We start from the raw sequence: 55,419 nt of genomic DNA on the forward strand, positions 1-55,419 counted from the left end.
TTTAAAAGTCAAATTAGCAGTTCCGGTCCATAATAAAACACAAACTTTTGGAATGAATAGAATCACAACTAATTTAAATGGTATTCCTGCTATTGAATCTGAACTGGTTACAGCATAACATTATTCATTACATCTTAACAACCTGATTTTATAATTATTTAGAAAATAAATTTGTATCAGAGTTGCAATGCTTGAAATCGATAAGTATCTGAACTTTTTATAAGTTTTATACGAATTGTTCGTATTTTTCATCGAAAATACGCATATGAAGAGTTTTTAGTTGAAGAAATACTTAAAAATAATAAAACAAGGATGAGAATCCTTGTGTTCATTGTATTTTTCTAATTTTTTGTTTTCTTCATCATGTACATGTCATTGTTTTCATAAGAGTCATTACTTAAAAAAACATGGTGAAAGTTGAGAATATAAGAACGGTTGGCCTAACAATCAATGGTCGAATAAGATTACATATTTATACTAAAAGAAATATTATAATAATATAGTTAAAATCCATTGCCTGGATTACTTTTTCAGATAGTTCTTTTAGACGTGTATCCGAGTGGTCAAAGGAGTAAGATTCAGGGTCTTATGCATTAGTTGCTACGTGGGTTCGAATCCCACCGCGTCTATTTCTTGTTTTTTTAACTTTTTAAGAGTACATTGAACCTTAAATACTTTATATGAACTGTTTTATTGTTGTAAATTTTTGTTGTCATATTTAAAGTGATATTAAAAATCCTCTATTTGATTCTAATTACAATATTGTTTAAACCCAGTATTTGGGAATAATCAATTTTTTGCGAAATATTGTTTAGAATGGCGATATTGGATGCCATATCTTCATCTTCCATTACATTTACGCATTCGCCCGAATATTTAATTGAAATTAGAATATACTCTCCATTATCCCTAATAATTACATCAATTAGATCTATATTCTCGTTAATGTTGATGATATGGACAATCATATCCTCAATCACCATACTTACAAGAACGGATAATCTGTCGTCGTTAAAGGATTCCTGAATGTTTTCAGATAATTTGACCGCATCCTCAACATTTCCATCAAGGGTGAATTCAAACACTGTTGCGTTTTCATGTTTTTTAATCAGGAAAAATCCGGAATAGTCATTATTGCTTTTGCGGGCCATGATTTTGGAATATATGAAAATAAACAATAAGGTTGCAAATTCAGATACAACAAGAGAAACCCAAAATCCTTCCGCTCCCCATAAATAAGCAAAAAGGTATGCAAACAGTACAGGGAAAATCAATCCTTGAATGAGAGTAACTATATTTGCCAATTTATTGTATTGAACAGACTCTGCATAGAACATGTACAGGCTATTGACTGCAAATGCAATGAAGCTAATGGAGAATATCCTTATCACGTTAATTATTGTTGGAATATCGGCAGGGTTATTTACATTGAATATGAACAATATTATTTGTGGGAATAAAATGAATAGTGCTGAAAAGAATACTCCAAATACCATTACAATTTTAAGGGATCTCCGGGTTACATAATCCACACCGGTGAAATCCTCTTCTTTATAATAGACGGCAGCAATCGGTAAAATTGATTGAACAGTACCTAAAATAAAAATATCCACCAGATACAATGTGTTATAGCACATATTGAATGCGGATAAACCTAACTCTCCTAAAATTCCAACAATTAAAGCGTTTAAAAATACCAGTCTTATTGTGGTATATAATGGAATTGAGGAAACAGATGAACCTGATTTACAGATATCCACAGCATAGCCAATTATTTCAGATGATTTGACCTTGATGAACTTCAATGTCCTGTTTGATTTGAAGAAGTATAATGTAATGTAAATTGCTGAGACAATATGGCCGATGGTTGTTGCCATTGCAGCTCCGGAAATGCCCAAATTCAAGAATTTCATTAAAATAACATCCAGAATGATATTAACCACATTGCAAATTAAAAATGCCCTAAATTGCATATTAATAAAGCCATCAGTTTTGATAAAATATGCCAAACATACCATATAACATTCAAATACTATTCCAAGTGCATAGTAGTAGAAATACTGGGTGACAAAGGGTTTTAATTGGTCGGTGTGACATAACAATTGGACATATTGGCCCTGAAATATCATAGTTGACAGCGTCATAATCAGCCCGACAATTATAATTCCAATAATCGAAATCGTGAAATATGCATTTCCTTTCTTCTCATTAAATTCTGCTTTTGCCATCGTGCATAAGATGCTGCCTCCCAAACCGATTAGCCAGTAGATAACATTAATAAAAGCAACAAAAGGCTCAATGCTTTGAACAACAGACAAGTACAGGGATCCCATAAACATGCTGATGAAGAACGCGTCAACAAGCACGGCAAAATTGCCGGCTATTGAAGCCATCAATGTCGGGAAAAACAATTCCCTGAACTTCCTGTTCAACAAGTCAAAATTTCGCTCGTATGTCATAATATCCAGTTTTATACTCTTGATGCAATAATCATTCTATTTAATTTATGCAGAGGCATTTCTATTTTAAAATCCAACACTTTAACTAGTGCTTCTGCACCTAATCTGGAATTAGGCATATTGTCGTAGGTTGTTTTTGGAATAAAAACTAATCCGCCAAATTTGACCTTATCCAATATATTTAAGAATAATCGTGCAATTTCATCATCTTTTTTATCGACAAGGCTTCTGTTCAGGTTTATTACCACACAGTTGAATTTTCCTTTGACATCGTCTAAGTCTTCTTCTGTGACCTGGGATAAATCTAAATCATCATATATGTTTTCAGTGACTAAAAGACATGTTCCGCAAGGTCTTATGTCATTTATCAATGAAGAGATATCATTTTTAATTTTTTCTTCATCAATATCTACATTTTCATGCAATTCCTCACTTAAAACCAATTGGAAAGCTCGTTTTTCAACATCCCTTAAAAAGTCTACATCCTTTTGAACTTGAAGCGGATCTTCATGAACTAGAAAAACAGTTCCTCCTACGGTTTCCAAATCCTGGGTTTTGTGGAATATTTGAGGTTTTTTAATCGAAACGTCTGTTTTATAGAAACTTTTTAAATTAATTCCTAAAGAATCCATGGGGGATGATTTGGCGATTAAATCTTTTGGTACAATGAAATTTTTTACAACTCCCTGGGCAAATGGATGATAGCCTTTCAAACGTTCCAGATTAAATTTTTCGGGATTCAGATAGCAATCAAGTGAACTGTCGGTTTCATGCTGGCCTGAAATCATATCCAGGAATTCTGCATCCATACTGCTTCCATGGGGTCGGCAATTCACTTCAATCAAGACAGGCCCTTTTTCATCAACCATATATTCGCCATGGACTGGTCCATATTTGATTCCTAAGGCATCAGCAACATCAAATGCATACTCAACAAGTTCTGCCTCACCGATTCCCAATTCGCTAACAGTTATATCATAATCATATATATTTCCGCCTTCGGAGGTTTTAATCTTATTGTATTTCCAAACTAAGGTTACTCGATGAACCCCATTGCATGAAACAGTATCAACAACATATTCCTGCCCTTTGATGCGTTCCTGAATGACGAGTTCTGTCAATTCATTTCCATAAACGCCTGTTAAATTGAATACCTCTTTTACCGCATCAATCATTTCATGTCTGTCTGAGCACAGCCTCACACCTACAGATGCCGCACTGTATATGGGTTTTACTACAACTTCCTTTAGGTTTTCTTTATCATAATATTCAATAGCCTCATCCAAGGACCTGACAACCTGCCCCTTGATTGAACGCAGATTGTTTTTGGCCAATCTGTTTTGCATTTCGTTTTTTAAAGTTATTGCATCAATATTTTCTATGGGATTGCATAACAGATTCAAGTCATTTGCCAATTTTGTGGCCAGTATCACCCCATCCTCGGTACCGGGGACAATAACTGCCGGATCAAATTTTCTAACCATCTCAAGCGTTTCTTCATATGAGTCTTTCTCATATATCAAATCAAAGTCATTTTCAATCAATTCATATTCCCTTTTCACTTCTTCCTGATAAATCAATGCATCTTCGGAATCTCCAAAAGGCTTCATTTCTAAAACGATTGGATTGCAATTTCTATCGATAATGTCTTGAACATAATTTTTGCCTGTAGACATGCACTGAACAATAATAATATTTCTCATGAAAAAACACCTATCAAGTATATTATAATATATTTTTGTCTTTCGATATATTTATAATGTAATTTGTTTTTTTAATTGAAAAAATTCATAATTTCATGTTAAATGCAATGTTAAAAAGAGAATTTAGGTTAGTGTTGAATCGTAGGTATCACAATTCTTTTATGAGTTTTATAGCAGTATTTCTTCATATCCTTTTCTTATTTCTTCTTTAAACTCATCATCTCTTAAATCGCCTTCCAGTTCATATAATCCGAAAATTACCATTTCATATAAAATTTTATTCATTTTTTTGCCTTTTTCGGTAAGGTAATATTCAGTGTTTCTTTTTGAATCGTCGTCGATGACTTTTTTAGAAATCAGTTCCTGATTTTCCAGGTATTTTAAAGTGTCAGACAAAACGACATTACTTAATGTTGGCTTGTCTTCCTTAAATTCATTGAAATGCTTTTTACCTGCAAACAAGTCCTTCATTATTCCAAAAACCCATTTTCTTGAAAGCAAATCATTAACACAATTTATCTAAATGATGCAAGAATGCCATGACCTCTTCAAGGTCGTGGATGAATTGCAAGTTGAGTATACTTTTATTTTATTAACTTTTAAATAGTTATTTTGTTATAATACTAATTATGAGTAGTAATTTAAATAGGAATCAACATTCAGTATACATATTAACTTATCATTTAGTGTTGGTAATTAAATATCGTAGAAAGGTGATTAATGAAGATATTTTTGATTCATTAATGGTTGTTTTTGAGAATGTTGGTTTTAATTATGGTATTGTGGTTAAAGAAGCGAATTGGGAGGTTGATCATATTCATATTTTATTTGAAGCCAAACCAAGTACTGATTTGGTTAAATTTATTAATTCTTATAAAAGTGCAAGTAGTAGAATAATAAAAAAGCAATTTCCTGTTATAAAAAAGAGTTTATGGAAAAGTGCTTTCTGGAAAACAGGTTATTTTATTACAACAACTGGTGGGGCAAATATTGAAACTATTCGCCAATATATAGAAAGACAACGAGAAAAATAATAAATATATTAATAAATTTCATGACTAATATTACTTTTCAAATGCTCTCTCTCATTTTCTTTATATATGGGTTGTTTACTAATATATTAAACATGTCAAGTTTAATTGGTGAAAATAATTGTTATGGGGGAGATCAAGAGGTAACTGAGTCGGTTAAGGTTAGATTATATCCTACTGATAAACAAAAATGTAAAATTAATCAAAATATTGGCAATAGGGGTTTTATTTGGAACAAAATGCTTGGAAAAATCAAACATGAAAATGTGAAACCCACAATGAAAAACTTAAATAATATCCTCAAGGAACTACAAATTGATTATCCATTTCTTAAAGATAGTGAATCTTCTAGTAGACAGCAGGTTTTCATTGATCTTATACGAGCATATAATAAACATAAGAAAGAAGGTGCTGGATTTCCTAAATTTAAATCCAGAAAAAATCCAAATAGTTCATTCAGGATACAGGCAAACAACAATAACATCAGGTTAAATGTGCGAAAAAACAGAATACATGTGCCAACAATCGGTAAAATTAAATTCAGAACAAGCAAAGAATATAAACAAAAGATACATGAATCCGAAATCAACAATATGACAATCAAATATGAAAACGGCATATACTATGGAATACTAAACATTAACACCAAACATACTCCAATGAAACACTGTTTTGAAGCAATAGGCATAGACATAGGCATTAAAAGACCATTAACATGCAGTGACGGTCTAAAAATAGAAGAACTAGACCTAACAAAGGAAGAAAAAAACATTAAATACTACCAACGCGAAATGGACAAAAAAGAATATGGTAGCAATCATTTTCTAATTGCTCAACAAAAATACTGGAAAGCAGTAAACAAAAAAATCAACAAAAAGAATGATTATTATCACAAAATCACAAACGATATTGTAAAAAACAATCAGGTAATAGCAATAGAAACGTTAAATATTAAAGGATGGTTTAAAAATAGTCGATGGGCTCCTAAATTGCAGAGAATAGCATTATATGAGATAATAAGACAACTGAAATACAAATCCAAACGAAATAAACGTGAAATAATTCAGGTGGGAAGATTTTTTCCTTCAAGCCAAAAATGCAGCAACTGCGGATACCAATACTATGATTTAGAATTAGGTGAAGAAGACTGGATTTGTCCTGAATGTGGCAAACATCATGACAGAGACTTAAATGCTAGTATTAATATAAAAAATGAAGGATTAAGATTAATCCTAGAGGAAATAATAAAGACAATCTTTGTAAGGGATTGTCATGGCCTGCGGTGCGCGGGTATCGGCTCGACAATATTAACATTTCACTCCAGTAAGAATATGTTAATTAATCGAGAATCCCCAACTTCTTAAAAGTTGGTGGAAGTTCAAGAGATTATGGATCTGGCCAAAGCTGGTAAAATAACAGTTCAAGCTCAAAAATATCCATTCAGTAAAGTTCTTGAAGCGCTTGATGACTTAAGAAATGGAAGAGTTGAAGGTAGGGCCGTTATTACATTTGAAGAATTTGACGAATAACTTTAAAGGACTTTCAATGTCCTTTTTTTATTTTTTTTCGGCCAAAATCATAAATTAAATCGAAGTTAATATAATTGACATCATAACTTTTTAGGTCCATCAGATCGAATTTTTTGTTAAAGTTTTAGTGGTAAATAAAATAAGCATGCGAACTATATTGTTCGTAATATACGAACTATTTTGTTCACTTTAAACGAACAGTTCGTATTCTTTTTAGCTTTACTATTATAAAATGTTCATATTTATTGTTATTTTATTAAACACCCGTTTCATTTTCATTTTATAGTTACCTTTATTAAGCAATAATTTTAGATTATATTATAAGCAATGGAGGATTGCCAAATGAACGAACAAAAACCAATACAAATATTCTCAAATCTGAACGATAACGTTGGTGTCAATGTTGTAAAAAGTCCTGTAAAGCTAACAATTCTAGAAATGCTGAGAGACACTGAAATGGAATTTGATGAAATAGTCAATAACACCGGAAAATCAAAATCAACCGTTTCAGTTCATTTAAAAAGCTTAAGGGAAAGTGGAGTAATCTCCTATAGGTTACATCCAAAGGATAACAGAAAAAAGATATTCTACATAAACTCAAAATACCTCGGTTCAGTCAACATAACCGAACCTAAGGAGATTGAGGAAACCCAATCAGACTATATAATTAAAAACATCATCCAAAATGATGAGGAATTCTCAACATTACTGTTCCACACATTAAAGGCAATGCTCATCCAGGAAGGAGTAAACATAGATCCAATCCTCCAGGCAACCGGAAACAGCATAGGAAAGTCAATTTTTGGCATGCTATATGATGACGACTTGGATGTTTTCATGGAAAACATTGCTAATTACTGGCAAAGAAAAGGCCTTGGAAAATTAACTTTCAATGTCGGCCAAATAATCAAGGTCACTACATATGACTGTTTCGAATGTAAATTGCTCCCAAGGACAGGCAAGCCTGCATGCTTTTTGGACACTGGAATATTAGAAGGGCTATTCAGCGAATTCTTTAATTTGCCAGTTAGCGTAATCGAAATCCAGTGCTATACAATGGGTGATGAAAAGTGTGTGTTTGAGATAGAACCTCAACACATCAAAGCATACTAATCATCGCTGAATTTAATGATGGTGGTTGTCAGGTAAGGCTTTTCATTAGAAAATCCTTCAATTATTTTTTCATTTTCACGTGTACAGTTTTGAACGGAATAGATTTCCTTAGGTCTGTTTTTTTCTTCGATTGTTGATTCCAGCTTGGAAGTGTTTCTTGACGCTTTCATAAGAACAATGGAATCGCTATATTCAAGGACTTCTTCTAACCTGTCGTCAATTTTAGGAACAATAGTCAAAATATCGTTTTGCTCTACCAGTGCCTTGTTTCTTGCAGCTGCACAGGCGGTAAATGAGGTAATTCCAGGTATTGTTTCAATTTCATATCTGTCAATAAGTTTCTTTTGCACATATGAGTATGTGCTGAATATTGAAGTGTCTCCAAGGGTTATGAATGCAACGTCCCTTCCGCTGTCAAGATACTGTGCGATCATTTCTGAAGCGCTGGTCCATATCTTTTCAAGCTCTTTTTTATCTTCAATCATTGGAAAAATAGGTTCGACTAGCATCAATCTTTTATAATCTTTTCTCTCTTCAAGTATTGGCTTGACAATGGATAATGCAATACTTTCCTTTTCTTTTGATGATTTTGGTGAGAATACTACCGGAACAGTTTTTAAAACTTTAGCGGCTTTCAAGGTTAATAATTCAGTATCTCCAGGTCCCACACCAATTCCAATCAATTTTCCTTTTTTAACCATATAATCACTTTAACATTTTAAATACAATTTTGCAAAATACTTGTCTACTACTTATTTATAGTACTACTTTACTAATATATTTTTGATGTCAAATTCTATGTTTTGTCCAAATTGTGGAATGTTAAAAAGTAATTGCGTTTGTGGAAAATACACCAATGAAAAACCTAAGGGTCCAACTAACCTCTTTAGTTTTTCTAAGCCTAGAAAATCATCCATTTTGGATGATGAGATTCCTGAGGTGTATTCGGTTGACGATTATCAGCAGGATGAAGGAACCGCAGCGTACCTTAAAGAAATCTATCCTCACATTGACGATGAGATAATAGTCAATTTCCCATTCGAACAGCCAAGACTTGGACAATTGGAAATCATACAGGATATTAACGATGCAATCAAAAAGGGATATAAATATATCATTTTGGAAGCCGGAACAGGAACAGGCAAATCCGCAATAGCTACAACCCTTGCAAAAATGTATGAATCAGCTTACATATTGACCATGACAAAGCAGCTTCAGTCCCAGTATTCCAATGAATTTGCTTTCCCGCTGGTTAAGGGAAGGGGAAATTTTGCGTGTTTGCACGGCAATTTGGAGACAACATGTGATATGGGGGACTGCAAGACCGCTCCAACATCCAGCAAGTTTTTCTGCCCTTATGGGGTTGCCAAGAATCCGACTTTGGATGCGGAGCTCGCCTTTGAAGATTCATTTGGGGGAACAGTATTTTACCAGTCAGAAGCCCACTGTCATTACTGGAATCAGAAGGCCAATGCCATAAACTCCCCGATAACACTGATGAATTACGATTATGCGATTGTCGAGCTGAATTATGTTAAGCATTTCGGAACAAGGTCCCTTCTGATTTTAGACGAAGCCCACAACATCGAAAACAAGCTGATGTCTACAATGGAGCTGACACTGTATAACCGGTCTCTTGAAAAGGACATTAACAAGACAATGTCAGAATCACTTTTAAAAGACGGCGAAATTGAAGATTGGATAATGGAAATCGATGCAATCAGGGAATCCTACGAAGAAATAGAGTTAAAGGATTTGAGCAAAAACAAGGCAGACAGAATCAGATCAACAATTGCCCGCCTCAAGACCCTCAAGAACAACCTTGAAAAGGAACCTAAAAATTGGGTAATCGACACTGACGAAACAAGCGTCTGCTTCAAGCCGCTGAGGGTTCACCATTATGCCAAAAGCAACCTGTTGAAATATGGGGATGTCGTCATATTTATGAGTGCAACAATCCTGTCCCACAAGATGTTTTCCAAATGGCTGGGCCTCAATCCAAATGAGGTCTATCATATAAAGGTTGACAGTCCATTTACAAAGGAAAAAAGGCCAATAATTCTTAATCTGGCAGGAAAAATGTCTGCAAACAGGATAAAAAATACCGCTCCGAAGACAATTCCAATATTGCAGGAAATCCTAAAGAAACATGAAGGCGACAAGGGATTAATTCATACCCACAGCTATAAATGCCAACAGTACATTACCAACAATCTCTATAATTCCAGGCTGGTTTCACATACCTCTCAAAACAGGGAGCAGGTATTGAACTTTTTTGAAAAGGATGACAATCCATTGGTTCTGGTATCTCCATCAATGAGTGAAGGTGTGGACTTGCCGTATGACAAGTGCAGATTTCAGGTAATCTATAAGATACCATTCCCATATCTCGGAGATAAGCAGGTCAATATGCGCATGAAACGGGATAAGAAATGGTATGCATATAAGACTGTCATGACACTGATGCAGGCTTACGGACGTGGTATGAGAGCGGAAGATGATTCATGCTACACATACATAATTGACAGTGACATCAACATGCTGTTTAAAAGTCCAATGTACAGGTCATTGATTCCTGACTTTTTTAAGGAAGCAGTTGTTCGCGTTAAAAAATAAGCGGACCTGGAGGGATTTGAACCCTCGATCTTGGGATCCGAAGTCCCACGTCATTCCTAACTAGACCACAGGCCCTGCATTAGAAATATTATTTTTTTTATTCTTCTCTTTCTTTTGTATCGAGTGATATTATTTCTACATCTTCGATATCTTCGACTTCAGCAAAAATGTCGTCAATTGATTCGCTTTCAAGTTTTGCATGCTCATATTCAATTTCTTCAATTTCCTCTTCAGTCAAAGTTTTTTTAGCAGGAGGCAAATCATCGATATTATCTTTGAATTTAACTTGTTTGCTAGAGGCGGTAGGTTTTTTGAGAGAAGTTTTCAAATCATTCACGTCAAATTCGCCTATTTTGTAAGAGTCTTTGTCTAGGGGAATTTTACTTTTTGGTATTGGTTTTTGTGACGGTTCTGCATTTTGTGTGGTATTGTCATCTTTTTCGGATTTCTTATCATTATCTATAGTATTTATACTGCTTGTAATATTTTCAAAAGGATTTTTAACATTAAATAATTTGTATATTCCGAAAATAAGTAAAAATAATCCTAATATTAAGAAAATAACAAACATGAAACTACTTTCACCGGCAACAACATTGTCTATGACTCTATCACTGCGTGATTGAAATATGACTACTGATATGATGATAAAGATAACTCCTAGAATGCAGCCTATGATGGCCAAAATAGGTTTGCCTCTAATCTTTGCATGGAGGACGTTGTCAAAGTTTTCACTAATCTCTCCAACCAAATCTTCTTCAAACTCATCATTTTCATCGTTATTGTCTGTATCGACGCTTTTTGGAGTTTTAATTACATAATCTTCATTTATTGGGGTTTCTTCTAAATTAAGAGCATCGTTGTATTCATCATCAGGGCGATATATGAATTCGTCATCTATTTCCGGATTTTCAAAGTCATCTTTAGGTTCATTAAGATAATCGATTAATTCACTGTCCTCTTCCATTTGCTCTAATGATTCGTCAGTGACGTTATCAATCATGTCTTTTAAATCGGAAATCCTATGCTCTTTTTCTTTAGAATCTTTCATGAGAAAACCTCTTAGTCGTACGCTCTCCAGGTATGTTTACATTTTGTGCATGTAAAAATACGGGTAGGAGCCTCATCTGCACTACGAGTTTGTAACATTTTATAAGTAGCTTTATCGTGTCCACATTCAGGACAGGTTTCATTAGTAACTGGGCCGACGTCTACATCTTCTCCAAGCATTTTAACGGTTTCTTCTGCTTTAACATCTTCTGAAACCTTGTATTCTTTAGCATCATCTAACTCATTTGAGTATCCGCATTTATTGCATTTTAAAATGCCGTTGTTTGGAAGCATCATGGCCCCACATTCAGGACAAAATTCCATTTAATCTCCTCAATTAATTATATGTAAATAATATTTTTCTTAATCTATTTAAATATAACCTTAAAAGCTCATTTTATTGACTTTTTTTAAACAATCATTAATAATTTGTCTGTGGTCAAAGGCAATATCCATTTCGCTGATTTCATCATATGAAAAGACACCGATTTCTTTTGCATCACTGTCCGCTTTTCTAGCGTTCAAATCACCTTTTGCTGTAAATGCAACAGTAACCGTATGTCTCCTTGGGTCTCTGTCAGGATTGGAATAAACATTGACCAAATCAATCAGTTCAACGTCTATGCTGGTTTCTTCTTTGGCTTCTCGAATTGCTGCGGTCTCTACACTTTCACCATATTCGACAAATCCTCCCGGAAGCGCCCAACAATCCTTATATGGGTCATTCAATCTTTTGATTAAAATAAAATTAAAATCCTCATCAAAAATAAATATGTCGGCTGTTAGGGAGGGGGTTTTATATTTTGACATTAAACCACATTAAAAAATAAAGTTTTGAAGCTATAAAGCTTCATCAATAAGTTGTTTAAAATCAGAACTTTCTTTTTGTAATTCTTCTGCTGCTTTTTTCAATACGCTTCTAGGTCTTTTTCCTCTTTTTGTTTTAATGGTCATTTGTGGCTTTCCAGTAAGAGGGTGGTCGATATTGTATACAGCATATTCAACATCTGGATCTTGCATTAAGACATGTCTTAAAGCATTAAAAACTCCATGACTTTCATCTTCAACTTCAAAAGTGAGTTCTAAAGTTTTATCCTCAATAATTTTAAAATTTTCCATTTTATCAACCTTAATTAATCATTAACATAGTTTTTAGAGACTTTACGTCTTTCTTTTTTGTTACAAGTATTGCACTGAAGCTCATTATCTTTTTGTGTGGTGTGCATGAAATCTCTACAGCGGGTACACATTGCCTTTAGGACTCCACAATCTTCGTCAACTGTTCCTAAATCAACATTGTCTCCAGTTATCTTAACAACTTTTGCTTGGACGATGTCTCCAATTCTAAAAGCATCAGACAATTTTTCCAAATAATCTTTTTTAGCTTGTGAGATGTGTATGGCTCCCATATATGGTAAGGCCAATGGTCTGCCATTGTCTTTCATACATTCGATTTTCACGTTTGCCCTTTGGGGTTTGATATCAGTTATTTGGCCATAAACGGTATCTCCCACTTTCAAAAGAGCTGGTTTTGCATCTGACACAACAGAAATAACCTTCATTTTTTGATTAATTTTAACATTTCCAAGTACTGCTGATTTGATGTCGCCATCATCGTCATAAGTACCTTCCCCTGGCAGATATTGTTCGATTATTCCTAATTTATCTCCAGGCATTACTATTTTTTCGTCTTCTATACTCATATTAAAATCACCAAAAATATAAAAATTTCTTTAATATAATAATTTTATTGATGTTAATATTTAAAAGTATTCATATATGGAGTTTAGTATAATTGTATCAACTATACAATATCCAAGAAATAGTCTAAAAATAAATGTTGGGAGTTTCAGTTCACTCCCAAAAAATTAACTAAAATGTTTATTTAATGATTATTTTTTTACTTGCACTGGATGATTTGTAATAACCGTTTCCTGCAAATTTGACTTTTGCTGTGTATTTGCCTTTTTTAGTTAATTTTTTAATTTTAAAAATAGCTTTACCTTTAGAATTGGTTTTAGCAGTGTAAGTTTTACCTTTTATTTTTAAGGTAACTTTAGCTTTTTTAATGGCTTTACCTTTATTATTTTTTAAAATAATAGCATATTTTTTTGTTTTGACTTTAGCTTTGAAGGTTTTCTTTTTAGCAGTCAATTTGGAAGCTGCTTTTGTGATTTGTATTTTATTTTTTCCAATCACATTATTATATTCAGTATAGATATAATGTGTGCCCGCTGCCAGATTCAGTGAGATAGTTGCATAACCATTCTCATCTGTCCTTCCAACATAATCCTTGTTATCCACCGTAAATATCACAGTTTGCTGCGCTACAGGATTATCTCCATCAAGGACTTTTATTTTAAAGGTAGTTGCTCCGGAATAAACCTGCTTTATATCTTTGGCTTCAAAGGTAATTTTTGAAGTTTTTCCTCCGATCATATCTAAAATAGCAGATATATTGAATGAACCGGTTCCATTACCTGTCATGTTCATTATTTTGGTTAAATTGAAACTTGTTCCGTTACCAAAGGTCATATTACTATTCAATAGGTCTGATATATTGAAGGATGAACCATTTCCTAAGTTTATAGTACTGCCATTCAATAAGCTTCCTAAATCAATAGTTGTACCGTTACCGAAATTAAATGTAATGTTTGAAAAATCAAATTTAGTACCATTGCCTCCAGTTCCGAATGAAAAGGTACCTTCACCTAAACTGGAATCTGCGCCACTATCATCAACGGATAAAACTGGTTCGTCAATAGTGTCTACATTTTCTTCTAAAACAACATCATTTTCAACAGCCATATTTTCTTCAACATTATCTATAGATTGAACATTATCCATATCTTCAGTGATTTCAACAACATCTGTTAAATTATCTGCAGCACTTGATGCACTGATGATACACAATGAAATTAAAATCATTAAAATTATAAATAAACTTTGTTTTATTTTCATTTTTTCTCCTCCTATATTGAATACATATTATTTATATTGGCATATATATAAATATTTTTGAAATTTTCTATTTTTCTCTTAAAAAAATTAAATACATAATTAAAAAATAACATTTTAAAGAATAATTATACAAATTGATATAATAAAATAAGTAATTTTAAATAAATTTTAAAATAAAAGAAAAATTTTAGAGTTTGTCCATTACTCTCTAAAAATTAAAACATTTTAATAATAACACAGGGTTTTTTCCAATTATGCATATCTTTCATGGAATAAAATCTCATCCAACTGATAGTTTTCCCATTCACGCTTGTTCAGTACAATTTCCAATTCTTGTGGTGTTAATAATGGTTTTTTATACATTTGAGAATCGTCAATAGCTATTCTTGGACATGCGCTTACAACAAATGCGTCCAATTCAAGATATGGAAGCAATGCATCGGGGGTGACATTGTCCATCAGTATGATATAGCTTTCCATGTTTGCATCTTCAAGAATCTTTTTGATTTCCTTTGCAAGCATCATTCTGTATTGTCCTTCTTTTGAGGATACAAGAATGCCCCATTTTTTGGCTGAACGTGCTTTTGTAATTCTTGCAAAGCGTATTCTTAAAATCCTGTCTGCAAATTCATCCATGCTTCTTATTTCTGAGTTGTATGGGTCCAAAGCTATTACAGGCGCTTTTGAAAACATCTTGATTCCCAATGGATGGAAATTTCCGCTGCCGATAAAGAGTATAACATCAACTTCCAGGTCCTTGATTGATGAGAAATTACAGCCCAAAACCTGTCCCTTTCTTGTTGAGGGGGATGATCCAAGAATAACTTCCTTGCCGTTGTCCTCCAGGAAATCCCTTGTCTCATTTAGAAGGTGCAGGTGTTGTGTTGTTGTTACGAGCCCGATTCTTGAGTAGTCCTTCAATGTTTCCAGGCATTTTTCGAGGTCCTTTTTGATGTCGATTTTTGAGTATGCCTCAATGAACAGTGTGGGCACTTCATATTTCAATGGAAGTGGTGTATGGCCGTAGTGAACAATCAAATCCACAGAACCCTTCATTTTCCAGTCGCTGACATCGCATGCTCCAAAGCATGGATCTCCTGAGATTACGACAATGGCATCAGTTTCTGCTTCAATTGCTCTGGCTATTTTTGTCGCCTGTGTTTTAAGACCCTCAGGAAACTGCAATCCTACCGTTTTGGCATCGATTGAGTTGATTTTTCGGATTACCTTGTCCAGGTCCATTTCATACATTGACATTTTAATCTTCGATTGTGCTTTCAATGACTACTTTGCCGTCAATGACGTCCAATTTAACGATAGACAGCACGTCAACTCCGGTTTCTTTTTTGACGATTTTTTTGCCTTCTCCCTTGTCGATGATGGCAACTACGGATTTCAAGTCAAGGCCCATATCGGTTAATGTCCTAATCAGTGCCACCAGTGTTCCGCCGGTACTTACGACATCGTCAATGAGCAGAATCTTTTCGCCTTCATGTAAGTCATTGACATACAGGTTTGATGAGCCGTAACCGGTTTTCTGATAAACTTCAGTTTCGCCGGGAAGGCCATATTGTCTTTTACGGATTACTACAAAAGGGATGTCTGTTGCAAGGGACAATGCGGTTGCCAGGTGAATTCCCATAGCTTCAACCGCAACTATCTTATCAATATTTAAGTCTGCATACTTATGAACAGCAAGAGCTAATTCTCTAAGCATTAAAGGGTCCATTGCAGGAACACCATCACTTATAGGATTTACAAAGTAATTGTAATCTCCTTTCTTAACAATTGGGGATGCTTCCAATGATTTTATTACTTCTTCTAACATAGTACTCACACGAAAATTATTAAAACTTGTTAAATATAAATATATCTTAATATAATAATTAACTTTTCTAAAGATGTGATTACTATGCTTGGAAACTTAGGTGAAAATCTTACTAATACGATGAAGAAATTAGTAGGAATGTCAGTCATTGATAAGAAAACAATAAAGGAAGTTGTAAAGGACATACAACGTGCATTAATTCAATCTGACGTTAATATTAAATTAGTTTTAGATTTATCAAAGAAAATAGAGGAAAGGGCTCTTGAAGAGGAACCTCCAAAGGGTATCACTCCAAGGGAGCATGTCATTACAATTATCTATGAAGAGATGGTCAACCTTCTGGGCAGCGAAGCCGCAGGCCTTGACATCAACGACAGGCCGTATAAGATTCTGTTTTTAGGTTTGCAGGGTTCAGGTAAGACCACCACAATAGGCAAGTTGTGCAGGTATCTGCAGAAAAGGGGTTTCAACCCGGCTGTCGTATGTACAGACACATGGAGGCCGGCAGCTTATGAGCAGTTAAGGCAGCTTACCGAAGAGATGGATGTGCCTCTTTATGGAGATCCAAACAACAAGGATGCCCTGGACTTGGCCAAAAAGGGTCTGCAGGAATTCAAGAACCGTAAGGTCATCATTTTCGATACCGCAGGAAGGCACAAGGATGAGGCTGACCTCATTGCCGAGATGGATGAGCTGGACAACATCATCAATCCTAACGAAGCCATTCTTGTGATTGACGGAACAATCGGTCAGCAAGCGGGCGAGCAGGCAAAGGCATTTTCACAGGCAACCGACATCGGTTCAATCATCATTACAAAACTGGACGGTTCAGCAAAAGGTGGGGGTGCAATGTCAGCGGTTGCAGAAACCGGCGCTCCAATCAAGTTCATCGGTACAGGTGAACGTGTCGACGACTTTGAACCATTCGACCCTGAAAGGTTCATTTCAAGGCTGCTTGGTATGGGAGACATAAAGTCCCTTATCGAAAAGGCTGAAGAAAACATTGATGAGGACATTGCAGAAAAGACCATGAACAACATGCTCACCGGTAAGTTCACATTGATGGACATGAAAAACCAGTTTGAGATGATGAACAGCATGGGTCCGATGCAGCAGGTGCTCAATATGATTCCCGGTATGGGAAACAAGATTACAAAAGAAGCTTCCAAAATGACCGAGGACAAGCTTGAATCCTATAAAATCATGATGTCTTCAATGACTGAAGAGGAAATGCTGAATCCGAAAATCATAAAGCAGTCAAGAATTCAAAGGATTGCCCGTGGATCCGGTCATCAGGAAAGTGATGTCAAGGAACTGCTTAAGTATTACAACAACACCAAAAAGACAATGAAAGGAATTGGAAAACGTGGAGGACGTCTTAGAGGCGGAGCCATGAACCGTATGATGGGCCAATTCATGCAGAGATAACATGAGATTAGCTGAAGATATTCTAAACCTGGCAGACGGAAAGATCTGCAAACATTGTCTTGGACGCAAGCTATCCAAAACCATAGAAGGCTCCAACAACATCGAACGTGCCGACAAGGTATGTGAGGAGCTGGGCATTGATTTGGATGGTGTCGACTGCGTGATTTGCAATAACATTTTTGATAAGCTTGATGATGATTTATATGATAAAATCGATGCCAAAATCAACCAGCTGGGCATCGAATTCAATACCTTTTTAGTAGGCTCACAGATTCCAAAAGATATCCAAAAGCGTGACGAGGAAATGTTTGAGGAATTTGATTTAGGTGTTGAAACCATCAAAAAGGAAGTCAACCGACTCATAGGCCTTGGAATTTGGGAAAGGTATGACAAGGAAGCCGAATTTGAAAGGCAGGACATTGTTTTTAACATTGATTTGAGAAACGAACCTAAAGTGAGAATCCAGATTAATCCATTATATATTGAGGGAAAATACAATAAATATAAGCGAGGTATCCCTCAAACCAAATGGCCATGCACCAAATGTAAGGGCAGAGGCTGTGAAGAGTGCAACGGAACAGGTAAACAGTATCCCGAATCCGTTGAAGAGTTAATTTCCGAGCATTTCTTAAAGTTAACCAAAGGAAAAGAGGCAAAATTCCATGGAGCCGGTCGTGAAGACATCGACGTGCTGATGCTTGGTTCCGGCAGGCCGTTTGTCCTCGAGATAAAGGAGCCGAGAATCAGAAATCTGGATTTGGCGAAATTGGAGGATGAAATCAATAAGGTCAATGAATGCAAAACAGCATATCATGGCTTAAAGCTCTGTGAAAGGGGCCGTAAAGCTGAAATAAAACAGTCTTCTCCTGATACCTACAAGATTTATGAAGCAATTGTCGAGTGTGACGAGGCATTTGATGAGGATAAATTGGAAGAGCTGACAAAATTAAATGAAATTCACCAGCAAACCCCATTAAGGGTTTTGAGAAGACGGACTGACATGGTTCGTGTAAAACATGTATTGGACTTATCATATGAGGTAATAGATGAAAAGTCATTTACCATGAGGATAAAAACCGAAGGCGGATTGTACATCAAGGAACTGATTTCCGGCGATGAAGGAAGAAGCAATCCCAATGTAAGTGAAATTTTAGGCGTAAATGCAGTTTGCGCCCAATTGGATGTAATCGAAGTAAGCGAGAAATGATAATATGGCAGAGGAATTTACACATTTGACAGACAGTGGAGTGCATATGGTTGAAGTCGGGGCAAAACCTGATCAAAAAAGAAGGGCAATAGCCAGCGGAAGCATATTCCTTGACAAGAATACAATCAGTCTGATTCAGAATGAGGAAATCAAAAAGGGAAATGTTCTGACAACCGCTCAAATCGCAGGGATTCAGGCTGTAAAAAGCACATCTTCAATAATACCCCTTTGCCACCCATTGGCATTGACAGGCATAGAACTTGATTTTGAGGTAAAGGAAGATGAAATCATAGCAACATGTGCAGTTAATACTTTAGGCAAAACCGGTGTTGAAATGGAAGCAATCACTGGTGTCAGCGTTGCACTTTTAACCGTATGGGATATGGTAAAGGCCGTTGAGAAGGATGAGGACGGACAATATCCTGATACCAGAATAAGCGATATTAAGGTTATAAAGAAGGAAAAAATTTAAACTTTATATATGATGAAAAAAATAAGTATATTCATTATTTTTATCAATTAACTTAATGGAGAATTATTATGGCAAAAAAAGATAACAAGATTACAATGCCTCAAACCGGTGCAGGTTTGGTAAGATACTTTGATGAAGAAAGTTTAGGTCCAAAACTTTCACCTGAACACGTTATTGTTGCTACTATTATTTTAGCAATACTTTGTTTTGTTTTAAGATATTCTGCTTAAGAATATTCTTAAACAAATTCACTACTTTTTTTATAGATTTTTATGTTAACCAAAAGAATTATTCCTTGTCTTGATTGTGACCTGCAGGTTCCAGAAGGCCGTGTCGTTAAGGGCGTTGAATTTAAGCAAATCAAATATGCGGGAAACCCTGTAGATTTGGCTACACGTTACTATGAAGAGGGAGCAGATGAAGTTGTAGTTTTAGATATCACTGCTTCACATGAAAGAAGGGCCACAATGGCCGATGTTATTGACAGATTGACTGAAAACGTGTTCATGCCCATCTGTGTAGGCGGAGGAATCAGAAAGGTCGACGACTACATCAACATGCTTAAGGCAGGTGCGGACAAATGTTCAACCAACACTGCGGCCATTAAAAATCCGCAATTGCTCACCGAAGCCTCTAAAGTCGTTGGATCACAGGCTGTTGTAATAGGAATAGATGCCAAAAGGAGATATGTTGACCATCCGGATGATGCTCCGGACAAAACTGTTATTGAAACTGATAAGGGATTCTGTTGGTTTGATACAAGCATTTACGGCGGACGCGAGTTCACAGGCATTGATGCAATTCAGTGGGCAGTCGAATGTCAGGAACGTGGTGCCGGTGAAGTGCTGTTGACCAGTATGGACGGTGACGGAACCCAGAACGGATATGATATCGAGCTTAACAAGACAATCAATGATGCGGTCGACATTCCGGTCATTGCAAGCGGTGGTGTCGGCGAGCCTAAGCATATTTTGGAAGTATTTGAAAAAACTGATGTTTCAGCAGCACTGGCAGCAAGCATATTCCATTTCAACCAATACTCAATAGGCACAGTTAAGGAATACTTAAAAGAAAATAATGTAGCTGTTAGATTATGATTATCAAAGCTCCAATCGATTTAGAACTGACTCAATTTTCAGGCCAGACTTCCCAGCCCCCTTGGAAGCAGGTTGACGAATCCTTTAGGCAGGCTGTTTTGGTCGATGGCAAGCCTGTCATTTTTGATGTTAGGCAGTCCGGTGAGTTTTTGGATTTTAATTTCGATGGGGAGATTTCCCAGAGTGATGCCGTTTCCAAATTGAGCTACATTTATGATCTGGATTTTGATTTGAACAAATTCTATAAGTATCTGCACAACCATGCGGAACTTGCTGAAATGAGCGAATTCTGCAATGGCTTAAGACTTTTTTTAGCGCCAGACCCCTTTGAATGTGTCATATCATCAATCTGCTCTGCAAACAATTCCATCAAAAGATGGACAAAATCGATTTCTGACATGAAGGAAAAATGGGGAAATGAACATGACGGATACTATACTTTTCCTAAAAGTTCCGTGTTAGGAAATGTATTTTTGGATGATGAAGATGAATTTAATTCATCAGACATTGAAGATATTTGTAGTTGCAAAAATAATTTAAAGGAATGTGGAGTAGGATATAGGGCACCCTACATGAGAAAGGCGAGCGAACTCTTTACACATGAGATGGACCTGTCTGAAATTTTTAATATGAGTTATGACGAAGCCTTTGAAACAATCCTTGAGGTTCCAGGTGTCGGTCCGAAGGTAGCCGATTGCATATTGCTTTACGGATTCAACTTTAGGGAAGCATTTCCGTCTGATGTCTGGATTAAAAGGATAGTGTCCTATCTGTATTTTGACGGCAAGGACATAAGCGTTTCCAAGGTCAGAGAATTCGGAATGGAAGAATTTGGTGATAATGCAGGATATGTTCAACTGTATATGTTTCATTATGCCCGCAGGTCCGGACTGATGGCAAAACTAAAAAAATAAGAAAAGACTGAAGATTAGAGTGTATTGAAACCTAATCTCCATATGACACTAATTAATTTCTGATATACTTAATGATTAAATATGCTCCTAGGATTGCACTGAACAGGAATCCCACAAATCCGATTGCAGAAACGTCCCAAATTTTTGGACCCTTATCTGCTAGAATTGCAATGGAAGAACCTATGAGCAATGCAGATACTATTAATGAGATGGATAACTGGTTTTTCAAATCATCCAAACCGGTATGGTTCATATTTAATTCCAATTCACCTTTTTCGACTTTATCAAGAGTTCTGTTGAGTCTGTCAGGCAAATCTTTTAACAAGTGTTCGATTTCCACAATATAGTTAAATCCGCCACCTGCAAGATTTCCAGGTTCGAATTTTGATTTAATCATGTCTTTAGCGAATTTTTCAAGTTCGATGGTGAGATTGAAGTGTGGGTCTAATTTGTTTCCAGCTTCTTCAATGAGCAGTATTCCTCTTCCAATCATTACGAATTCGCTTGGAAGGATGATATTGTGTTTGATCATTACATTCATCAAGTTGTCGAATATTCCATCCATCTGATCTAATTCAACGCCGATGTAGGAGTTCAATAAATCATCCACATCCTCTTTAAACTCATCAGTGTTCTGTTCTGGAGTTATGATGTTCATATAGAGCAGTTGATTGATTAAATGATGTGAATTCCCACCCAATAAAAGCAATATCAATTGAGCGAAGTTTGACCTGAAAGTATCGTTTACCACTCCCATCATTCCGAAGTCAATGTAACAGAGCTTTGCATCGCGTGTTACAAACAGGTTTCCAGGGTGTGGGTCTGCATGGAAAAATCCGTCTATCAGAACTTGTTTTAAATATGATTGGGTTCCATACTGGGCGATTAAATTATTGTCGATGCCTTCAATTTCATTTTCTATCAAATCGGTTACTTCGTATCCGTCAATAAGCTCCATGTTTATGAGTTTGGAAGTACAGAGCTCAGGATAGACTTCAGGTATCTTAATGTAGTCGATCTCCTCAAAGTTTTTGGTAATCTTTCCTATATTTCTGACCTCTTCCATATAGTCCAATTCCTTGAAGATGGACCTTTCAAATTCCTTAGCCATTGCAGGTAAATTGTATGTCCTTGATTTTGTGACGTGATTGTCAACTGTTCCGGCCAGTCTGTTTAATATTTTTACATCCGGCACAATTATGTCATAGATGTTTGGCTTTTGAACCTTAACTGCAACTTCCATGCCAGTATCCTTTAATGTTGCCTTATAAACCTGACCGATTGATGCAGAACCAAGAGGCTCTTCATTGAATTCGGAGTACACTTCCTCCAGCGGTTGACCGAGTTCCTTTTCAATTACTTCCCTCATTTCGTCAAATGGGGTTACGGGAGTGTTGTCCCTGAGCATCTTCAAGTCATCAGCTATTTCATTACCGACCATATCGGGCCTTGTGGCCAGCAGTTGACCTAATTTGATGAATGCAGGACCCAATTCCTCCAATGCATATCTCAAATCTGAAACCTCAAAATTTTCATCAGGTTCGTTTTTAAGTAAGTTAGCCAAATGGTGCCTTTTTGCAACACCCATAATTTCATCAAAACGTTTCCTTGCAGCTTTTTTTTCTTCCTTAGACATATTATTGCTCCCAATTTTAAAAATATAAAAATGTTTTGAGTTTAAAAACTAAAACTTAACCGGTATTTCATAAAGTTAGTCTTTTTTTAAAATATGAAATAAACAATACATATTTATAAATTTAACATATAAATATATGTCGATTTTTAGATTATATTTATTATATTTGCTAAAATATTAAACAAATTGTCTAAAAACATAATTGTTTAATTTTTTTATAATTATTTTTTTACGAACATTTGATTTATATGAATATATCTATTTAATTTTTAATAATTTTTTTATTATTTTAAAAAATAGATTGTTTTGATTCTGTGGATAAGATAAGATTTGTTCAATTTATGCTAATATTGTTGAAAAATTTTGAAAAAAAATGTGAAATAGAGGTGATGGTCTCTTTTTTCAATGTTATTTTTGCAATGCTTTTTTGTTGGTTTTGCTTAGTTTTCGGATTCACCATAACTTCTCGGTTTTCTCCTCAAACCAGCCTTTCTTGGTTCCAACATAATACAGTCCCAATACTGAGATTAGGCTAACAAGGATGGTTGAAGTAAAATCGTAAGGGGTAATTACAGATGAGCTTACCTCAAATCCTAAAGCTACAGCATATGCACTCATTAAATTATTCACGCTGTGGAGTGCGGAAGAAACTTCCAAACCATTGCTGCGCCAAGCTAAAAATCCTAAAAGAATTCCTTGCACGAATACTCCAATTATTCCTAAAATGCTATAGGGATGCAGTGATGTAAATACTATGGATTGGAGAATAATCGCCAGAACCGGTATTTTAAACCATGATCCGAAGGTTTGCATAATTAAACCGCGCATTATGTATTCTTCACCAATACATTGTAAAGGTATTATGATTAGGCATATGACAAAAAAGGTCAATGTCAGTGTATTTGGACCTCTTTGCCCATATATCAGGGCATTTATAACTTCATAGATTATGTATACCGCCAATGGAATGGAAAGCGATTTGAAAAATAGTTTCCAATTCCAGCCTCCACGTGATGAAGAATAGGAAGAAAATGGCCTGTCCCGAACAATTTTGCTTGCAATATATAGTGAAGGAATAAAAATTACCACAGACAGATAGCCGATGTAGCTTCCAACTTCAGAATTCAATGATTCATATCCTTGTGTCACTAATGCGTGAATATTATCGAAACCGTAAGCCTGGCCAAAAATCACCAATATCAAAACTTGCAATAGAATGTATACAATTGTTCCGATTATGAATACGAGGATAGGCTTATACCATCTATATTTTTCAAAAGTTCTTGGAAATGTGATATATTCCGGAAATTTGTTTTCGCTCATAATTGTAGTTTGTCTTAAAAAATATTTAAAGTTCCTCCTGAATATATAATAGTGATGGAGAAGAAAAATTTACTCTTATTGATTTGTACGGTATTGTCATTTTTCACTGTTTTTGCGGTCAATGCAGTGACCATTGTAATTCCAACCATTGCAGCCGAATTTCACATGAGCAATATCGTTCAAAATTGGGTAACAATTATTTTTTTATTGGTTGTGGCAGTTCTATCGGTTCCGGCCGGCCAAATTTCAGGTAAATATGGCCTTAAGAGAGTCACAAACATAAGCATTATTCTGTTCATCATAATTTCCATTGCCAATGTGCTTGTAGCTTCACAGGAACAGTTCCTTGCCTGCAGGTTTATTTTGGGAATATCCCTGGCTTTCATCAATGTCACCTCGATGGCAATGATAGTGTCTGCGTTTCCCCCTGAGGAACGCGGAAAGGCATTGGGGATTAACATCACCGGAGTCTATGTGGGACTTTCTTTGTCTCCGGTATTGGGAGGAATCCTGAACTATAATCTGGGCTGGAGATCTGTCGTGCTTTTTGGCGTGCCCTTCCTGTTTGTGATTTTAGCGTTGCTCTTGACAAGAATCGATGAGGAATGGATTTCATTTGAGGGCATTCCATTGGACATCAAGGGATCATTGACCTATGGAATCGGAATGGTTCTCTTCATGTACGGCTTTACCATACTGAACACACAATTGGGAATGGCCTTGACCGTATTGGGAGTCATAATCCTGGCGATATTTGGATTAATCGAGCTTAGACAATCACATCCAGTATTCGACATAAGGTTCTTTAAGAATCACAAGTTCCTTTCAGCCAATTTTGCGTCACTGTGTGCATACCTTGCCACATATGCCGTTACAACAATTCTTAATTATCATCTGCAGTACATCAAGGGATTCGATTCACAGACTGCAGGAATGATACTGCTTGTGGCCCCGCTGTGTCAGGTGGTCCTGGCTCCGATTGCAGGAAGGCTGTCCGACAGGCTCGTGCCTCAAATACTGGCGGCAATCGGAATGGGGCTTGGAACTCTTTCGCTGTTTCTGTTCTCGTCTCTGGATGCTGCAACTCCAATGGAATTCTTGATGGTATCTATGGTAATTTATGGTGTAGGATTCGGACTCTTTTCACCGCCGAATACGAATGTCATAATGGGTTCCGTTCCGCCGAAGGATACATCAGTGGCATCAGCCGCCGTTGCAACAATGCGTACTGTCGGCCAGGCAATGAGTATGGGAATATTGACACTTGTGTTTGCGTTTATAATGGGTGATGTTCCGATAATCCAGCAGTATTATCCACTGCTGATTCAAAGCTGTCAGATAACCTGCATCATCTGTGTGGTGTTGTGCATTGCATCCGTATTCGCTTCATTTGTTGGAATCAGGGCGAAAACTTCAGAATAATTCGATGCTTGGCATTGAATGAGTACTTATGGGATGTGCAGCATATAATAACATAGTTATGGAAAGGAAATATCAATTCTTAAGGGATAAGTATTACGAGCTGCTCCTGCCTACATTGTTTATGGTGATGTCAGAAAAGATAGCGGTTGTTATAGATGTAGTCGTAATTGCACTGCTTATCGGAGGTTCACAACTATCCTCATTAAACTTAATGTCTCCTCTCCTTTATTTCACTGGCATATTCTATGTTCTTTTCGGTCAGGGAGGCAGTCTGCTGGCATTAAGGGCAAAATCGGATTTGGATGATGAAAAATCCAATTTTTATTTTACCGTTTCAATTATTGGAATCATCTTGATTTCATTGATTTATATTGCGGTGATATTCGTTTTTGCAGATAATATACTGCACTTGTTGCATGCCCCATCCGAAATATTTTACCAGGCGAAGAGTTATCTCTTTGCAATAATGTTTTTCTATCCTTTGAACTGTTTCATTATAGTTATTTCATATTTCCTTCGATCAGACGGATTTCCTAAATTGCCGTTCTATTCAGTCCTGATAGCTAATGTAACAAATATAATATTGGACTTTATATTTTTGAAAGGTTTCAATATGGGCATGGAAGGTGCCGCCCTGTCAACAGTTGTCGGATATGCTGTTGGTGTGGCTTATATATCAAGATACCTTTTCAGTAAAAGGCGTTCCTTTAAGTTTGTTTCACCCGCCAAGCTGAAAATAAGGAGGGTATTCAATTCCCTAAAAAACATAATGCTCAACACTCCTGAAGTTGTCGGAAAGATATTTTTTTCAATTCAGATGGCGGTCTTTACATATCTCTGCTCAACCTATTACGGTGCGGCCGGGCTTTTGGCGTTTCTTGTATATGACAACTCTGAAACTTTCGTCTACATCGTCCTTTCAGGAATCATGAAGGCATTGACTCCAATTGTGGCCGTGTTTTATAAGGAAATGGATTTTAAGGCTGTGAAATATATAATCAAAAAATCAATTAAGCACATCCTAATTGTCAGTGTCCCCATTTCTGCCCTTTTCTTTGTGTATCCGGAAATATTGATTAAACTATTTAACATTACAAATCCCCAATACATCCAAATCGTTACCTTAGCAATACGCATAACCTCATTTGGATTAGTTGGACGCTGCATGTCCTATCTCCTGGCCAATTATACCCAGGCCATCGAGCATAACAGGATTTCATTTACAATCACATTTTGTGAAGAGTTCCTGATTTCCATTGTTTCAGCATTAATCTTGACTCATTTCATTGGAGGGGTAGGAATATGGATTGCGATTCTATTGTCTGAAACAGTACCTCTTTTAATCTATCTAATTATGGCCAAACGCCTCCAGATGTCTCATGAAATCAAAAATCTGTTCTTGCTTAAGGATTCAAAACTGGTGAATTTCACATATGTCAAAGGGAATAATGAGTATTCTGATGAGCTTTTGGAAAAAATCGAAACAATATTCAAGGACTATGCTCCGCTCTTTTTCTCATCGGTGGAGGGCATATGCGAAAACATTTTCGAGCATGAGCCTTCAGTCGATCAGATTGATGTTACTGTAAGATTGGTGGACGGAAATGCAGTGGTCCTTTTCATCGATGACGGCGAGTTATACAATCCGTTCAATAATAAGAAGTTCTATGAATCTCAAACAATTAGAAAACTCAAGGAAAACAATTGTGAATTCGACTATACGAATGTTTTGGGATTCAACAAGTCATATGTTCGGTTCAATTACTAGTTTTAAAAAAAGAAGTTGAAAGATAAGGAATTATCTTTCTTCAATGGTGACTTTGTTCATCACGTCACCTTGTTGGATGGCATCAACAACGTCTTGGCCTTTGATTACTTGGCCGAATACGGTGTGAACGCCGTCTAAGTGTGGTTGTGGGCAGTGTGTAATGAAGAATTGGCTTCCTCCAGTGTCTTTACCTGCGTGTGCCATGGATAATGCACCGGTTCCGTGTTTGTGTGGGTTTCCTTCGGTTTCACATTTGATTGTGTAACCAGGTCCTCCGGTACCGTTACCGATAGGGCATCCTCCTTGGATTACAAAGTTTGGGATTACCCTGTGGAAGGTCAATCCGTCATAAAATCCTTCATTAATCAGTTTTTCAAAGTTAGCTACAGTACCTGGAGCTTCATTTGGAAATAGTTCGAGTTCAATATTTCCTTTATCAGTTTCGATAGTTGCGACTTTCATTTTATCACCTAATTTTTATATAATATTAATAATATAGTATTATTGATTAAAATATTTTATGGAGACTTTATATGAATACTCAAGAATTAATTAAGATTGAAGATGATTATTTCATAAACACTTTCACCAGACAGCCAATCGTACTTGACCACGGGGAAGGTGTTAAAGTATGGGATATCGACGGTAATGAATATGTGGACATGTTTGCAGGAATTGCAGTCAACTGTTTAGGTCACAATCATCCTAAACTTGTAAAGGCAATCCAGGACCAGGCAGAAAAGCTCATTCACATTTCAAGCATATACTACAACGAGCCTGCTTTAATCTATGCCAAAAGATTGGTCGACAAAACAGGTTTCGACAGAATATTTTACGCAAACAGCGGTGCTGAGGCAAATGAGGGAGCTATTAAGTTAGCTGTCAAATACACAGGAAAAAGTGAAGTTATCTCAACTGTAGAGTCATTCCACGGAAGGACCATAATGACACTTGCGGCAACAGGTCACGAACATTATCATGAACCATTCAAATGCATCTTGCCAAAAGGCTTCATCAATGTACCATACAATGATTTGGAAGCAATCAAGGAAGCAGTTACAGAAAACACTGCAGCAATCATTGTCGAACCTATCCAAGGTGAAGGTGGAGTCAACGTTCCTGATATTGAATACCTCAAGGGAATCGAAAAGATCTGTAAGGAAAACGACATAGTATTCATTGTCGATGAGGTACAAACAGGATTTGGAAGATGCGGAACACTTTTCGCTCATGAACTCTTTGACGTAAAACCTGACATCATGACAATGGCTAAAGGAATCGGTGGAGGAGTCCCAATGGGCGGAATCCTTGCAACCGAAAAGGTAGCTGCAGCATTCGTTCCAGGTGACCACGGAACAACATTCGGTGGCGGTCCATTGGTTGCAGCGGCAGCTAATGCGGTTCTTGATGCATTTGAAGAGGAAAATATCCTCGATAATGTCAATGAAGTCGGTGAATACTTCATATCCGAGCTTAAAAAATTGGATAAGGAAATAATCGCTGATGTGCGTGGTAAAGGTTTAATGGTAGGTATTGAATTGACCAAGCCTGGTGCAGAATATGTCGACAAATTAAGAGAAGCAGGATTTTTAATCAACTGCACTGCCGACAAGGTCTTAAGGTTTGTTCCACCATTGATAATTACAAAATCCGAAATTGACCAGTTTGTAAAAGCTTTAGATGAAATACTCTAAAGCTCATAATTTCTTTTTTCTAAAACTTTTTTAAAGGAACTTGACAGTTCCAGACTCTCTATTTTTTCAATTGAAGCCCACATGTATTCGGTGTGCTCTTCGCTTATTTCAACGCTGCCTTCAACATCATCCAGATACATCATCAGCTGCACTGTCCTTTTGTGGGAATAGTCGTTTTGCACAGCCTCACAGAAGTCCCCCACATTCACATCCAAGTTTGTCTCTTCTTTAATCTCTCGAACAAGTGCATCAGCGAAATGCTCTCCCTTTTCAACCTTTCCGCCGGGAAGCTCCCACATTTCAGGATCGGTCTTGCTTTTCGGATGCCTTTTGACAATCAGGATTTCACCTGAATCATTCCTGATGATGCCTCTAACAGTTAGTCCATATGATCTCATAATATTATTTTTACTTTTCTATTAAATAATTTAAACGGAAAATCGATTTCCTTCAATAATATTAAATAGTTTAGAGAATATATGTAAATACATAATGTAACTTTTTTAAGGAGTTTAGATTATGGACTTAAATATTAAAGTAAATGACAAAAACCACTTGGACATTGGTGGAGCCGATGCACTCGATGTTGCAGAAGAATTCGGAACTCCAACCTATGTGATTGATGAAAATAGGATAAGGGAAAACTACAATAAATTTTACTCAACTTTCTCAAAATATTATCCTGATTTTAAAGTATTTTACGCATGTAAAGCCAATACCAACCTTGCTGTAATGAAAATATTGGAAAGTGAAGGTTGCTGTATTGATGCTGTTTCCCCTGGTGAAGTCCACATCTCAAAAATGCTTGGATTTTCAGGTGACAGAATCCTCTTTACAGGTAACAACATAACCAATGATGAATTGAAATTCGTTCATTATGAAGGAGCAGTCCTCAATATAGATTCAGTCTCTGCACTTAACAGACTTGCCAAAATGGTTGATCCGGAAGGATTGAAAATATCATTCAGGGTAAACCCAATGGTTGGTGCAGGACACCACGACCACTGTATCACCGGTGGAGTGATGAGTAAATTCGGTATAATGGACAATGAGGCTGTTGAAGTATATGAAATGGCAAAAGAACTAGGTTTCGACCCAATCGGTATGCATTCCCATATCGGTTCAGGAATTCTTGACCCTGAACCATTCAAACTTGCCATCGAATCCACAATGGACATTGCAGGAAAAGTCCACCAGGAAGCTGGAATCGACTTTGAATTCGTTGACTTCGGAGGGGGCGTAGGCGTTCCATACACTCCAGAAGAAAAACTCCTTGACCTTGACAAATTCGCAGAAGTCAATGTCGGACTCTTCAAGGAAAAACTGGAGCAATATGATATGGGCAATCCTACAATGTATCTTGAACCTGGAAGATACCTTGTTGCTGATGCATGTGTCCTTTTGGTCACCGTCAACAGCGTAAAACAAAGCTACAGGAAATTCATAGGAGTCGACGCAGGTTTCCACACACTGCTCAGGCCTGCAATGTATGATTCATACCACCACATTGTCGATGCAAGCAAAATGGATGCTCCAATGACTCAGGAAGTGGATGTTGCAGGTAACGTATGCGAATCTGGAGACCTCTTTGCACGTGACAGGCCAATGCCTGATGTGGAAGAAGGTGATGTTTTAGGAATCCTCAATGCAGGCGCATACGGATTCACAATGTCATCCAACTACAACTCAAGACCATTGGCTTCAGAAGTTCTTGTAACTGATGGAAAATGCAATCTTGTTCGTGAAAGAGAAACCTTTGAAGACTTATACGACAAACAAAGAGTTCCACCACATTTAAAATAAGTTGATAGCATGGTAGATTTAAAAGGATTAAAATTTTCAAAAATGCACGGAATAGGCAATGACTTTCCAATAATCAACGAATTTGACGGCGAAGTCATTCCTGAAGCTGACAAACCTGAAGCATGCAGGATACTATGCCACAGAAACTTCGGTGTCGGAGGTGACGGTGTGCTTTTCGTCGAACCTTCCGAAGTTGCCGATATCGGATACAGAATGTTCAATCCTGACGGAAGCGAAGCCGAAATGTGCGGAAACGGTATCAGATGCTTTGGCGATTTCGTCTACAGAAAAGGCATCTTAAAACAGGAAAAAATGACCGTTGAGACAAGGGCAGGAATCAAGACCATCGAAATTACCCTTGATGGCGATGAACCTGTACTGTTCAAGGTTGATATGGGACTTTCAACATTCAAGACTCCCGAAATTCCTATGACCTCTGATGAGGAAGAGTTTTTAGATGGCGAATTGGATGTCCTTGACACCAAATTCAACCTTACTGCAATAAGTGTCGGAAACCCTCACGCAATAATCTTTGTAGATGATGTGGATGAAATTGACATCAACAAGTACGGTCCGGCCATTGAGGCACACGAGGTTTTCCCTGAAAAGATCAACGTGCACTTTGTAGAAGTCATCTCTAAAAATGAGGGTAAGATGATTACCTGGGAGAGAGGTGCTGGCGTTACACTTGCATGCGGTACCGGTGCAACCTCAACTGCAATTTCAGGTTTCAAACTGGGTTTGTTTGATGAAAACGTATTGCTCCACCTTCCTGGCGGAGACTTAAAATTCAATGTATACGAAAAGGATGATGCTTTGGGCGCTTTCATGGAAGGTCCTGCAGAACTCGTTTTCGATGGAGAATTCTAAATTCTCTATATTCCTTCTTTTTTCATTCTTAATATTCCAATTATTATGTCTATCACACCAAGCGCAATGACTATTCCCATCCATATGCTGATTCCACCTTTAACGAATGAGAACACCAATGCAAGAATTATCAGTGCCACACCTGTAAGTACTGACATTTTCCATTGTTCCATTATATCACCTTATATGCGTTTATTAATGTTATATCTTCAAAAAAGAAATGTTCTGATGCCTTTATTTCGGCTATAAAACCCATTTCATCAAATTTCTGCAGTGTCTCCTCGTTGCCAGAAAGCGAGGACTGTATCATCTGGACAATTCCTCCATCATTTAAATGATTTGACACTTCATTTAAAAAAATGTCAATGACTTTCCTGCCGTTTAGTCCACCATCGAATGCATAATTTATGGTGTCGTCAAGAACTTCCCCTTCTTCGGTAGGCAGATATGGAGTATTGAATAGAATTACATCAAACTTTCTGTTTTCGACAGGTTCGAACATGTTGCCGAAGAGAATCTCAATGCCTTCAATCTTATTGTCCTCGAAATTTTTTCGCGCAAGCTCGCATGCGTCAAAATTGATGTCTGTTACTGTAATGCTGTCGGTTAATTTTGAAGCGTACATCGCCACTATTCCTGATCCGGTTCCAATCTCCAGAACGCTTTGGCCTTGTTTGATTTCAAGATTGTCCGCCAGAAGATAGCTGTCTTCGGCAGGGATGTAGACATTGTCATGGGTATTGATTATAAAGTCAGGCATAAGTATCACTCAAAAAAAATAGGGTTTAACTTTTTGGATATGTATAAAATTTCTTCTGGGGTAAGCACGACCACTCTCTTTTTGAGGTATTCCACAAGTTTTTCATCTTCAATGGCGTTCAGTCTCTTTTTAAGGACTTTCTTATCTATATCGCTTATTATATGCCTCGAATCGATAAGGGCATTTTTAATCTTTTTGTTCCTGTGCTGGAACAGCGCCTTTGTAAACTTGGAATATGTCTTGAAGTCCTCGTCGCTTATGCTGTTTTCCTTTGGAGTCAGTTTGACAACGGTGGAGTCGATTTGAGGTTTGGGAATGAAGCTTTCGTTGCTTACATCAGTCAGTTTTTCCACTTCACATTTAAAATAAAGCATCGCTGAAAGTCGGGAATAGTCCTTGGTTCCTACTTCGCCGTTCATTCGGCTGGCGAATTCCTTTTGATACATCAAAACAGCGAGTTCAAAATCATAGTTGAGAAACTTAAAAGTAATCGGTGATGAGATTTGGTAAGGAAGGTTTGAGATGATTTTATTGAAAGGCGGAAAGTCCACCTTTAATGCATCATCATTTATAAGTTCTACGTTGTCGATTTTTTCGTCTTTAAGCCTTTGGGCAAGTATTTCGAAAATCTTTTTGTCCTGCTCAATGGCTATAACCTTCTTTGCTCGTTTGGCAAGTTCAATTGTAAGTGTTCCAATTCCGGTTCCAATTTCCAAAACAACATCGTCTTTGGATATGTCTCCAAAGTTAACAATCTGGTCCCTCTTGTTTTTGTCAATCAGGTAGTTCTGGCCGAGATTCTTGTTTAACTTTATCCCATGTTGGCTTAGAATGTCCTTAGTTGTTTTAGATAAGGATGGGGAATTTTCACTAGTCAATTTATCACTTATCTTCTTCTTGCAGATCTTGGAGGTTGTGTAAATAGGTAATATTTATTTTTGCCTCTTTTTGGTTTTGTAGTGTCCAGTTCCTGCTTTACTCTGTTGACAATCATTCCAGCAGGGTCGGCCAATGTAGGGAGTCTTTCTGAAATGTCTTCAAAGCTTTCAAACGGTTTTTGTTCTCTGGCTTTAATGATGTCCCACATGTATTTTTTGCCGATTCCAGGAATCAATTCAAGTGAGTGCATTCTTGTACTCACGGAATCTGCAGTATTGAAAAATTCAACAAATCTTTCTTCATTAGCCTCAACAATATCGCGAATAGCATAGTCAAGTTCTATTCTTGCGGTTGCGGTCATATTCTCATAATCTAATCTACCAAGGACCCTATATATCTTGTCTCTTTTTCCTTTTCCAATATATACCTGGTCCTGTATTTCTAAATCAACACCATTTTTAGGGGCTAATTCAAGTAAAGTGAATTGTTCTGTACCAATAGCTTGAGCAATAGGTTTACCACCGAATTTGGACATGTCAGACTTAACATATCCACGACTTAGATAATCAAGTACAACAGCACATTCTTCCTTTTTAACTGTTGGTTTCTTTTCTTTTTTATTTCTATTATCCATATTATCACTCACTATTGTTTTTTTATCATATCTTTCCGGATATAATATAAACTTATTATTAGTTTTGACTGTTAAGTATAATAAAGATATCTAAAAAATGGCGGGTTTTGGTGAAATTTTTTTGAAAAATAAATAAAAAAGGAATAGTGTAAATACTATTCTATGTAATCATATTGTTCTAACATTTCGAGGATTTTTTCCATGTCCTCTTTGGTTGTTTTTGTTGGCTCTTTAGCAAAGATTAATCTCATGTCTGCTAAATCTAAAGGCACCAAATCAACAATATGAACAGCGACCTTGTCCCTTAAGCCAAATTCATCCTGAAGCTTTTCATAGATTTCCTCTGCATCTTCAGCGGAGTATCTTCTGAACCTTGCAAGATGGTTGAGAGTTAGATTTTGTTCATAGTTTAACTCATTGGTGTCAGCAAAATCTTCAATGATCTCTTTTACTTTTGAGCTTGGTATCGGTTCGCTTTTAATAACGTCTTTTCCAATCATAGAAATCAGTTTTGTAATTTTAAGTGATCAGGTCTTACTATTAACTCTTTTGGTTTGTTTCCATCTTTTAAGGATACGATGTATGCTTTTCCTTTTTGACCAGTGATTTTACCGGTTTTTCCGTGGAATCTAGGAGCAGGTTGTCCTTTTTGGATGGATGGGTTAATAGTAATGTGAACTAAATCTCCTTCTTCGAATCTTTGCATTCTGTTAGTAATTGGGTTAGTTCTGCCCGGTCTTTGTACTTTAGTCATTTTTTTTCTTGATCTACTTTTTAATCCTCTTGATCTTTGCATTATATAACCTCTTAATCAGTTCTGTCTGGGTATAAGTCTATGTTATCAGCGACCTAGTATTAAAAAAGCCCATAAATACTAGTAACATAGATTGTGAAAATAACTATTACCATCAGTGATATGATAATATTATAATTTTAGTTTAATGGTATTAATATACTTTTAGTTTTTGGGTGGGTATTGTCATGGTGGTGTCGAAAATAAAAAAAATAGAGGAATAATGTTCCTCTAACGTTTTACTTTTAATGTTGTTTTTATTTGAAAATTGTTAGAATTAGTCTTATATGAGCATATAGTATTTCAGATGGATATTAAAATATGATTTTGATGGTTTGGGTGTTAAAAAAATGGTGTGAAGGAAGATAACTGTTTAGTTATCTTCGAATCTTCTTCTGTCAATTAATTCTTGACGTTTACCTGGGTTCCAACCTCCGGATGCAGATTTTGCACGTCCAACTTGTTGAACGTATCCGGTAATTCTGTCATACCATTCTACATCTTCTTGTTCACCGCAGGTAGGACAAACATTGTTTAATCCTTTCATTAAAGTTTTACATTTTAAACAGAAGCTTAATGCTGAGCTGTAAGCCCAGAATCCGATATCGGATTTTCTTGCGATTTTATTGGTTAAACTCATTAATGAATCTGGATCTGAGTAGGATTCTCCCATGAATGCATGGAAGATGTGACCACCAGGAGTTAAACCGTGATATTGTTCTTCAATTTTGATTTTTTCGATTAAGGATAATCCGGTGTCTACTGGTACGTGTGAGGAGTTGGTGTAGTAGTTAGCATTTCCGTCACCTTGTACGATAGCTTGGTCTTTGAATTGTTTTTTGTCGAGAGTTGCGAATCTGTAAGCAGTGGATTCAGCAGGGGTTTGTAAAACAGACCATCTGAGTCCGGTTTCTTCTTGTAATTTTTTAGCTCTGTCATTAACATATTCGAGACATTTTACACCGAACTTGTTGGAGTCAGGGTTTTCGATTCCTTCACCGAATAAGGATAATAACATTTCGTTAAGTCCAACAAAACCGAAGGATAAAGTTGAATTTTCTATTCTGTAGTATGATTCTCCATTTACATCCTGTTTTAAGAATGGTAAGATGTGGAAATCATTTAAACATTTTAATCCTTGTTCTCTTCTGAGCATCAAGGTTTCAACTGCAAGGTCCATGTATTCGTCTAAGTATTCGAATACTTGGCTTTCATCTTTGGATTGGTATCCGATTCTTGGGAAGTTTAAGGTAACGTATGCGAGGTTACCGGTTCTTAAACAGTCTTGATCCCAGTCACCTGTCCAGGTGTCTTGTAAACAGGTTCTGCATCCCATGTAGTTTGCCATTTTTCCTCTGTATTTAGGGAACATGTTTACAAAGTATGATGAACCGTATTTTGCGGATAATTCATGAACTAATCTTAAGTCATCTTCGTATTCACTGGTCATTGTTTCTTCACGGAGAGTGTAGATTGTATTTGGGAATAAATGAGGTTTACCTTCATTGTCTCCTTCAAGCAATGTTTCAGTGAATGCTCTTTGAATTAATCTGGTTTCATCTTCAAAATCAGCGTAAGTTCCGACAACTTGACCTTTTGGTCCGTATGCGGTTTCTTCTTTTAAGAAATCAGGAACACCGAATTCCAATGCCATACTTGTGAATGGAACTTGTGATCCTCTTGCAGCGTAAGCCATATTTAAGTTATATACAAGCATTTGAACAGCTTGTTTGATTTCTTCGTAGGTTCTTCCTCTTGCAAATGGTGCGACAAATACGTTCCAGAGGGACATTGATTGTCCACCGGACATGTTTTGTTGTGCTGCAAGCATGATTTCACCAGTGTGGTTCATTAAGGTTTCCATGTGGTTTGGTGCACCTGCAATGGATGTGTGGTCACCGGTACCGTCCACTTTAAGTCCATATCTGATGAATGTTCTTATATCATGTTGTAAACAGTTTAAAGGTCTTCCTGCGAAGAATTCTAAATCGTGAATGTGAATGTCACCGGCCATGTGTGCATCTGCCAGGTGTGCAGGTAACATTTTTAAGAGTGCATATTGTTTTAATGCTTCGTCTGCTACGTGCTTGTGGATACTTTCTGGGTTGTGGATCATGTTTGCGTTGTCCCTGTTACCGTTTTCGATTAAAGAGGTAATGTTGTATACAGGGATACCTAAACGGGTGTAACGGCTTCTTAAATCTTCTAAACCGTATTCAATCAATTTTGTGTTGACCATTTCCCTAATCATTGGAGCGGTCAGGTATTCCACATTCAATTTTTTGAGTTCCTTCCAGGTTTCGGTAGCAATTTCAAAAGCAGTTTCTTGGCTAGCACCGGTTTCTTCAATCAAGGTGTTAGCGATTTTTGATAAGTCAAATGCTTCAATAGTATCTCTGGAGGTACGTACTTTTAATTGAGTGCTTGCTAAGTATTTGTTAGCGATTTCTGGGTCGATATCTTCTAAACATTCGTGTACGATTTTTTTGATTTCTTTGGTTTTGATTCCATCGTATAATTGAGATACTACAGTTGCAATGATTTTATCTGATTCAAAGAATGGGGTTTCTACCATTATCAATGATTTCATTAATTTTTCGTAACTAAATCTTTCTTTTATACCGTTATTTTTCTCTACGTTAATTTTAACGGTTTTTTCTAAATTATTTCCTAATTCTGATATTTTTTCCATTTAATTCACACCATTTTCCTAGTTTTTAAAAAGTTTTATTATCCCAAAGAGAGAGCATTCTCTCATCTGCTAATAATGTATGTAATCACTTGTATAATTATTGTTCGTATTGATACGAACATCTACTTAATACTTAGTTTTTACTAGTATATAAATCGTTCGTCTTGTTACGAACAAAATTCATATACTCTGATATTTTCTATATTTAATATATTAAAAATCAATTGTCCGAGAGCATTTGAAAAGTAATCAGAAAAATACGTCCAGCGAGCTCTGCTTGGACTTGTCACTTTCAAACAGCGAGTTGATACCGAACTCCTGAATCTCCAGACGCTGCTCAAGGTAATGTGATACCGGATAACGGTTAACCAGATCTCTTGAAATTTCAAGATACTTGGTAACTGACCCTTTCGAAACGGACAGGATCAGATTTCCTCCACATTTGCACTTTCCGGTAAGTGGCATTCTTCGGTATTTTGCTCCGCACTTTGTGCACCTTACCTTCTGCTTGGAAAATGCCCTTGAGTTTCCCATTATGTCCGGCAGGAAGTGGGATGTCAATACCTTTTCGACAACTCCCCTCTGATCGACTGCACGTATGGTTTCGGCAAGTGCGATTTGAGCCTCCACCTTTTCCTTCATGGAAGGAAGTCTCTTGTAAAGGCAGACTGTAGGTCCAGCATGGATGTTTGAAGTGTGATGGGAAAACATAAGCCCTTCATACTGCTCAGGTGTTCCCAGATGCATTTCAACATTATCTATGTACTCCAATACGTCGGCAGGCTTGTGAGGAGTGTATGTCTCTTCATAAAACTCAACAGGGAACCTTTCGAATATGTCTAGGTTGTGGGATTCGTCATCTATCTCCTCAGGATCGATTCTTGAGGAGAGAACCAAAGGAGCGTCCATACTTCCTCCTCTTGTATTCGGAAGGTAAGTCTTTGAAAAGTTAATCAAAGCATCCAAAAGAAGCATTACAGCATCTTCGTCACTGTCGCAGTTCCTACGTTTTGCTGAATGGAAGTAAGGATGAGCGTAACATCCAAGCGCTTTTGTGAATCCGACAATCCTTCCCAGAACTCCGGCGGATGTGTGCGGTGCCAGACCTGCCACCAGATGGCCGATCAGGTCGCTTTTTTCCTCAACGTTATAGAACGGCTCCATGCCGTAATATCTTGTAAGCTCGTCGTCAATGAACTGGGCGGTTCTGAGAAGATATTCTCCACAGTTGTCGGAAATTACAATGTCCTGAACCCTCAATTCAATAATCTGGTCTTCATTTTCGATTGGATTTCCGTAACAATCCTTTTCATAGCCCATTTCAAGCAGTTTCTCTACTGTAACTCCGATTTCCTTTGGTATGAAGTGTGTAAGCGGCAAGTCGGTGGAGTCATGACGTATTGTTCCGTCCTTGAAGGTGAACACCTCATGCTTTGCCCTGAGTATTCCCTTTTCAATAGGTTCCGGCAGTTTGGCCTCGGAAATCATACCGACAACACCCTTTACCTCATCGACACGCCTTACCTTTACATTGTCTGAAGCTTTCTTAAGCATTGAGGCTAAAGGAACGGTCTTCATTGAAGGCCTACCCATTTCTGTAGGATGGCCGCATTTAGGACAAAGTGAACCGAAGGAGCTGATTCCGCACTCCGGATTTGTGCACTTCCTTCTTGATATCTCCACTTTAATGCTGCCCTTTTTGGCGGCGGTTGCAACCAGTCTTCTGGCTCCTCCGTAATTGCCTATCGGAATCAGTCCGTGAGGGGCCGGTCTCATCAGCCTTTCCTTTGATTTTTCAGGCCTTCCGACACGTGTTCCAATGTATGCGGGAGCCTTGTTTTTGATTTCAACCGGTGAAACCGCATTGACGGCCTCGATGGTTGTCTTCATCTTAGGCAGTTTTTTGGATAATGTCACGAGCAGCGCATAGGAATGGTCCTTATCTATGATTATCTTTCCGTCCCTTACAATGTGGGGAACTCCAATGATTTCCAGAATCCTTTTCGGATATGACAAATCCAGCTGGATTCCCTTATCCTTTGTGAATGTTGATTTTGACTTTTCAAGAAGGTCAATCAGGGCATTCAAATCGTCGATTGTCACATCGTTATAGCAATATGTGTATTTCGGATGCAGAGGGATGTTATAGTCTTTGGATAGTTTCAATGCTTCTGCAGATGACAGGTAATCATATTCCAGTTTGTAAAGGTCCAAATCGTTATTTTCAGCATCAAAGTTTTCACTTCTCATCAGAAGCTGTATCCACCATTCCTCAACCCATCCTGATGGATATAGGGGCTGATTGTTTCTCAGGAATTCTCCGAATGCAACAAGCATGTCGCCTAAAAACAATATTTCGGTAACATCCTTTTTGACTTCCTTTGCCTTTTTGACGCTGTCAAGTATCACGACATCGCCGTTTCTAAGCTTGACGATAGGTCCTTCTATGGAATCGACCGGAACGACACAGTTACCCTTTCCGGGATATTCTATTTTGAGCTGTGTTCCCACGGCCAGAAATTCAAGCAATGCCATTGTTGCCGGGTGAACTCCCATTGTAGCAAGCCCTGTGTTTCTTGAACGGCCGTACCTTAGCCTGAAGGCGCCCTTTTCTGAAGGATAACCTAAAATAGGCCTTCCGCCAATGATATCCTGAATGTATTTAGGTTCGCTGACAACATCAGAATCATCACCTGAATCTGATGAGTCGTCCTTTTTAGGCTTTGAATACTCGCTCAGCCATTCCCAATCAAGGCCCAGCTTTTTGGAAATCTTATGAATCTTCTTGGACTTCTGGATAACTCCTTCAACCATAGCCAGGAGCGCTCCTCCACGGATGTTGTTTGTCTCGACACGCTCCAGATCCCTGTGGGACACTTCCACCTGGTCTGTCTGCTCTCCGGATACCTCAACCGGAATGTGATTTGCGGCGAATCTCACTTCTTCTGGTGTTGGTGAGTACTGCAGGTTTGTGACTTCGGACTCGTAAAGCTCAACCTCTTCCACATACCTTTCAATTTCATCATCTATTGGTTTGAATGCATCAATGCCTATTGCCTGACGGATCTTGTCTCCCAGAAGCACGGCCAGTGCAGCAGCTGTACCTCCTGCACTTCTGATAGGTCCTGCAAAGTAGACTCCGATATATTTTGTTCCGTCAAAGTTTTCCTTGATTTTAACATCTGAAATTCCTTCCAAAGGAGCTGCAACCACACCCTCTGTCAAAATCGCAAGGGCGCTTCTGAGGCCCTGGTCGCATCTCTGTTCCTCGTTCCAGTTGGCCTTTTCACCGGTGAGTGGAAACTTTCCAGATGCGATTTCAGCGGCAATTTCAAAGGCAACGGATTCCCTGTCCATATCGGTTTCCAATTCCTTGATTCTTTTTGCCACACCTTCAGGGCCGACCAGCCCTTCTACTCTTTCAGCTAAATCCTTTGCAAGCGGCACTTCAGTTTCTGTTTCAACATCCAAACCTTTAGACCTTGCTTCGTTAGCTATAGCGTATAGGTGATTGGTTTCTTTTTCTAATCTATCAAAATAATCCATAGTATCGCCACAAGTTAAAAAATTAATTTGGTATATAATGTATTGTATCTTATTATTATTAAATTTTTTAGATAATGCTTAAATATGCTTGAAATCATAAGTTATAAATGTATCTTGTAGTCGAATTTTTAAAATTAATATTGCTATAATGGTGATTTTAATGTCTGATGAGAAACCAATAAACGCTATGTATGGTCAAAAAGTCAAATTGGACTTGAATAAAATTAGAAACAAGTCAAAGACAGAAACTGAAGATAAAATAGTTGAAGATAAAGCTGTTGAGGAAGTTGTTCCTGAGGTTTTAATTAGAGAAACTATTGATGAAGAACCTGTTGAAGATGAAGTTGTTGAGGAAGAGGTAGCTGAGGAGCCTGTTCCTGAAGTTTTAGTTGAAGATGAAGTTGTTGAGGAAGAGGTAGTTGAAGAGCCTGTTGAGGAAGAGGTTGCTGAGGAGCCTATCCGTAATGAGCCTGAAATCGAATTTGTCGGAGAGCCTGTCGAAGATGAACCTGAAGAAGAGCAACCGAAAGAAAATCATTCCAAATTGGATGATTTGAAAAGGAAATTAGATGAAAAAGACCAAAAACTATCCAATCAATCAAACGAACTCAACTACTTGACTAACAAAGTTATTCCTAAACTCAAAAAGGAAAATGCCGAGTTGAAAAGGCTTAAAAAGGAATTGACTGATGCACTTGAGAAATCCACAAGGAAATACTTCGATCAGCTTGACATCAATGCTGACTTAAGCAATACCATTGGAAAAATAGGTGCGGAAAGCGCAGTTCACAAAGTAAGGGCTGATAAGTTAGAATCTGAAATGGACAGCGTTAAAGAAAAGCTGGAATCTAAAATATCAGAACTTGAAGAAAAACTCGCAAGCACTGATGTTGACAGTGTTAAAAAGGACAATGACAGGTTATCTAATGAAGTGAATGACCTGAAATCCAAGCTGTCAGAATCAAGAAAGGAAAACATATCACTTTCCGAAGAGGTTGACAAGTTAAGGGCGGAAATCATTGAGTTCGGAAACTATAAGGATGAAGTCGAAGCTCAAATCAAAAAAGAAATCGACGGATACAAATCTGAAATTTCTGACCTCAGAACTAAACTCAAAGTCAAAGAAAGCAGCTATGATAAACTTTCAAACGAATCTCACAAAACAGTTTCCGATTTAAGAAAGCAAGTTTCAAAACTTGAAGAAAAATTGGAAAAAGAATCCAATAAAGGATTGTTTAACAGATTCAAATAGATGATTAAATTCATCTATTGACTTATTTTTTTTATGAAAACCGATGATTATTTTATGGGCGAAGCTTTAAAGGAAGCGGAAAAGTCCTTGACTGAAGGCGGAATCCCTATTGGAGCCGTGCTGGTTAAGGATGGGGAAATCATATCCCGAGGGCACAACAGGCTAATCCAAAACGATTCTGTCGTTCTGCATGCCGAAATGGATGCGATTGAGAATGCCGGACGGCTTGACTATGATGATTATGTCAGGTGCACACTGTACACCACACTGTCACCATGTCCGATGTGTTCCGGTGCTGTGATATTGTATAATATCCCTAAGGTTGTTATTGGGGAGAATACTACACTTATGGGTGCCGAAAACTTTCTTAAGTGCAATGGCGTGGAGGTCAGGGTTCTGAATGACATCAAATGCCGAGACATGTTTTTAAAGTTTGCCGCCAACAATTCTGAAATATGGGATGAGGAGCTAAAGAAAGTCGGCAACACTACAGAGGTGAAATGAATGGAGATAATAGTAACTGATGAGCGTGACGAAAGGTTTGTAGAGATGTGTTCATCATTTGGATGTGAAGTGAATGACCCTCAGGTAGTTCTTCTTTTAAACAATTTCGGAAAGACAGTGGGCTGCGCCAGCTTCAAGGTGTATGACTCCGAGTCCGCCGAGATAACAACACTATTTTTAAATTCCTACGATAACCGTGAGAGGATATCCTATAAGCTGATCAGACAGCTTGAAAAAATAGCAATGGATTATGAATTCAAAAGCATTGTAGTCAGCTTTGACAGTCGTGAAGACATTTTGATTGATGTTTTTGAAAAACTTGATTACAGGTTTGTTGATGACCTTCTGATGAAAAAGGAATTCAAAATATTAATATGATTATTAAAAAAATATGAATCAGATGATATTGTAGTCATCTGAGATGATTTTTTTAAAGCAACAGCATTGAGTTGATTATTTTTTTCGCTTCGGGAGGAAGGTTTGTCGTTTTGTTTAATTCTTTAAGTTTGTTTTTGTATTCCTCATTGGTTTGATTAAGTTCATCAATCTTTTTATCTTTTGTTTTTAGTTCATTATCCATTTTTTCGATTTCTTTGTCTTTTTCATCAAGTATATCGCCATATTCATCATATACGAGCTTGTCTATTTCATTTTCAATATGCCTCATTCCAATCAGCTCCAATAATTTGTTTTGTTTTGTTTTGGATGTAATGTGTTTCAGTATCATTCCTCCGAGTATAACTCCCACGTCCATTTTCAAAAGTTTATCTTCAATAATGGCTTTTTTGAAAACTTCTGCTAATGACTCAATAACTGAAGGAGCATGCTCTTTTGAGATGGAATTAGGTAAAAAAATTTAATTTAAATAGTTTAAAAAAGAAAAAATTAAAAGATTAAGCTTCTTTTCTTAATCTTTTCACAACAAAGTCTTTGTCCAAGCTTAACAGGAATGATGCTGCTCTTGGACCTTGTTTTTGACCGAGAATCATTTTATAGATTGCCTGGAAACCTTTTTGAGGTTTTAATCCTTGGCCTTCGAGGATTTCATACATTGCATCGTGCAATGCTGCGGCGTCTGTAAATTCTGTGGTTTCCATCAGGTCAGCCAGATCAGCCAGGAACTTGTCCTGTTCCGGAGTCAATGGCAATTTAGGAATGCTTTTCTCCTGAACTTGGAATTTGACGAATTTAGGCGCATAGGTGTCCAGCCAGTATTTGACGTTGTCAACCCTTTCGCGGTATTGTGCCAATTCGGTTTCTGTCAGGTCGCCGAACTCCTTGTCCTTGAAGCTTTTGGTAAGCTGTGAGTTTCTTTTGAGAATATCGAAGATTTTTTCCAGATCGTCACCGGCAATTTGATAGGCGTTGACCAGGAATCTGAAAGGCGGTCTGAAAGGTAATGGGCTTCCAGGTTCCATCTGGACAATTTCATAGATTTCCTTGAATTTTCTGCCTTCTTTTTCGGATGGAGCTTCAACTTCATCGTAGAACACTTTTTCAACAGTGTCGAACTGGTCGATAAAGTCAAGGAATGGCATTTTAGGTGAGAAGTCCTTAGCCTTCATAGGCTTTGACCTGAACAGGTAATAGTGAAGACTTTCTGCAGGGCCGATTTTCAGCCATTCTTCAGGTGCGAAGAAGACTCCGTGGGATTTACTCATGGCTTCGCCGTCAAGTGTGATCCATTCGTATGGCACAGGATAAGGTGCAGGATAGTCAAAGATCTTTTCGGATATTACGCTGCTCACATCGTATGATCCTCCGCTTGCTGCGTGGTCCTTTCCGAAAGGTTCGCAGGTGGTTCCGAATATTTTCCATCTTGCCGCCCATTCTACTCTCCATGTGAGCTTACCGTTTCCGGATTTGATGTCCATTTCGCCTTCATGGCCACATTCGCATCGGTATTTTATGATGTCGCCGTCATAGTCATAGGCATATGTGGTGTTTACGCGTCCACATTCATCACAGATAGGGTTGTATGGCAGCCAGTCGTCAGCCAAAGGTTCTCTTCTGTATTCGTTGAAAATCTCCTTGATTTCTTCAACCCTTTCCAGGGATGTTCTGATGTAATCGTTATATACTCCGGACTTGTACATTTCAAAACCGGATTTTGTTTCCATTTCAATTCCATAATCGTCCATCACGGACAGTAACGGCTTTTCAAAGTGCTCTACAAAGTTTGCACAGCATCCGTCAGGACATGGAATCATTGAGTATGGCATGCCCAGGTATTTGTCGTATGATTCAGGCAAAGGGTATGGAACCTTTCTTAATGGGTCGTGGTCATCTGCAATCCATATTGTTTTAGCTTTCTTACCTTTTTCTCTTAGTTTCTTTCCGATTCCGTTAGCTACAAATATGTCGCAAGAGTTTCCGATGTGTATTGAACCTGAAATGGAGGTTCCGCTTGCAATGACATGCTCTTCTACGTCCATTTTACTCAATTCATTAGCTATGTTTTCAATCCAATGTGTCATTTATATTCACCATTATAATAATAAGAATAAGTTTTATACTACAATAAATTATGTTTTTTGTAATATAAAAAGTATTAGTTTGATGGATATTCGGCATGGCAGTGTGAAGAGGTTAGCTGATTTTTTTGATTGACAACAATTATATATTATTTATTAGTGAAAATATTATTATGAAGCATAAAAAACTATTACTTGTTTTTTCAATATTATTCGTTCTTTTATGTTCGCTGACAGCAATTTCTGCCAGTGACTTAAATGACACGGATGTCATCGCAAACGATGATGTGACCGAGGAAACCGTATCGTCAGATGCTGATATTGAAAACGACATAACAACGGAACCTGACAGTGGAACTATATATGGAAATACGTTTACTGACCTGAAAAACATAGTTGCTGGTGGCGGGAACGTAAATCTTACACGTGATTATACATATAATGAAAGTACCGATGAAGGGTTATATTCTCAGGGTGTTGTCATTGACCAGGACAATGTAGTCATTGACGGTAACGGCAAGAGCATCAATGGTGAAATGAAAAGCAGAGTATTCCATATAATAAATGCAAACAATGTCACCTTGAAAAACATAAATTTCATTAATTCTGGCTACCGCTATCTTAACGTTGATGGTGGAGCTTTATACATCGAGGAATCTTCAAATATCACCATTATCAATTGTAAATTTGAATATGATTATGCAGATGAGGGTAATGGTGGTGCAATATATGTAAAATCAACCGACCCAATCAGGATTATTGATTCTGAATTCGAAGAAAATCATGCCAAATATGGTGGGGCCATAACTACTCATAATGCCACATTGATTCTTGAAAACGCAACCTTCATAGATAATCAAGCTACGGAAATCGGTGGTGCAATAAATGGAGCTCAGTCAACCCAAATCATCAACAACTGTCGATTCCTAGCTAATGCTATTTATAGTGGTAGTGGTGGTGACCGTATGGGTGGAGCAATTTATGCCGAGCAATTCGACGAAGATAATGAAATCGTAATCACCAATACTGAATTCTTAGCGAATAATGTATATAATTACGGTGGAGCAGTTTATATAAAAGATCAAGCAAAAGTGCCAAAAGTGCTCATTGAAGATAGTAAATTTTCTAAAAATAGTGCAGGTACTGGTGGTGGAGCAATTTTTTGCGGTATAGCAAACGTAACAATAAGGAATACAGAATTTAATGAAAACCATGGAAGCGATGGCGGTGCTGTAAATGCCGGTCCTTCCACTCTGATTGAAGATTGTAATTTCACCGGAAATACTGCATGGGGAGATTATGGCGGTGCAATATACGTTCGCGATTTAGGAGGTGAAAACGCCAATGCCACTGTAAAAAATTGTAATTTCTTAAACAACTCTGCTGAGGTTGGTGGTGCAATTCTTAATCAGAAAACGGTCACTGTTTTGAATTGTAATTTTACAGGTAATTATGCTGGGTTTGGTGGTGCAATAAACTCTCAGGCTGGCAAAGCATTAATATATAATTCAAATTTCGTAGCAAATAATGCAACTAAGGGTGGAGCAATAATGTCTTCTTCAGACATGTTAATCGAAAACTCCTATTTCATAGCCAATAATGCAACTGATGGTGGAGCAATTTACACTTTTGATTCAGACATAGAAATTGATAACTCCCATTTCATAGAGAATAGTGCAGTTGCTGGTGGAGCAATATCTGCTCCTTCAAACAGAAAAGCATTAATAAACAACAGCGATTTCTCACAAAACACCGCATCATGTGGCGGAGCAATAGTAGTTATTGGTGATGTTTATGATGATTCGGAGATTACTGTCGAAAATTCTATATTTGCACAAAACACCGACACTGAAGGAACTGGAGACATCGCTTTACAAAATGAAAAAAGTAAGGCTACATTGATCAATGTCACTCCAAGCAATTTGGTTCCAAAATACATTGTCGAAATGGATGTGGCTGAAGTAAGTGATGTTAACTATACTCAAACTGTCAATTTAAAAGCATTTAATATTAAAAGATTTGGTCAACCGCTCAACAATGGTACTGTTGTATTTTCCATTAATGGTAAAAACATTTCCGCATCTGTACAAAACGGAATCGCAACCTTACCAGTATTTCTTGGTGCCGGCTCATATAAGGTCGATGTAACATATGTTGGCGATGCTGAAAATGCAAATCCAACAAAAACCATAGAATTCAACGTGCTTAAACTTCCGGCAGTTCTTGAAGTCATAAATGTTACAAACTGCACATATGGCGATTCAATACAAATCAAAGCCAATGTTACAAGTAACGGCTCAGCGCTTAACGAGGGTAGGATATTCATCATAGTCAACGGCAAGAAGTATTCAGCTGATGTGGCCAATGGAACTGCAACAATCGACGCTCCTATGATAGCTGCTGGAACATATTCCGTTAACTTGACATATGAAGGAAATTACTTTGCTGACAATGTATCCGCTAAATTTGAAGTTTCCATATCAACTGCTGTAATGACTGCCAAAAACATTGCATATATCATAAATTACGGCGGAAAATACAGTGCAGTCCTTAAAGACATCAACGGCAAGGCGGTTGTTGGCGAAAAGGTAACATTCACATTAAACGGAAAAAGCATAGGTTCTGCAGTCACCGATAAGAACGGTGTTGCTTCAATACAATTGACTCCTGCAATTCTTAAAGCGGCAAAAGCAGGCAATAAGAAATTGGTTATTAAATTGGTAAGCAGCAACTACAAACCTTTAAGCAAAATTGTCAAAGTAACTATCAACAAGGAGAAAACCAAAATCCTAAAGGCTAAAAAGACCTATAAGTTCAAGAAGTCCAAAAAGGCCAAAAACATAAAAGTTACCTTGAAAAACAGCAAAAACAAGGTTATTAAAAATGTTAAAGTGACCATCAAACTGTCCGGTAAAAAGATCAAGGGCAAAAAGACTGTCACTGCCAAAACCAACAAGAAAGGTGTTGTAACCTTCAAGCTTGGCAAAAAATTAACCAAGAAAACCAAGGTAAAATACACAATAACCTTCAAAGGCAACGCTTACTACAACAAAGTAGTCAAAAAAGGAAAAATAATAGTTAAGTAGATTATAACAATCTACTTCTTTTTTTTATTTTAATATATTCTTTTAAAAAAAGAGAAATAAATAGATAATTGAATATCTATTTGATTAAGTCGGAATCGGACTGATCCAACCATTCGTTAACGATTTTTACTGCACAGAAGTTACCGCACATGGTACATGTGTCCTCTTCTTCAGGAGGTCTTTGGTCTCTTTTTGCACGTGCAGCTTCCGGAAACATTGCGCAGGCATATTGTGCTTCCCAATCGAGATTCTTACGAGCTTCTGCCATTGCAAGGTCTTGTGAACCATCAATTTGTCCGCTTGCGAGGTCTCCTGCATAAGCTCCGATTTTGGTTGCGATTACACCTTCCCTTACGTCATCAGGGTTAGGCAATGCAAGGTGTTCTGCAGGGGTTACGTAACAGATAAAGTCAGCACCTGCCTTTGCGGATGATGCTGCACCGATAGCGGATACTATGTGGTCGTAACCTGGTGCCACGTCACATACGATAGGTCCTAACATGTAGAATGGTGCATTTGAACACATTTTCTTTTGAATCATTACGTTTGTTGGGATTTCGTTGATTGGAATGTGTCCTGGTCCTTCAATCATACATTGCACTCCAGCTTCACGGGACCTGTCGATTAATTCTCCTAAAATGATCAATTCTTGTATTTGTGCCCTGTCGGTTGAATCTGCAATGGACCCTGCCCTCATACCGTTAGCAAGTGAAAGAACAACATCATGCTCTTTTGCGATTTCCAGTACGTAATCGAAGTTGGCGTATAATGGGTTTTCCTTTTCGTTTTCGACAATCCATCCGGACATGAATGAACCTCCTCTTGAGACCAGACCGGTTACACGGCCTTGCCTTTTGAGTCTGGTTAAGGTTTCAATGTTGATACTACTGTGGACTGCCATAAAGTCAATACCATCTTTTGCTTGCTTTTCGATGGTGTTGAAAAGGTCATCTTCAGTCATGTAAACAACGGAACCGTCTCTTCTGATACTTTCGATTGCTGCCTGATAAACAGGCACTGAACCTACTGGCAATGGGGACATGTCAAGAACCCTGTTCCTGATTACGTCAAGGTCTCCGCCAATACTCAATTCCATCAGACAGTCTGCACCGTTGTCGATTGCGATTTGTGCTTTCAATACTTCCTCATCGAAGTTTACGATATCGGTTGAGGTTCCGACGGTTGCATTTACTTTTGTTCTGAGTCCAGCTCCAATACCTGAAGCTTCAATGTCTCTGTTAACGTTACTTGGTATTACAATTGTACCTTCTGCCACTGATCTTAAAATGAAATCTTCTGAAACACCTTCTATTTCTGCAACGTGTTTCATTTCATCAGTTAATATTCCTTTCTTAGCATCACTAATCTGTGTCATTCTATCTCTCCATTAACATTTATAATAGTCAAAGTTATTTTAAAATTTTTCCACACAAAGTTGATATTTTCTTATTTTTATTTAATAGTATTTAAATTAATAGGATAAATTTTTATTCCAAATTTATTGATATATATCAAGTCTTTTTTAAAAAAATAGTTAATTTTATAATCTAAATTAAAAAATAAGGTCATTTTGACAAAAATAAAATAAAATTGAAAAAATAAATGGAATTAATAGAATTCACTCATTTTTTCAAATGCCTCATCAAAGGTTGGCATATTGGTTTGACAGCCTTGATGTTGGATAATGAATGATGAAACGGATGATGCGAACTTGGCGGATTCTTCAAGTGTCTCTCCATTCAGGAATCTTGTTAAAAATCCTGCCCTGTAGGAATCTCCTGCACCGGTCGGGTCAACCGCTTCGCTTGGGATTGCATCTATTTTGATTTTCTCTTCGCTGGAATATATTTCACAGCCGTTTGCCCCGCATGTTTTGACAATGATTTTAGGGCCCATTTCCCTTAATCCTGTCAGGTCAACTTCAAGGGCATTCAAGATCCTTTCAATCTCATGATGATTTCCGAAGAGGATGGTTGTGTTTTCAATCACATCAACCAGCTTTTTGGTATCATACATTCCAAGGTCCTGTCCAGGATCAAATGAGACAAGCAAGTCCTGATTTTTGGCTTCCTGTGAACATTTCCAATTGAATTCAGGGTCTCCTGTTGCTAAGTGAACCGCCTCTGCATTTTCAATTGCCTTTACCGGGACTTTGCTTTCTGCAAATTCCTTTGCAGCTCCCCAGTAGAAGTAACTGATCTGGTCATCATTGTCATCTGTGAGGACAAATGCGGTAGGTGTCGCTTCACCAGGAACAATAATCAATGAATCAGTGTCAATGCCCAAATTTTGCATGCTTTCATAGTATTCGGTTTTTTTGAAATCTCCACCAACTGCTGATACGAGTGAAGTTTTTAATCCTAATTTTGCTCCAACGCAAGCCACGTTTGCAGCTGCCCCACCATTAAATGTTTTCATATTGGTTATAGGCGCTGAAAAATTAGCTTTTGGAAATTCAGGCACTCTAATAATGTAATCGTGAGCAGAGTGACCAATTGCTAGTAAATCTCTGTTTTTAACCATAATATCGCCTTTTTATTTTTCAATTTTATATTGTGTTTCATCATTATTTAATGTTTTGAATTACACATTTTCACGGATGTGCACATTCACAAAAGCACGGTGCAACATGAGTGTAGTTTAATATAGTAATATTATATAATATGCAATTTTGCCGAGAGCATTTGAAAACTAATCATCCCATCGGTGTGAAACCCTGATTTTCGATGGATTTCTGGCCATCGTTAAGCAGATATCTGACGAATTCGTCAACTTCCGGCTTATCATCGTTGACTTTAATCACGCTGATGACATGCTGGGTGTCATACTTGAGAAGCTCGTTTCCCTTGAAATAGCTGGCATTCAAAAAAGTATATAAGTTTTCAGAGTTTCTTACCATTTTAAAGGCATCGAATTGGGAATTCACGGTGTCCCTGATATTGAACTTGATGTCGTAATGCCTTAGGCTGTTCCAGGCAAGCCTCTGGGCGGATCCGTTTACTCCTACAAAGTCAAGGCCTTCCAAATCAGAGATGCTTTCGACATTTCTTGATTTCGGGCTTGAAACCAAAACAAGATAATCGTAGGCTATCGGCATGAAGTTGATGTCCCGCTCATATGCAATCAGAGGATCGTCCAAAGTGAGAATGTCCACAACTCCCCTTTTTGCAAGCTTGAATGCATCCTCGTCGTTGCTGCTGTAGATGTTGATGTCGAAGGGTGTTTGGATGCTTTCCAGAAGCCCTGTGCTAATGTGGCCTCCTGCAATGTTGATGCTTGAGGTCTTTTCAATCTGTATCAGATATTTTCTGAATTCTTCAAGAAGTTTCAGTCCGTCAGCGGTGAGGTGGGTTCCGTTCCCTATTTTTTGCGTGATTTTCACTCCCAGCTTGTCTTCCGCTTTAAGCAGTCTCCTGTTAAACACAGTATGGGAAATATTCAGCTCCTTTGCGGATTTCCTTTGGGATTTGGTCCTTGACAGGGAATCCAGGCTTTGGTATAATTTATAGTCGTAAATTTCACCATCTATCTCCAGACTGATTAATCCTTTACTTTCGAATTTCATTAATTATATATAAAATTGTAATCATAATTAATAATATTGATTTATGGGTTGGATAAAATGGAAATAATGAAATCCTCTATAAGAGCTATATTGGACAATATTGAAAGTGCAGAAGAATTCTTGGATAGAAAATCCCTCGATGAATTTGAAAATATAATCATCAACTCCGAAAACATATTTGTCACAGGTGCAGGAAGGTCAGGGCTTGCCGCAAAGGCATTTGCCATGAGATTGATGCATTTGGGATTGAGCGCATATGTTGTAGGGGAAACCATATCTCCGGCCATTCATAAGGGAGACTGTATTGTGGCCATTTCAGGTTCTGGTGAAACAAATACCATTGTATCTGCCGCCAAAATAGCTAAAGATAGAGGTTCAAAGGTCTTAGCTTTAACATCTTATCCGGAATCAACTTTAGGGCAGCTGTCAGACTGCCACATCCTGGTTAAGGGAAGAACAAAAAAAGAAGTTGATGATGAAAACTACATGAAGCGTCAAATTCACGGAAACTATACATCCCTGACTCCATTGGGAACCGCTTTTGAGTTAACCACACTTGTATTTCTGGATGCAATCGTTTCCGAATTGAAGACCCAACTGCTTCAAAATGATGAAATGCAGGCAAAGCCTGCTGCTTTAGAATAGTATTCTGCCCTTATTATTATATATATTACAGCGTTGGCCCCTTAAAAAGCCGACCAATGTAATATTTCCTTTTTTTGCAATGTTATATCCTGAATTAGCGGGAGCTGCGTTTGATGCCAGAATCGGCACGCCTGCCCTTGTCATCTTGATTACCATGTCTGCAGGCATTCTTCCGCTGTAGATTACATATGAATGGTTCAGGTCAAATCCGTTCAATATTCCATAGCCAATCACCTTGTCGACTGCAACATGGCGGCTGACATCTTCTTTTACAATGAACTGGTCCTTATGGACGATTCCCGCAACATGTGTTCCTCCTGTTGCCTGCCAAATTTCGGCGTTGTCCTTGAGCTCCTCTATGCGGTCGATCAGCTCGCCGACATTAACCTGAAAGTCTGACTCCACCGGTGTCACATCCTTAATTTTGCTTCTCCATCCTCCTGCAGAATCGGAGCACAGTACGGTTTCATTTGTTTTCAGGAGACTGTCGTCAATTTCAACATTTATCTGGGGTCCGTCGATCTCTATCTTTTTGATGTCGTCAAGTGATTTCACCATATTTTCATTCACAAGATATCCCACTGCAAATTCTTTTAGGGAGTCTTCGATTGCAGACAGGCTACGTGAAATGTTCCCGTTTATTGTTAGGGTAATTGTTTCATCTTTCACAACTTTTTCCTTTGTCTCTGTTGGCTTGCCATTTTTGAAGTTTATCGCATCAATCTCTTCAATTTTCATCATCTCACCTATTATAATATATTATGTTAAATGTTTTTAAAAATTGATGTGTTGCGATTTTTGAATTGGCAATTTTTTTAAACTTATTAAAGAATAAATATGATTTTAAATCATTATTTTCTTTTTAAAATCACTTTAATTTCAAATTATCGTTTTGTTTTATCATATTATTTTGAAATATTTTATTTAATCGTTGATTTTTTGATTTGATTGATTATTTTGCGATGTGTATAAATTATTAATATAGATTGTTTTATTCGATTCAAACAATATTTTGCAATTATGAATTTTGCGGCTAATCATGTATTGTCCAATCAAACGTTGTTATTTTTAAAAATAAAGTTTTTTAAGCTATTATATACTATATTATAAGTAATTTAATTTTATATTATTAAAAAAAGAGAATTTTCACGATGTGTATATAATCCATCATGATTTATCATTACATTAAATTTTACTCTTTTGTAGTATTTAAATATTTCTTTTAAGTTCTAATGACAAACCCTTTTTATATATTAACTACTAATATAGTATCATAATACTCTTTGAACTACTTTGGGATTCATTCAGTATTATAAAAAAATTAATAAAAAGGGAATAAAAGAGGTTGATAAAATGAGTTCATCTTTCAAAAGTCCAGTAGATACTGCGAAAGCAATTTCCGCAACTGCTGGAGCAAAAGACTCTGCAAAAATAGATAATGTAATTATTCTCTCCTTTTTAGCAGGAGCATATATTGCATTTGGTGGTTTATTAGCTGTAGTGGCAAGCGCAGGTATGTTAAAAGCAGGCGCTCCACTAGGTTTAGAAAAATTCGTATTCGGTGCAGTGTTCCCTGTAGGTTTGATTATTGTTGTTCTCGCAGGATCAGAACTTTTCACTGGAAACGTAATGTTTATGACACTCGGTGTTTTAGACGGTTCCGCTTCAGTTGGCGGTCTCTGTAAAAACTGGGTTATCAGTTGGATTTTCAACTTTGTAGGTGCTTTATTCGTTGCTTACGTTTTAGCTTTCATGGGCGGAATTACCCCTACTGATACTGCAGCACCAGCTTACGCAATTTCCGCAAAAGCAATTGCTGTAGCAGAAGGAAAAGTTACCATGCCATTTACCGCAGCATTAATCAAAGGTATTGGTTGTAACTGGCTTGTATGTTTAGCTGTATGGTTAGCTAACGCATCAGATGATATCATCGGTAAAATCGTTGGTATTTGGTTCCCAATCATGGCGTTTGTATGTATTGGATTTGAGCACAGTGTCGCAAACATGTTCTTCATACCATTAGGTATGTTCTTAGGTGCTGAAGGTGTTACCTGGGCTACTATTATCATTAACAACTTAATCCCAGTAACTATCGGTAACATCATCGGTGGAGGACTCTTTGTAGCATGTCTTTACTGGTACACCTACTTAAGAGGATAAGCTAGTAAACTTAAATTGAAGAAGCTTTTTTAAAGCTTCTTTTTAAACATTTTTTAAAAATACAAAAAAACTATATTTTGGAGATTATAAAATGGTTGAGATTAAATATGTCCCAACAATTTGTCCATACTGTGGTACTGGTTGTGGACTCAACTTCGTTGTAAAAGACGGAAAAATTGTTGGAGTAGAACCTTTAAAAAGACACCCTGTAAACGAGGGTAAAGTATGTCCAAAAGGAAACTTTGGATACCAATTTATTAATAGGGAAGACAGATTAACTACTCCTTTAATAAAAGAAAACGGTGAATTTAGAGAAGCTTCCTGGGATGAAGCATTAGACTTAGTTGCTAACAAACTCAAAGAAGTATCTGACGAAGATCCAAACAAAGTTGGATTCTACGCATGTGCTCGTTCACCAAACGAAAACATTTACATTACTCAAAAATTAGCAAGAGTAGCTTGTGGTACTCAAAACGTAGACCACTGTGCACGTATTTGTCACGGT

At 37.3% G+C, this 55,419-nt stretch carries 53 protein-coding genes and 2 tRNA genes; 24 read left to right on the plus strand and 31 right to left on the minus strand.

Features of this window, described 5'->3' with window-relative positions:
* Positions 1 to 545 precede the first annotated feature (545 nt).
* A tRNA-Leu gene (locus ACJMML_RS09695) sits at positions 546 to 629 on the plus strand.
* 111 nt (positions 630 to 740) lie between these two features.
* Here the strand turns inward: ACJMML_RS09695 and ACJMML_RS09700 are convergent.
* From ACJMML_RS09700 to ACJMML_RS09710, 3 genes are all read right to left on the minus strand, one after another.
* Complete coding sequence (locus ACJMML_RS09700) at positions 741 to 2,459, minus strand: MATE family efflux transporter (protein WP_405307118.1); 1,719 nt, start codon at positions 2,457 to 2,459, stop codon at positions 741 to 743.
* An 11-nt stretch (positions 2,460 to 2,470) separates the two neighbouring features.
* Positions 2,471 to 4,162 (minus strand): ATP-grasp domain-containing protein, encoded by a 1,692-nt coding sequence (locus ACJMML_RS09705; RefSeq protein WP_405307119.1) that lies wholly within the window; start codon positions 4,160 to 4,162, stop codon positions 2,471 to 2,473.
* A gap of 168 nt (positions 4,163 to 4,330) precedes the next feature.
* Positions 4,331 to 4,663 (minus strand): winged helix-turn-helix transcriptional regulator, encoded by a 333-nt coding sequence (locus tag ACJMML_RS09710; protein ID WP_405307120.1) that lies wholly within the window; start codon positions 4,661 to 4,663, stop codon positions 4,331 to 4,333.
* A 128-nt stretch (positions 4,664 to 4,791) separates the two neighbouring features.
* Here ACJMML_RS09710 and tnpA point away from each other — a divergent pair, with 128 nt between their 5' ends.
* The 4 genes from tnpA to ACJMML_RS09730 all read left to right on the plus strand — a co-directional run bounded on the left by tnpA (position 4,792) and on the right by ACJMML_RS09730 (position 7,835).
* Positions 4,792 to 5,196, plus strand: coding sequence for an IS200/IS605 family transposase (gene tnpA, locus ACJMML_RS09715; protein ID WP_296867951.1), 405 nt, complete (start codon positions 4,792 to 4,794; stop codon positions 5,194 to 5,196).
* 92 nt (positions 5,197 to 5,288) lie between these two features.
* Positions 5,289 to 6,557, plus strand: coding sequence for an RNA-guided endonuclease InsQ/TnpB family protein (locus ACJMML_RS09720; RefSeq protein ID WP_405307121.1), 1,269 nt, complete (start codon positions 5,289 to 5,291; stop codon positions 6,555 to 6,557).
* Positions 6,558 to 6,563: 6 nt separating this feature from the next.
* A complete protein-coding gene (locus tag ACJMML_RS09725; RefSeq protein ID WP_405307161.1) occupies positions 6,564 to 6,722 on the plus strand; it encodes a zinc-binding dehydrogenase in 159 nt (52 codons plus the stop codon).
* Between the two features lie 342 nt (positions 6,723 to 7,064).
* The gene (locus ACJMML_RS09730; protein ID WP_405307122.1) at positions 7,065 to 7,835 is read left to right on the plus strand and encodes a V4R domain-containing protein; all 771 of its coding nucleotides are present in this window, start codon (positions 7,065 to 7,067) and stop codon (positions 7,833 to 7,835) included.
* Here ACJMML_RS09730 and cobI read toward each other — a convergent pair.
* Positions 7,832 to 8,536, minus strand: coding sequence for a precorrin-2 C(20)-methyltransferase (gene cobI / locus ACJMML_RS09735; RefSeq protein WP_405307123.1), 705 nt, complete (start codon positions 8,534 to 8,536; stop codon positions 7,832 to 7,834). The genes ACJMML_RS09730 and cobI overlap by 4 nt on opposite strands.
* A gap of 85 nt (positions 8,537 to 8,621) precedes the next feature.
* On the opposite strand from cobI, the gene ACJMML_RS09740 reads away from it, so the two are divergent.
* Positions 8,622 to 10,451 (plus strand): helicase C-terminal domain-containing protein, encoded by a 1,830-nt coding sequence (locus tag ACJMML_RS09740; protein WP_405307124.1) that lies wholly within the window; start codon positions 8,622 to 8,624, stop codon positions 10,449 to 10,451.
* Between the two features lies 1 nt (position 10,452).
* Here ACJMML_RS09740 and ACJMML_RS09745 read toward each other — a convergent pair.
* The 9 genes from ACJMML_RS09745 to hpt form a co-directional block, all read right to left on the minus strand.
* Positions 10,453 to 10,526, minus strand: a tRNA-Arg gene (locus ACJMML_RS09745).
* Between the two features lie 22 nt (positions 10,527 to 10,548).
* Entirely contained in the window at positions 10,549 to 11,502 is a 954-nt protein-coding gene (locus tag ACJMML_RS09750; RefSeq protein WP_405307125.1) for a topoisomerase IV, read from the minus strand.
* An 11-nt stretch (positions 11,503 to 11,513) separates the two neighbouring features.
* Positions 11,514 to 11,825 carry a transcription factor S gene (locus ACJMML_RS09755; protein WP_405307126.1) on the minus strand — a complete coding sequence of 104 codons (312 nt, stop codon included), beginning with the start codon at positions 11,823 to 11,825 and terminating at the stop codon, positions 11,514 to 11,516.
* Between the two features lie 60 nt (positions 11,826 to 11,885).
* Complete coding sequence (locus ACJMML_RS09760; protein ID WP_405307127.1) at positions 11,886 to 12,311, minus strand: NUDIX domain-containing protein; 426 nt, start codon at positions 12,309 to 12,311, stop codon at positions 11,886 to 11,888.
* Positions 12,312 to 12,341: 30 nt separating this feature from the next.
* Positions 12,342 to 12,620, minus strand: coding sequence for a DNA-directed RNA polymerase subunit L (locus tag ACJMML_RS09765; RefSeq protein ID WP_303739409.1), 279 nt, complete (start codon positions 12,618 to 12,620; stop codon positions 12,342 to 12,344).
* Positions 12,621 to 12,634: 14 nt separating this feature from the next.
* Entirely contained in the window at positions 12,635 to 13,204 is a 570-nt protein-coding gene (locus ACJMML_RS09770; protein ID WP_330026713.1) for an exosome complex RNA-binding protein Csl4, read from the minus strand.
* Positions 13,205 to 13,382: 178 nt separating this feature from the next.
* The gene (locus ACJMML_RS09775) at positions 13,383 to 14,462 is read right to left on the minus strand and encodes an Ig-like domain-containing protein (protein ID WP_405307128.1); all 1,080 of its coding nucleotides are present in this window, start codon (positions 14,460 to 14,462) and stop codon (positions 13,383 to 13,385) included.
* Between the two features lie 252 nt (positions 14,463 to 14,714).
* A complete protein-coding gene (gene dph2, locus ACJMML_RS09780) occupies positions 14,715 to 15,719 on the minus strand; it encodes a diphthamide biosynthesis enzyme Dph2 (protein ID WP_405307129.1) in 1,005 nt (334 codons plus the stop codon).
* Position 15,720: 1 nt separating this feature from the next.
* Positions 15,721 to 16,290, minus strand: coding sequence for a hypoxanthine/guanine phosphoribosyltransferase (gene hpt, locus ACJMML_RS09785; RefSeq protein ID WP_405307130.1), 570 nt, complete (start codon positions 16,288 to 16,290; stop codon positions 15,721 to 15,723).
* A gap of 78 nt (positions 16,291 to 16,368) precedes the next feature.
* On the opposite strand from hpt, the gene ACJMML_RS09790 reads away from it, so the two are divergent.
* The 6 genes from ACJMML_RS09790 (at position 16,369) to ACJMML_RS09815 (ending at position 21,408) form a co-directional block, all read left to right on the plus strand.
* Entirely contained in the window at positions 16,369 to 17,718 is a 1,350-nt protein-coding gene (locus tag ACJMML_RS09790) for a signal recognition particle protein Srp54 (protein ID WP_405307162.1), read from the plus strand.
* A gap of 1 nt (position 17,719) precedes the next feature.
* The gene (locus ACJMML_RS09795) at positions 17,720 to 18,925 is read left to right on the plus strand and encodes a tRNA pseudouridine(54/55) synthase Pus10 (protein WP_405307131.1); all 1,206 of its coding nucleotides are present in this window, start codon (positions 17,720 to 17,722) and stop codon (positions 18,923 to 18,925) included.
* 4 nt (positions 18,926 to 18,929) lie between these two features.
* The gene (gene moaC / locus ACJMML_RS09800; RefSeq protein WP_405307132.1) at positions 18,930 to 19,397 is read left to right on the plus strand and encodes a cyclic pyranopterin monophosphate synthase MoaC; all 468 of its coding nucleotides are present in this window, start codon (positions 18,930 to 18,932) and stop codon (positions 19,395 to 19,397) included.
* Positions 19,398 to 19,465: 68 nt separating this feature from the next.
* Positions 19,466 to 19,627 carry a preprotein translocase subunit Sec61beta gene (locus tag ACJMML_RS09805; protein WP_296785395.1) on the plus strand — a complete coding sequence of 54 codons (162 nt, stop codon included), beginning with the start codon at positions 19,466 to 19,468 and terminating at the stop codon, positions 19,625 to 19,627.
* Positions 19,628 to 19,669: 42 nt separating this feature from the next.
* A complete protein-coding gene (gene hisF, locus ACJMML_RS09810; RefSeq protein ID WP_405307133.1) occupies positions 19,670 to 20,494 on the plus strand; it encodes an imidazole glycerol phosphate synthase subunit HisF in 825 nt (274 codons plus the stop codon).
* Complete coding sequence (locus tag ACJMML_RS09815) at positions 20,491 to 21,408, plus strand: DNA glycosylase (protein WP_405307134.1); 918 nt, start codon at positions 20,491 to 20,493, stop codon at positions 21,406 to 21,408. The genes hisF and ACJMML_RS09815 overlap by 4 nt, the downstream gene beginning before the upstream one ends.
* 52 nt (positions 21,409 to 21,460) lie before the next feature.
* On the opposite strand, the gene ACJMML_RS09820 is transcribed toward ACJMML_RS09815, so the two are convergent.
* The gene (locus ACJMML_RS09820; protein ID WP_405307135.1) at positions 21,461 to 23,044 is read right to left on the minus strand and encodes an ABC1 kinase family protein; all 1,584 of its coding nucleotides are present in this window, start codon (positions 23,042 to 23,044) and stop codon (positions 21,461 to 21,463) included.
* A 453-nt stretch (positions 23,045 to 23,497) separates the two neighbouring features.
* Positions 23,498 to 24,367: a CPBP family intramembrane glutamic endopeptidase gene (locus ACJMML_RS09825; protein WP_405307136.1), complete on the minus strand. Its 870-nt coding sequence runs from the start codon at positions 24,365 to 24,367 to the stop codon at positions 23,498 to 23,500.
* A gap of 54 nt (positions 24,368 to 24,421) precedes the next feature.
* Here ACJMML_RS09825 and ACJMML_RS09830 point away from each other — a divergent pair, with 54 nt between their 5' ends.
* Complete coding sequence (locus ACJMML_RS09830) at positions 24,422 to 25,789, plus strand: MFS transporter (RefSeq protein ID WP_405307137.1); 1,368 nt, start codon at positions 24,422 to 24,424, stop codon at positions 25,787 to 25,789.
* 28 nt (positions 25,790 to 25,817) lie between these two features.
* Positions 25,818 to 27,557, plus strand: coding sequence for an MATE family efflux transporter (locus ACJMML_RS09835; RefSeq protein WP_405307138.1), 1,740 nt, complete (start codon positions 25,818 to 25,820; stop codon positions 27,555 to 27,557).
* 30 nt (positions 27,558 to 27,587) lie between these two features.
* Here ACJMML_RS09835 and ACJMML_RS09840 read toward each other — a convergent pair whose 3' ends face one another.
* Positions 27,588 to 28,019, minus strand: a complete 432-nt coding sequence (locus ACJMML_RS09840; protein WP_405307139.1) for a peptidylprolyl isomerase — start codon at positions 28,017 to 28,019, stop codon at positions 27,588 to 27,590.
* Positions 28,020 to 28,090: 71 nt separating this feature from the next.
* On the opposite strand from ACJMML_RS09840, the gene ACJMML_RS09845 reads away from it, so the two are divergent.
* Entirely contained in the window at positions 28,091 to 29,251 is a 1,161-nt protein-coding gene (locus ACJMML_RS09845) for an acetylornithine transaminase (RefSeq protein ID WP_405307140.1), read from the plus strand.
* On the opposite strand, the gene ACJMML_RS09850 is transcribed toward ACJMML_RS09845, so the two are convergent.
* Positions 29,248 to 29,649: an NUDIX domain-containing protein gene (locus ACJMML_RS09850; RefSeq protein WP_405307141.1), complete on the minus strand. Its 402-nt coding sequence runs from the start codon at positions 29,647 to 29,649 to the stop codon at positions 29,248 to 29,250. The two genes, ACJMML_RS09845 and ACJMML_RS09850, sit on opposite strands and share 4 nt — an antisense overlap.
* A gap of 121 nt (positions 29,650 to 29,770) precedes the next feature.
* Here ACJMML_RS09850 and lysA point away from each other — a divergent pair, with 121 nt between their 5' ends.
* Together lysA and dapF are read left to right on the plus strand one after the other, a co-directional pair.
* Entirely contained in the window at positions 29,771 to 31,054 is a 1,284-nt protein-coding gene (gene lysA, locus ACJMML_RS09855) for a diaminopimelate decarboxylase (RefSeq protein WP_405307142.1), read from the plus strand.
* Between the two features lie 9 nt (positions 31,055 to 31,063).
* Entirely contained in the window at positions 31,064 to 31,924 is an 861-nt protein-coding gene (gene dapF, locus ACJMML_RS09860) for a diaminopimelate epimerase (protein ID WP_405307143.1), read from the plus strand.
* 5 nt (positions 31,925 to 31,929) lie between these two features.
* Here the strand turns inward: dapF and ACJMML_RS09865 are convergent, their stop codons facing one another.
* The 8 genes from ACJMML_RS09865 to polC form a co-directional block, all read right to left on the minus strand.
* Positions 31,930 to 32,097: a hypothetical protein gene (locus tag ACJMML_RS09865; RefSeq protein WP_405307144.1), complete on the minus strand. Its 168-nt coding sequence runs from the start codon at positions 32,095 to 32,097 to the stop codon at positions 31,930 to 31,932.
* Positions 32,097 to 32,684, minus strand: coding sequence for a HemK2/MTQ2 family protein methyltransferase (locus ACJMML_RS09870; protein ID WP_405307145.1), 588 nt, complete (start codon positions 32,682 to 32,684; stop codon positions 32,097 to 32,099). Before ACJMML_RS09870 ends, ACJMML_RS09865 begins: the two co-directional genes overlap by 1 nt.
* A gap of 5 nt (positions 32,685 to 32,689) precedes the next feature.
* Positions 32,690 to 33,562, minus strand: coding sequence for a 16S rRNA (adenine(1518)-N(6)/adenine(1519)-N(6))-dimethyltransferase RsmA (rsmA, locus tag ACJMML_RS09875; protein WP_405307146.1), 873 nt, complete (start codon positions 33,560 to 33,562; stop codon positions 32,690 to 32,692).
* A gap of 8 nt (positions 33,563 to 33,570) precedes the next feature.
* The gene (locus ACJMML_RS09880; RefSeq protein WP_405307147.1) at positions 33,571 to 34,197 is read right to left on the minus strand and encodes a DUF655 domain-containing protein; all 627 of its coding nucleotides are present in this window, start codon (positions 34,195 to 34,197) and stop codon (positions 33,571 to 33,573) included.
* 155 nt (positions 34,198 to 34,352) lie between these two features.
* Entirely contained in the window at positions 34,353 to 34,697 is a 345-nt protein-coding gene (locus ACJMML_RS09885; RefSeq protein WP_303739192.1) for an RNA polymerase Rpb4 family protein, read from the minus strand.
* Between the two features lie 5 nt (positions 34,698 to 34,702).
* Positions 34,703 to 34,993 (minus strand): 50S ribosomal protein L21e, encoded by a 291-nt coding sequence (locus ACJMML_RS09890; RefSeq protein ID WP_303739193.1) that lies wholly within the window; start codon positions 34,991 to 34,993, stop codon positions 34,703 to 34,705.
* A gap of 370 nt (positions 34,994 to 35,363) precedes the next feature.
* Positions 35,364 to 37,682: an anaerobic ribonucleoside-triphosphate reductase gene (gene nrdD / locus ACJMML_RS09895; RefSeq protein WP_405307148.1), complete on the minus strand. Its 2,319-nt coding sequence runs from the start codon at positions 37,680 to 37,682 to the stop codon at positions 35,364 to 35,366.
* A 249-nt stretch (positions 37,683 to 37,931) separates the two neighbouring features.
* The gene (gene polC / locus ACJMML_RS09900) at positions 37,932 to 41,228 is read right to left on the minus strand and encodes a DNA polymerase II large subunit (RefSeq protein ID WP_405307149.1); all 3,297 of its coding nucleotides are present in this window, start codon (positions 41,226 to 41,228) and stop codon (positions 37,932 to 37,934) included.
* A 160-nt stretch (positions 41,229 to 41,388) separates the two neighbouring features.
* Here polC and ACJMML_RS09905 point away from each other — a divergent pair, with 160 nt between their 5' ends.
* From ACJMML_RS09905 to ACJMML_RS09915, 3 genes are read left to right on the plus strand one after another with little or no spacing between them, the layout of a single operon-like run.
* A complete protein-coding gene (locus ACJMML_RS09905) occupies positions 41,389 to 42,480 on the plus strand; it encodes a hypothetical protein (protein WP_405307150.1) in 1,092 nt (363 codons plus the stop codon).
* 33 nt (positions 42,481 to 42,513) lie between these two features.
* Complete coding sequence (locus ACJMML_RS09910) at positions 42,514 to 42,984, plus strand: nucleoside deaminase (protein WP_405307151.1); 471 nt, start codon at positions 42,514 to 42,516, stop codon at positions 42,982 to 42,984.
* A complete protein-coding gene (locus tag ACJMML_RS09915) occupies positions 42,985 to 43,362 on the plus strand; it encodes a hypothetical protein (protein ID WP_405307152.1) in 378 nt (125 codons plus the stop codon). It abuts the gene before it with no gap.
* Positions 43,363 to 43,414: 52 nt separating this feature from the next.
* On the opposite strand, the gene ACJMML_RS09920 is transcribed toward ACJMML_RS09915, so the two are convergent.
* On the minus strand, positions 43,415 to 43,744 hold the full coding sequence (locus ACJMML_RS09920) for a hypothetical protein (protein WP_405307153.1): 330 nt from the start codon (positions 43,742 to 43,744) through the stop codon (positions 43,415 to 43,417).
* 133 nt (positions 43,745 to 43,877) lie between these two features.
* The gene (gene lysS, locus ACJMML_RS09925; protein ID WP_303739399.1) at positions 43,878 to 45,461 is read right to left on the minus strand and encodes a lysine--tRNA ligase; all 1,584 of its coding nucleotides are present in this window, start codon (positions 45,459 to 45,461) and stop codon (positions 43,878 to 43,880) included.
* A 170-nt stretch (positions 45,462 to 45,631) separates the two neighbouring features.
* Between lysS and ACJMML_RS09930 the strand changes: the two genes are divergently transcribed.
* The gene (locus ACJMML_RS09930) at positions 45,632 to 48,544 is read left to right on the plus strand and encodes an Ig-like domain repeat protein (RefSeq protein WP_405307154.1); all 2,913 of its coding nucleotides are present in this window, start codon (positions 45,632 to 45,634) and stop codon (positions 48,542 to 48,544) included.
* 76 nt (positions 48,545 to 48,620) lie between these two features.
* Here ACJMML_RS09930 and thiC read toward each other — a convergent pair whose 3' ends face one another.
* The 3 genes from thiC to ACJMML_RS09945 all read right to left on the minus strand — a co-directional run bounded on the left by thiC (position 48,621) and on the right by ACJMML_RS09945 (position 52,109).
* Positions 48,621 to 49,919 carry a phosphomethylpyrimidine synthase gene (gene thiC / locus ACJMML_RS09935; protein ID WP_303739513.1) on the minus strand — a complete coding sequence of 433 codons (1,299 nt, stop codon included), beginning with the start codon at positions 49,917 to 49,919 and terminating at the stop codon, positions 48,621 to 48,623.
* Between the two features lie 233 nt (positions 49,920 to 50,152).
* Positions 50,153 to 51,067, minus strand: coding sequence for a carbohydrate kinase family protein (locus ACJMML_RS09940; RefSeq protein WP_405307155.1), 915 nt, complete (start codon positions 51,065 to 51,067; stop codon positions 50,153 to 50,155).
* 172 nt (positions 51,068 to 51,239) lie between these two features.
* Entirely contained in the window at positions 51,240 to 52,109 is an 870-nt protein-coding gene (locus ACJMML_RS09945) for a LysR family transcriptional regulator (RefSeq protein ID WP_405307156.1), read from the minus strand.
* A gap of 57 nt (positions 52,110 to 52,166) precedes the next feature.
* Here ACJMML_RS09945 and hxlB point away from each other — a divergent pair, with 57 nt between their 5' ends.
* Positions 52,167 to 52,754 (plus strand): 6-phospho-3-hexuloisomerase, encoded by a 588-nt coding sequence (gene hxlB, locus ACJMML_RS09950; RefSeq protein ID WP_405307157.1) that lies wholly within the window; start codon positions 52,167 to 52,169, stop codon positions 52,752 to 52,754.
* On the opposite strand, the gene fdhD is transcribed toward hxlB, so the two are convergent.
* Entirely contained in the window at positions 52,746 to 53,495 is a 750-nt protein-coding gene (gene fdhD, locus ACJMML_RS09955) for a formate dehydrogenase accessory sulfurtransferase FdhD (RefSeq protein WP_405307158.1), read from the minus strand. The genes hxlB and fdhD overlap by 9 nt on opposite strands.
* Before the next feature lie 612 nt (positions 53,496 to 54,107).
* Here fdhD and ACJMML_RS09960 point away from each other — a divergent pair.
* Both ACJMML_RS09960 and ACJMML_RS09965 read left to right on the plus strand, forming a co-directional pair.
* Entirely contained in the window at positions 54,108 to 54,914 is an 807-nt protein-coding gene (locus ACJMML_RS09960) for a formate/nitrite transporter family protein (protein ID WP_405307159.1), read from the plus strand.
* Positions 54,915 to 55,005: 91 nt separating this feature from the next.
* A partial coding sequence (locus ACJMML_RS09965; protein WP_405307160.1) for a molybdopterin-dependent oxidoreductase occupies positions 55,006 to 55,419 on the plus strand: 414 nt, incomplete at its 3' end.

The organism is Methanobrevibacter sp., assembly GCF_045130115.1.
In the GTDB taxonomy this organism is placed as follows: Archaea; Methanobacteriota; Methanobacteria; order Methanobacteriales; family Methanobacteriaceae; genus Methanocatella.

Bases quoted from the DNA above. Each gene is read 5' to 3' on its own strand.
- lysA (WP_405307142.1), top strand. From the start codon at position 29,771: ATGGACTTAAATATTAAAGTAAATGACAAAAACCACTTGGACATTGGT.
- hxlB (WP_405307157.1), top strand. From the start codon at position 52,167: ATGGAAATAATGAAATCCTCTATAAGAGCTATATTGGACAATATTGAA.
- ACJMML_RS09740 (WP_405307124.1), top strand. From the start codon at position 8,622: ATGTCAAATTCTATGTTTTGTCCAAATTGTGGAATGTTAAAAAGTAAT.
- ACJMML_RS09770 (WP_330026713.1), bottom strand. From the start codon at position 13,204: ATGAGTATAGAAGACGAAAAAATAGTAATGCCTGGAGATAAATTAGGA.
- ACJMML_RS09730 (WP_405307122.1), top strand. From the start codon at position 7,065: ATGAACGAACAAAAACCAATACAAATATTCTCAAATCTGAACGATAAC.
- cobI (WP_405307123.1), bottom strand. From the start codon at position 8,536: ATGGTTAAAAAAGGAAAATTGATTGGAATTGGTGTGGGACCTGGAGAT.
- ACJMML_RS09940 (WP_405307155.1), bottom strand. From the start codon at position 51,067: ATGGTTAAAAACAGAGATTTACTAGCAATTGGTCACTCTGCTCACGAT.
- ACJMML_RS09930 (WP_405307154.1), top strand. From the start codon at position 45,632: ATGAAGCATAAAAAACTATTACTTGTTTTTTCAATATTATTCGTTCTT.
- lysS (WP_303739399.1), bottom strand. From the start codon at position 45,461: ATGACACATTGGATTGAAAACATAGCTAATGAATTGAGTAAAATGGAC.
- ACJMML_RS09760 (WP_405307127.1), bottom strand. From the start codon at position 12,311: ATGTCAAAATATAAAACCCCCTCCCTAACAGCCGACATATTTATTTTT.
- ACJMML_RS09705 (WP_405307119.1), bottom strand. From the start codon at position 4,162: ATGAGAAATATTATTATTGTTCAGTGCATGTCTACAGGCAAAAATTAT.
- ACJMML_RS09755 (WP_405307126.1), bottom strand. From the start codon at position 11,825: ATGGAATTTTGTCCTGAATGTGGGGCCATGATGCTTCCAAACAACGGC.
- ACJMML_RS09795 (WP_405307131.1), top strand. From the start codon at position 17,720: ATGAGATTAGCTGAAGATATTCTAAACCTGGCAGACGGAAAGATCTGC.
- ACJMML_RS09805 (WP_296785395.1), top strand. From the start codon at position 19,466: ATGGCAAAAAAAGATAACAAGATTACAATGCCTCAAACCGGTGCAGGT.
- ACJMML_RS09765 (WP_303739409.1), bottom strand. From the start codon at position 12,620: ATGGAAAATTTTAAAATTATTGAGGATAAAACTTTAGAACTCACTTTT.
- ACJMML_RS09845 (WP_405307140.1), top strand. From the start codon at position 28,091: ATGAATACTCAAGAATTAATTAAGATTGAAGATGATTATTTCATAAAC.
- ACJMML_RS09835 (WP_405307138.1), top strand. From the start codon at position 25,818: ATGGGATGTGCAGCATATAATAACATAGTTATGGAAAGGAAATATCAA.
- dapF (WP_405307143.1), top strand. From the start codon at position 31,064: ATGGTAGATTTAAAAGGATTAAAATTTTCAAAAATGCACGGAATAGGC.
- hpt (WP_405307130.1), bottom strand. From the start codon at position 16,290: ATGTTAGAAGAAGTAATAAAATCATTGGAAGCATCCCCAATTGTTAAG.
- ACJMML_RS09915 (WP_405307152.1), top strand. From the start codon at position 42,985: ATGGAGATAATAGTAACTGATGAGCGTGACGAAAGGTTTGTAGAGATG.
- hisF (WP_405307133.1), top strand. From the start codon at position 19,670: ATGTTAACCAAAAGAATTATTCCTTGTCTTGATTGTGACCTGCAGGTT.
- moaC (WP_405307132.1), top strand. From the start codon at position 18,930: ATGGCAGAGGAATTTACACATTTGACAGACAGTGGAGTGCATATGGTT.
- ACJMML_RS09825 (WP_405307136.1), bottom strand. From the start codon at position 24,367: ATGAGCGAAAACAAATTTCCGGAATATATCACATTTCCAAGAACTTTT.
- ACJMML_RS09720 (WP_405307121.1), top strand. From the start codon at position 5,289: ATGTCAAGTTTAATTGGTGAAAATAATTGTTATGGGGGAGATCAAGAG.
- ACJMML_RS09945 (WP_405307156.1), bottom strand. From the start codon at position 52,109: ATGAAATTCGAAAGTAAAGGATTAATCAGTCTGGAGATAGATGGTGAA.
- thiC (WP_303739513.1), bottom strand. From the start codon at position 49,919: ATGACACAGATTAGTGATGCTAAGAAAGGAATATTAACTGATGAAATG.
- ACJMML_RS09830 (WP_405307137.1), top strand. From the start codon at position 24,422: ATGGAGAAGAAAAATTTACTCTTATTGATTTGTACGGTATTGTCATTT.
- ACJMML_RS09865 (WP_405307144.1), bottom strand. From the start codon at position 32,097: ATGGAACAATGGAAAATGTCAGTACTTACAGGTGTGGCACTGATAATT.
- ACJMML_RS09960 (WP_405307159.1), top strand. From the start codon at position 54,108: ATGAGTTCATCTTTCAAAAGTCCAGTAGATACTGCGAAAGCAATTTCC.
- tnpA (WP_296867951.1), top strand. From the start codon at position 4,792: ATGAGTAGTAATTTAAATAGGAATCAACATTCAGTATACATATTAACT.
- ACJMML_RS09850 (WP_405307141.1), bottom strand. From the start codon at position 29,649: ATGAGATCATATGGACTAACTGTTAGAGGCATCATCAGGAATGATTCA.
- ACJMML_RS09885 (WP_303739192.1), bottom strand. From the start codon at position 34,697: ATGATTGGAAAAGACGTTATTAAAAGCGAACCGATACCAAGCTCAAAA.
- dph2 (WP_405307129.1), bottom strand. From the start codon at position 15,719: ATGTCAATGTATGAAATGGACCTGGACAAGGTAATCCGAAAAATCAAC.
- ACJMML_RS09820 (WP_405307135.1), bottom strand. From the start codon at position 23,044: ATGTCTAAGGAAGAAAAAAAAGCTGCAAGGAAACGTTTTGATGAAATT.
- fdhD (WP_405307158.1), bottom strand. From the start codon at position 53,495: ATGATGAAAATTGAAGAGATTGATGCGATAAACTTCAAAAATGGCAAG.
- ACJMML_RS09815 (WP_405307134.1), top strand. From the start codon at position 20,491: ATGATTATCAAAGCTCCAATCGATTTAGAACTGACTCAATTTTCAGGC.
- ACJMML_RS09890 (WP_303739193.1), bottom strand. From the start codon at position 34,993: ATGCAAAGATCAAGAGGATTAAAAAGTAGATCAAGAAAAAAAATGACT.
- ACJMML_RS09870 (WP_405307145.1), bottom strand. From the start codon at position 32,684: ATGCCTGACTTTATAATCAATACCCATGACAATGTCTACATCCCTGCC.
- ACJMML_RS09910 (WP_405307151.1), top strand. From the start codon at position 42,514: ATGAAAACCGATGATTATTTTATGGGCGAAGCTTTAAAGGAAGCGGAA.
- ACJMML_RS09880 (WP_405307147.1), bottom strand. From the start codon at position 34,197: ATGGATAATAGAAATAAAAAAGAAAAGAAACCAACAGTTAAAAAGGAA.
- ACJMML_RS09840 (WP_405307139.1), bottom strand. From the start codon at position 28,019: ATGAAAGTCGCAACTATCGAAACTGATAAAGGAAATATTGAACTCGAA.
- ACJMML_RS09775 (WP_405307128.1), bottom strand. From the start codon at position 14,462: ATGAAAATAAAACAAAGTTTATTTATAATTTTAATGATTTTAATTTCA.
- ACJMML_RS09905 (WP_405307150.1), top strand. From the start codon at position 41,389: ATGTCTGATGAGAAACCAATAAACGCTATGTATGGTCAAAAAGTCAAA.
- ACJMML_RS09700 (WP_405307118.1), bottom strand. From the start codon at position 2,459: ATGACATACGAGCGAAATTTTGACTTGTTGAACAGGAAGTTCAGGGAA.
- ACJMML_RS09750 (WP_405307125.1), bottom strand. From the start codon at position 11,502: ATGAAAGATTCTAAAGAAAAAGAGCATAGGATTTCCGATTTAAAAGAC.
- nrdD (WP_405307148.1), bottom strand. From the start codon at position 37,682: ATGGAAAAAATATCAGAATTAGGAAATAATTTAGAAAAAACCGTTAAA.
- polC (WP_405307149.1), bottom strand. From the start codon at position 41,228: ATGGATTATTTTGATAGATTAGAAAAAGAAACCAATCACCTATACGCT.